This is a genomic window from Flavobacterium psychraquaticum (genome assembly GCF_034497725.1).
Classification (GTDB): domain Bacteria; phylum Bacteroidota; class Bacteroidia; order Flavobacteriales; family Flavobacteriaceae; genus Flavobacterium; species Flavobacterium psychraquaticum.
Genome location: NZ_JAXKVR010000020.1, coordinates 1 through 57,671, shown reverse-complemented (window position 1 = coordinate 57,671; position 57,671 = coordinate 1). Strand labels below are relative to the sequence as shown.

Sequence of the window (57,671 nt, the reverse complement as noted above, 5' to 3'; positions counted from 1 at the left end):
ATTGATTATTACAGAAACAAAAGTACGTCGCCGAAAAAGTCTATACGGTAACAAGAGTTACACACCTTTGCAACAACAGTTACAAAAGAAAAGAGCAACTTTTCAGCTGCTCTTTTACTAACCAATAAAACTAAAAACAATCATCATCTTCAAAATGATTATTACTTTCTTGTGCCGCCGTGCCCTCCCGCAACAATTTTCAAGATTCTAATATTTAAATAGAAAAATTTAAAAAACTGTAAAAATGGATTTTGCATTTTGGAACGCTGTGCTTTTGATATTCTTTGTGCCATCTTATCGTATTTTGTATTGTTGTAAATTGTATAATGAAAAATTAACAACTATTCTATTCTGGAATTAACCACCAGAAAGGCTTCATTTTAGCTTTATAAATAAAAGCATAATGCAAGGCTAATTTCACCCAGTGTCCTGCTAAACCAATGTCTCCAAAAGTCTTGTTGATATCTCTTCCTCCTCTATCGGCATATTTTATATAATCGGGAACAATAGGAAAAGTTGTAATACTCACACCACTTCCCTTTGTCATTCCGTAACCTGCAGAAGCGATACAAGCTGCTCCCATATTTCCTAAAGAACCTTTATGATTTAGGGATTCTCTACCTAATTTTATAGAATCTATAATATTATCCGCCACAATTCTTGCTGTCATCCCCGAAGGCATTCCTGTTCTTGGTGGCGATGGAAAAATATCGGTTCCGTTTTTACTTGTTCGAGGTTTTGAAATACTGTGCGGCGGTGCAAAAGCAATTCCAGGAGCAAAAATATTTTTATAGGTCGGGTTTTGATAGGTTTCTGGCCAATCTTGAACCGTCCACTCTTCGTAAGGTCTCGGCGTATAATCCGCATCAACAATCATAAAACCTTTGAAAAGCTTTTCGGTAATAGTATTTCCTTCTTTGTCAAATCCTTGAAAACCGTGCCCTGAAAAAGCAGGAATTAACATCGCAAAATCATAGGTTTCTGATTTGTATTCGCCTTCTAAATTCTCATAATGTGCAATTCCATCTTCGATTTTATTAACAGCGGCTCCTAAAATCCAATTGATGCCTCGGTCTTCAAAAATCATTTCAATCATATCTTTCGACTTCATATTGAAACCATTGTATTCCATCAACATACCGTCCATTCCAAAATCACCTAAATAGTATTCATTTGAAATCCAAGTAATCGCTGCTTTATCGCGAACACCGTGATTTACTAATTCCTTTTCTACATTTAAAATATACTCAAATGCGGCTCCTTGGCAAGTTGATTTTGCGTGACCTGTTCCTATTAAAATTTTTACTTTTTTATCAGAGGTTTTTAATTCATCAATCAATTTCAATAAAGCTTCGGAAGCGTGTTCTGCGTGATCGTATGTACAAACGGAATACGCTTTATTTGTACCAGGAACCAAACCTTCGGTCATATCGAAAGCTAATTTTGGACCAGTAGCATTAATTAAATAATCGTAAGTTACTTTTTCTTGTTTCCCTAAAGTATCGCCATAAACACCTTCTACTAAAATATACGGTTTTGTTTCTGTGCTATCTCCTTCGGGATGAAAAGAAACGGCTTTGGATTGTTTGTATCCAATTCCTTTTCTTTTATATAATGGTTCTAAAGGAAAAATTATTTCTTTCGATTTCATTCGCCCAATTCCTACCCAAATATTTGAAGGAACCCATTGGTAATTTCTATTTGGAGAAATTACTAATACTTCGTGCTCTTTAGATAGTTTTCTTCTTAAGTGAGCGGCGGCGGTATGACCCGAAATTCCAGCTCCTAAAACAACTATTTTTGCCATATCGATTAGTTTTATACTTCAAAAGTAAGTCTTAACTATTTCTACTACAGCAACATTTGTTACATAAAAAAAACGCCCCGAAAATTTCGAGGCGTTTTAAATTTGATGCGATAAAATTATTCAGCTTTTTTCTCAGCAGCTTTTTTAGAAGAACAACATCCACCAGCTTTAGCTTCAGTGGAGCATTCTTTTTTTTCTGCAGTAGCAGTAGATTTTTCAGTTTTAGCTTTTTCTTTTTTAGATTGTTTTGGCTCTTGAGCGTTCACATTCATAGAAAACATAAAAGCGGCAACTGCCATAATTGAAACTAATTTTTTCATTTTTTATTATTTTTAAATTGTTATTTACTATTTTTAAATCAAGGTATTATATTACAAATATATATAAAATTACAAATAATTCTATCAATTATATACTTTTTAACGAAGTATTATTTTTACAGTACGATTTACTTCTATAAACCTCATTGCTAAAGACTTCACTCCTTTTGAGGTACTTGACAACCTTGCGATCCACAACCTATATTATAGACTGCTTGAAGCAAGAAGAATAGAGCAAAGAGCAAGAAAAAATAGTGCTCAGTAGCAATAGCGTGATAGGAAATTCCGACAGCCAAAATTAATCGAATGACACGCATTATGTGCCAGTTTGTAAACAACATCTTTTTCATAAAACTCATTTATTAAAGTTACAAAAATACAAGGATGAAAACAACTTATTGTAACAAATATTACATTCTATAACTAAAACTCTTTAATTGGTTTTCTTATAACTCCAAACGGCTAAACCATTAATCACAACCGCATAAAAAGCAATGATTCCTAATTGAAATTTTATATCTTGAAATCCGGAGCCTTTTAACATTACCATTCTAATAACCTCTACAAAATAGCGTATTGGATTTAGTAATGTTACATTTTGAGCCCAAGATGGCATACTTTCAATTGGTGTAAAAAGGCCACTCATTAAGATGAAAATTACCGTGAAAAACCAAGCAATAAACATTGCTTGTTGTTGGGTTTCGGTATGATTGGAAATGAATAATCCGATGCCTAAAATAAGAATTAGATAAATTGATGTAAACAAGTATATCAAAAAAATATTTCCTAAAATCGGAACGTTGAAAATTACTTTTGCTATTACTAATCCAACTGTTAAAACGACCAATCCCAATACCCAAAACGGAAATAATTTACCGACGATAAACTGATATTTCTTAATTGGTGTTACATTGATTTGTTCTAAAGTACCAACTTCTTTTTCACGCACAATATTCATTGATGAAAGAAACAAAGACAACATCGTTACTAATAAAACTAAAATTCCAGGAACCATAAAAGTTTTATAATTCAAGGTTTTATTGTACCAAAACGATGGAATTGTCTCAATTCTTTGAACAGGAACAGGAATTACTTCATTGTGTAGTTGCAAATTAGTCTGAATATTTTGATTGAATCCTGAAATAATTTGCATAATATAAACATTCGTGACTCCGGCAGCAGCTCCATCAATAGCATTGATACTAACGGAAAGAGTGGCTTTTTTGTTTTTTACCAATTGTTGCTCGAACTGATTTGGAATTTCGAGAATTACATCTACTTTTCCGTTTTGCATCGCAATGTCGGCTTCTTTTTTAGAAGAAAATTGAGCGATGTTATTAAAATATTCTGAAGCTTCAAATTGGCCGATTAGTTGACGTGATAACGCAGATTTTTCATTATCAATGTAGGAGAATTTAATGTTTTTTACTTCAAAACTCGCGGCGTTTGATAGAATTATCAATTGCATCAAGGGCAAAATAAAGATTATCGGTAGCATACTTTTATTTCTAAAAATTTGCTTGAATTCTTTTTGTATGATGAATAGTATTGTTTTCATTTTAGAACGCGGATGACGCGGATTTATATGGATTGTGACGGATTTATTTTGGAACGCGGATGATGCCGATTTTGGCAGATGGTCGCGAATTTTAATTTTATTACTATTGACTGCTGATTGCCTAGCCCCGATTATCTCACTAAATTTTTATTCTCATAGGTGTTCGATGAACACTTCGTGTTTGTAGTGGAAATCCTTTTGTTTTTTCCTTTAAAAAATAAAAGATTGCAACGGAAAGCGGGATTAGCTCCTAAAAATTATTCCAATCTGATTTTATATTTTTTGATGCTTACGATTATAAATAAAAAGGTCATACCGAGAATTATTAGTGTTTCTTTCCAAATTACGGCGAATGTGGCTCCTTTTAGCATAATTGCTTTGATGATGACGATGAACCATTTTGCAGGAATTATATTACTTATTACTTGCAACGGTAACGGCATACTCGAAATGGGAAATATGAAACCAGACAATAAAATCACGGGCAACATAAGTCCGAAAAGGGAAAGCATCATAGCGGTTTGCTGTGAATCTGAAATGGTGGAAATTAAAATGCCAAGTGCCAAAGCACAAATAATGAACAAAATGGTTTCAAAAGCTAGTAAAAATAAACTTCCATCAATAGGCATTTTGAAAATGAAATAGCCTAAAATCAGGATAATTGTGGCGTTTATAATCGACATAAAAATGTAGGGAAATACTTTTCCGATGATGACTTGAAACGGTTTTAAGGGCGAAACTAATAAGATTTCCATTGTGCCTAATTCTTTTTCTCGTGTAATGGAAATGGACGTCATCATTGCGGAAACCAACATCAAAATCACGGTCATTACGCCTGGAACAAAGTTGAAAACACTTTTTAACTCGGGATTATAATAAAGTTGGGTTTGCGTCTGAATCTGGTAAACCGATGGTGTTTTTTTATTTTTTTCTAGCGAATAATTCTGTAAAATGGAACTGATGTAATTTGAAATGGTATTCGCAATATTGGGATCGGTTGCGTCGGTAATAACTTGGACTTTTCCAATGCTTTGCGTTTTAAGTTTCTTGCTAAAATCTTTTTCAAATACTAAAACGGCTTTTACTTTTCCTTTTTTGAAAACCGACTCGATTTCGGCTTCCGATCTAATTTCTTGTTCAATATTAAAATACGATGAAGCACTAATTTTATTAACTATTTGCTGTGTTTCAACATCTTTTGATTGGTCGAAAATAGCGATTTTAACATTGTTGACTTCATTTGTTATGGCAAAACCAAACAACATAATTTGGGCAATCGGCATTCCGAAAAGAATAAACATAGAACGTCTGTCCCGAAAAATGTGATAGAATTCTTTTTTTATAAAACCGATGAATCGTTTCATTATGTGTTTGTTTGCTTCGCCCGTTCGCTATGGCTCGGGTCAGGTTTAAAGTTTCAAGTTTGTGCTGTTTTTATTTGTCCGCAACAGTTCCCCCTTTGGGGGTTAGGGGGCTTCTACATTTCTTGCGAGTTTCAAAAAAACATCGTTCATTGAATCCACGTTGAATTGTTTTTTTAGGTTTTTTGGTGTGTCTAAAGCTTCGATTACCCCTTCTACCATTATGGAAACGCGGTCGCAATATTCGGCTTCGTCCATATAATGTGTGGTCACGAAAATCGTTGTGCCTTTGTAGGCTTGGGTATAAATCATTTCCCAGAATTGTCTTCGGGTAATTGGATCTACGCCTCCTGTTGGTTCGTCTAGAAATACAATTTTAGGATCGTGCAATAAAGCAATTGAAAAAGACAACTTTTGTTTCCAACCCAAAGGCAACGAACTAACCAAGTTATTCACCACATTTTGCATTTCTAATTCGGTGATTAATTGGGTTATTTTTTCCTTGATTTGCTTGCGTGATAGACCATAAATTCCACCAAAAAAAGTAATATTTTCTTTAACCGTTAAATCATCATACAAAGAGAATTTCTGACTCATATAGCCAATACTTTTCTTTACTAAATCGGCTTGCGTTGCTACATTTAATCTAGCGACAATTGCTTTACCAGAAGTTGGTTTTGAAATACCAATCAGCATTTTCATAGCGGTAGTTTTTCCGGCTCCATTTGCTCCTAGAAATCCGAAAATTTCACCTTTATAAACATCAAATGTGATGCCTTTTACGGCTGTGAAATCGCCAAACGTTTTGGTGAGATTCTCGACTTGAATTATAGCCTCCTCTTCCCGAAGAATCGGGACTTCCGAAGTAAGGGAACTTGTATGATTTGTTGTTGCACTCATTTTTGTCTTTTAGCTAAGAATTACAAATCCATAAACACATCTTCTATTGTGGTTACGGCTTTGCGAATTACAATATCGGTGTGGTTTTTATCTTCTAAATAATTCTGAATGTCTTGCGGATTGAAGTCTAAATTCTTATCGATATAATGGATAAATTCACCAAAAGCATACACGCTATAATGACTCGGATAATTTTTTAAATCGTGAATTAAACCGTGTGTATTTTTAGACTGAATGTCGTAAATCACTTTTTCATAATCGCTTGTAATCGCTTGTGGCGAATCGATTTTTAAGACTTTTCCGTTTTGTATTAAGGCAATTCGATCACAAAGTGACGCTTCGTCCATATAAGGTGTGGAAACTAAAATTGTGATTGCTTTTTTTTGCAATCGTTTTAGCATTTGCCAAAATTCCTTTCTAGAAACCGGATCGACTCCTGTTGTGGGTTCGTCTAAAAACAAGACCTTTGGTGCGTGAATTAAAGCACAACACAAGGCCAACTTTTGTTTCATTCCACCAGACAACGCTCCTGCTCTACGATTTTTAAAGGGTTCTATTTGAACATAAATATCTTCGATTAATTCATAATTTTCTTCGATAGTTGTTCCAAAAATAGTGGCAAAAAATGTAAGATTTTCTTCTACCGTTAAATCTTGATATAAAGAGAATTTCCCCGGCATATAACCTACCGAATTTCGGATGGTTTTATAATCGTTCACTACATCTAAATCGGCAACAGTTGCTTTGCCTTCATCAGCTACCAAAAGAGTTGTAAGAATTCTAAAAATAGTAGTTTTTCCAGCACCATCAGGTCCAATCAATCCAAACAATTCGCCAGAGTTTACTTCAAATGAAACGTTATCAACGGCTTTGATTTTTTTGTATGATTTCGATATATTTTGGACTGAAATGCTCATAATTTTATAAGTTCAAACGCAATAACAAGTTCAACTTCAATTTTTAACAATTGTCATTGAAATTGTTATTGCAATTGATTAATTATTTGATTAACAAAAAGTTACTATCTTCAAAAGCGTCTACCCAATGTTTTATATTTGGTTCAATTTTCACATAATCCCCTGTTTTTAAACTTAATTTTTTGCCGTTTTGATCGCCATAACTTCCACTTCCTGAAACACATACTAATAAAGCAGGCACTTGCGTGATGTGTTCGGCTAATTGTTTTCCTTTAGCGATTTGCAAAGACACTACTTTATTTTCTGAAGGTGTGAATAAAAGTGCCGTTTGCACATCTGATAATTCGGTGTGTAAATCTTTTAAATTCATTGTTTTTACAGGTGCTGTTGGCTGAACTGATTTACAGCTTACCAAGGCGAAGATTGCAAGTAATACAATTGATTTTTTCATATTTTTAGTTTTAAAAAGTTAACTTTAATTTATTTGATTAGTAAAAAATTACTATTTTCCGAAGCATCTACCCAATGTTTTACATTCGGTTCAATTTTCACGTAATCACCTGATTGTAAAAGGATTTTTTGGTCATTTTCATCACTAAAAGTAGCTTTCCCAGAAACGCAAACTAATAAAGCGGGGACTTTTGTGATGTGTTCTTTCAGTTGTTCGTCTTTTGCAATTTGTAATGAAATTACTTTTTCTTTTGGTTCAAATAATGCACTAGTTTGCACTGCTTTTTGTTCGGTGTGTAAGTCTTTTAAATTCATTGAAAATAAGTGTTAAAGGTTGAAAACGAGTTTTGAATTGCCGTAAAATTATCTGCTGATTTGTCTATTGAAAAGGCTTCCACTAAATCGATATACGGCAACAACCATTTATGTAATTCATCGTGTGCTTGCCCTTTCATCGTACAATTTGAAGTTAATAAACCTAAGTTTTTATTCAGGTTTTCGGATAGTTTATCGAAATCTTCTGGTTTGTCTAATGATGCAATGTCTTTTTCCATTGCAGTGATATGTGCCATCATATTATCGTCTACTTTCCATTTTTGTCCGTCATTTAATTGAAGTGGTTCATCTGTGACGTGTTCGTATACTTCAGTCGCAACTGTTGGAACTTCCTCTTTAACTTCTTGCGCAGTTTTGTTGTTACACGAAAAAAGAAACAAAGCCGATAGCACAATTGTGCCGATTTTTAATTTGTTCATTCTATTTAATTTAAATTGGTTTTATAATTTAACTTCCGCTGGCATTCCGATTTTTAACGCACCGTCGTTTTTAACTAGCACTTTCACCGCATAAACCAAATTTACGCGTTCTTCTTTGGTTTGTATCACTTTTGGTGTGAATTCTGCCGAAGACGAAATCCACGAAATTTTTCCTTTATAGGTTTTCGTTCTGTCGTTTTCATCAATTGAAACAGCAACTTCTTGGCCTACTTTTATTGATGACAATTGCGTTTCACTAAAATAAACACGTAAGGTCATTTCAGATAAATCAGCGATTTTATACAAAGGTTTTCCATACGAAGTGATTTCGTTTGGTTCGGAAAATTTAGTCAAAACCGTTCCTTCTACTGGATTTTCAATTTTAGATTTTTTAATTTGATCTTCAATTTTCTTAATCTGAACTTCCAACGATTTTACTTCATTTACAATCGGAGCATTTTGGGTTTCAACGCTTTTCATTTGCTCTTGAATTACACTGACTTTCCCATCAATTTCATCTACTTGTCTTTTGGTTGAAGCACTTTCTTTGTACATCGAAAGGATTCTATTTTGCTCCATTTTTGCGGTTTTCAATTGTTCGCCCAACACTTTTCTTTGGGATAAAACATTCGTTGATTTCGAATTAATCGTTTCAATTGAAGCTAATAACTGTAACTTATTTAAATGCAATTGCGTGGTATCAATCACACCAACGATTTGATTTTTAGCAATTTTGTTTCCTTCTTCAACTTCTAGAAACTCGATTTTTCCGTTAGCTTCTGCCGAAACAGTAATTTCTGTTGCTTCGAAATTTCCGTAGGCATCAGCTTCGCTGTTTTTATCTTTACAAGAAAAAACGGCTACAAATAAACTAGTAAATATTATTTTTTTCATTGGTTAGTTACCTTTAATAATTTGATAATTAAGTTGGGCCAAATGCAATTGAATTTCGTGCACTTTCTGGGCAGATTTTGCATCAAATAATTGCGTTAATTCTGTCAGATAATCAGAAGAAGTGATCGCTCCGTTTTTTAATTGGGAATCTGAAGCTCTTAAAACTTTTTCTCTTAATTCAATAATTTCAGTGTCGGATTGAATCGCTAAAGTTAGTTTTTCAATTTCAGTTTGTACTTCGTTTAATTGGATTGCACTATTGGTTTCGAAAGTTTCTTTTTCGGTTTGAACTAATTCTTTTGCAATATCTAAAGACGATTTTTCTATTTTTGATTTGTTCCAATCGAATACATTCCAATTCAATTTTAAGCCGACCATATAAAAATCTTGAAATGAATTATCGAGCATATTTAAACCTGGATTTCCATAGCCTAATTGACCGAAAGCATTTATTTTTGGTAATTTAGATTTGGAAAGTAATTCTTTTGACTTTTCAAGATTTTCCCTTTGTATCTCGAACAATTCCAACTCTGGCCGAATTTCATATGTTGAAAAATGGGTTGGCTTTTCAAAAATAGTTGTTTCGGAAATTGTAGTAAAAGTTAGTTGCTCTAAATTTTTAATTTCTTTTTGTTTACTCAAAGTATTTTCGGCAAGCATTTGATTTACTTTAATTAATTCCGCTTGCAATACATATTCTGAGGAAGGCAAAAGCATTCCGTTTTTCACACCCGAATGTACTTCTTTAATTTTATTGTCCAACAAATCTTTCTTAGCAATTAATAATTCGTTCTGTTCTTGAAGCAATAAAACCGTCATAAACGAGAAATTTACTTTGGTTTTTAATTGGTATAATGAAACGTTTACTTGCTGTTTTGCGTTTTGAATTTGAATGTCTTTTAATTCTGAATTCGCTTTAATTAATCCGCCATTATAAATCAATTGTTGCACATCTAAAGTTGCACGATATTGGTCTTTATTTAATGGTTTAATAGAAGTATTTGGCATTGAAAACGGAAATTCAATTACATCCGATTGATAAGTTGCTTGAGCGTTGACATCAACTCTAGGTAAATTTCCTTTTTCGATAACTTTCTTTTCAAAATTTCCTTTTTGCGTGTACAAATCAAGCTGTTTTGCCAACGGATAATTCTTAGTCACCGCAATTTGACATTCTTCCAACGTTAGTTTTTGTTGTCCGAAAAAAGGAAGCACAACAAATAGGAAAAGTAGTGAACTATAATGTCTCATTTGAATTGCGTTTTATGGAATTGATAATAAAATTGGCTACTTCCGTTTTACGTTTTTCAATAAATTCTTGGAAAGCGATTTCATCTTTTTTCGCGAAAGCTTTAATTAAGGGTTTACCAATAAATGGAAAAATATTCAAGGCTATAATATTTACGAATAATTGATCGGCTTCAATAGGATTTAAAATTCCGTCTTTAATTTCTTGATCTAATTTTACTTGAAATTTCTCAAGATTTGGAAATCCTGTATTTTCTTTTAATTTCAGTATAAAATCTTCCTTTCTATTCAACTCCTGAAAAATGAAGTTTGGTAAATAAGGATGCTTCATCATAAAAGTGATGTAATTGTTGGTGAAACTTCTAATCTTATCTTCAATTGGAGCGTCATCATTTAGAATGGCATTTAATTGCGGAGCCAAAAGTAAAAAGGCCGCTTTAAAAACAGCTTCAAACAACATTTCTTTGCTTCGGTAATAGTAATGAAGCATTGCTTTGTTTATTCCGGCGGCGTCTGCAATTTCTTGCATTCTTGCACCATCCATACCTTTAGCTTGAAAAACAGATTTAGCCGCGTCTAATATTTGTTGCTCTGTCGTTTCTTTTGTATCGTTTTTTTTCATTTAACTATCAGGTTTAACCATTTGGTTAACAAATGTACGTAAAAAAAGTATTCCACAAACGAAATACTTCTTAATTTTTATATAACTAACTAATTTTGAGCTAAATTTAATTCATTAAATAATTTTAACTGCTTTTTTATCATCACCAATTGCTACAAAAGTGAATTCACCTGTTATGGCTTTTTCCCTGCTGTTGTCATACATTTGTTCAATAAAAATATCCACTCTCACTTTTAAACTAGTGGTTCCTAAATAGGTTACTTTTCCAATTAACTCAATAATTGTTCCGTGTGGAATTGGTTTTTTAAAATCGATTTTATCACTGCTTACCGTTACCATTTTCTGACGGCTAAATCGGGTTGCGGTAATGAAGGCCACTTCGTCCATATATTGCATAGCTGTTCCTCCAAATAAAGTATCGTAGTGATTTGTTGTGTTCGGAAAAACGGCTTTGAAAACACGCGTTATAGAGTGTTGAATTTTATCTTCTGTAGTTAACATTTAATTTTGATTTATCTTCTTAAAAAAAAGTTATGAAGCAATTCGTTCAAAAGCAATATAGTTGACTAGATTTCCTTTGGAATCAAATTTTGGAATTGCGCTAATTTCGCATTCATAAAGCGAACCATCTTTTCTATAATTGGTAATAACTTCCTGAAAAGGCAACTGATTTAGTAGCGCTAATTTAATGGAATCTAAGGACTTTCTAGAAGTAAGCGGCCCTTGGAACATTTTTGGCGAGTTCCCAATAACTTCGCTTGGATAATAACCATTCATCTCATAAATGTTCTTAGAAGCAAAAACTATTTCGAACTTTGGATTCGTAACAAGTAGGACTTTAGTTTCTTTAAAGTAATCTTCTTTTTCTTTCCACTGCTTCTGAATCGTACTAAAACGATTGAATTCCATTTGTTGCAATGTGAAGAAATCCCAACAAATTAATGGTGTGTGAACAATTTTTGATTTCTGATGAAATTTGAAAAGTGCATTATCGTGTGCTTCTGTCATAATAATTAATTTAATCAGGTACAGAAACATAAGTAGTCTAAAAAAAGAAGACTTAATGCTGAAGTACTTGCGTGATACTCTAACAAAAATCAATTTATGTATCTGACTTATTTCGAATAAAAACGAAAATTACAGTTGCACGACAGTTCAAGAATTTAACTTGATTCCACATTGAAATACTAAATATATTCCAAAATTGATTTTACAAAAAACAAAGATACAAATAAAATTAATTATTTATTGCAACTTTAACTTTACGAAAAAATACTGAAACAAATTTTAGAAATAAATAATTTTTTTAAGAAAATCAGTAAAGTTAATTTCTATTCTTGCTCTTTCTTTTTTGGCGATGTAACGAACAGATTAAATAATAATCCGCCCATTAAACCTCCATACAAAGTGCTATTTAATGGTTTTGATGTGATCGCACAAGTGCCACTTTCGCAACCTATTTGTTGGTAATAAAGATAACCAGCAATTAGCCCTACAACTATTCCAATTCCTGTGATGATATATGCTTTTTTTGTCATTTTATTTCTTATTTGCAAATATAATTTTACACGTTTCATTCCCTAAAACTTTGCAAACCAATACTTAAAATTTTAGAAACTTCGAAATTAAGAATTACATTTTAAATGAAAGTATCAAAGGTTACATCCAAAAAATTAAAACTGGAAATATATAAATGGCTGTGCACCTGCCGAAGCCGTAGCATAAACCACCCAATAAACTAATCCCAAAAGAATAGCTTTAATCAGTAACGGCACTTTATTAAAAGTATTTTGTAAAAAAGCGATCCCTTTAACAGGTACAAAATGCCAAATTACGCCAATAGCAATTAACAAGAATACATTTTTATAGCCGATAATGATCGTTTGCCATTGGTTGAAATCGAATGTCAGTTTACTAACATTCTCAATAACTTCGAATGCCGTTGCAAAATCTTTCGCTCTGAAAAACAACCAACAAAAAACCACAAAATGAAAAGTTAAGAAAACTTGGATAATTCGAACAAAAGCATTTTTTGGTAACTTGATAAATTGTCCGAAAAATTTCTCAACAACTAATGCGCATCCGTGTAAAACGCCCCAAACTACAAATTTCCACGAAGCGCCGTGCCATAATCCACCTAGCAACATGGTCATAAATAAGTTGAAATAGGTTCTAATTTTTCCTTTGCGGTTTCCACCTAAGGAAATATATAAATAATCGCGCAACCAAGTCGATAAGGAAATATGCCATCTTCTCCAAAATTCGGTAATAGAACCCGATTGATATGGTGTTCTGAAGTTATCGGGTAACCAGAATCCCATTAACAATGCCAATCCAATTGCAATATCTGAATATCCTGAAAAATCACAATAGATCTGAATTGCATAACCGTAAGAAGCCATTAGGTTTTCAAAAGCCGAATAACTATTTGGCGCATCAAAAACACGATCTACGAAGTTCGAAGAAATGTAATCTGAAATCACGGCTTTCTTAAATAATCCACCAATAATTAGGAATAAAGCCCGATTAAAATCTTCTTTAGTTAGTTTTAAACGCTCATAGATTTGCGGAATAAAATCACTTGCTCTTACGATTGGACCAGCTACTAATTGCGGAAAAAAGGAAACGAAAAATAAAAAATCGATAAAGCTTTTGGTAGGTTCTAATTCTTTTCGGTACACATCAATTGTATAACTCAAAGTTTGGAACGTATAAAATGAAATTCCGACCGGAAGAATGATGTCTTCAAACTTCATATTTCCGTCGAACAACGAGTTGAAATTATCGATAAAGAAGTTGGTATATTTGAAATAAGCCAACATCCCTAAATTTATTACTAAACTCAGTATTAAATAGAATTTTCGATAAAACTTCACCTTTTCTACAAATATCAATCGTGAAAGCGCATAATCTACAACCGATGAAAAAATCAGTAATAAAAAGTAAATACCACTGCATTTATAATAGAAAAACAAGGAGAACAAGACCACATACGTAATGCGGAAATAATGCGTTTTTCTCGATAAAATATAGATAAAATAAAATACTAAAAATAATCCTAAAAACAATGCGCTGTTAAATAATAACGGTTGTTTTGGATTATAAATAAACCAATTTTTTGCGGTTTCTAAATCGACAGTTCCTATTGTCTCTAAAAACCAAGTTTGAAAATTGAAAAGTGCCTTCACTATTCTAATGTAGATTTATAAAATTCATATGATTGCATAAAAGCGTCAAAAAACAAATTGGCTTGTTTTTCATAACCGGCTTTTGAATAATGTACTTTGTCTTTTGCCATATAACCTTTTGAAGCGTTTCGGCTGATGGCTTTATTTCCACCGAAAACACTCAGTAAATCCCAGAAAGCATAATTTAAAATTGGTGCGTTTTCTTGAATTGCAACAGCATAATCTTCAATATAAGTATTTTGATATTTGCGATGCAAAACCGACGGCGGTGAAGTCATGACCAAAACACAAGCTTCAGGCGATTTTTCTTTGATACCAGCAATCATCTTTTCAATCTGAGCGAAATAAAATTCCTTAGATTGTCTATCGAAACTTTCGTTGGTTCCTAAAGAAATAAGCACTAAATCAGGATGTAAAGCGGGCAATTGGTCGTTGAAAAGCGTGAATTTATTAAAATCAATACCTTTTGCACCATTCACCCCAATGCTGTGATAAATTACACCCGCATTTTCATTTTCTAAAACCAAACCATTCAAGGCGAAATCTATCGCTCCGTCATTTGGAACAATTGCAATTTTACTTAAAGGAATATCTGAATTGAATTCGTAATAATTTTCTGAAACTTCTAAACCAATTGGAATATATTCTGTTTTTGTAGTGGTGCTTGATTGCGTACCTTTTGTTGGAATTTTCAATACCTTTCCGGCACGAATTAGATTGCTTTTCAATCCATTTGCTTTTTTCAGCGCTATTATTGAAACATTATATTTATCAGCGATGCTTCCTAAAACTTCGCCTGATTTAATTTTATGCGTTATTTTTTTGGGCACTTTACGTTCAATTACGATGCTTTTATTCGCTACGGAAACGGCAAACAAGTTATTGTTTTGTGGTGTAATTACTTTTAATTTTGTGAAATTATATTGTGCATCTTTCACATTTAATTGGATGGCAAAATCATCGTTATTGGTTTCCAAAGCAATACCGCTTAATCCAACAGGTTTTGATAAATCAGGATAAATGTTGCGATAACTTTGAAAATTTCCTGCTGCTGTATAGCGAATTGGCGCGCTGTTATTGGTTTTTGCAACACTGTAAGGAAAAGTAAACCCAAAACCTCCGTTTCCAAAAATACCTTGTAAATCGCTTCTAATTTTTGCCGTAAATAAATCCGCTTGAATGTGTGAATCGCCGATATGAACGATATTTATTTTCCCTTTCTTAATTTTTTCTAATTGATACAACTTTTGATAAAAGCCAAACAATGCCGTTGAATTCCCAATTGCATTCCCGGAAAAGGTTACTTCAATTGAATCAATAACGGGTTCATCAAAATAAAGTGAATCTACGGCAACCGCCAAGGAATCCGTTTCTTGCGCAAAACCAAAAAATGAGAATCCAAACAAAAATAAGCATACTTTAATTTTCATAAACGGAATCTGTTTTGGTAAAAATACTATCTTCTTTAATCGGTTTTACTGCTTTTTTTCTTTTTTGACGCAACAATTTATACGCTTCATAACCGTCACTCAGTTGTTTATAAACCAAGTTTGCTGCTTCTTTTGCGCCTCTGTGATTAAAGTGTGTGTAATCTTTATTGGCTCGGGAAGGTTCTTGTTCCACCCATTGCACCATTGAGCCATCTCCACCCATCAAAGTGTATAAATTTACGAAACTAGCTTGTGATTTTATAGCATAACGCTTTTGTGCTGTATTCAATGGAATTACGGCCGAATCGGTTTTCATTTCCATATCATATTTCGTCGATTTGTCTGCTGTAGATATCACCAAAACAGTAACTCCTGGAAAACATTCTTGCAAATGAGCTACTACTTTTGCCATTCGTTTTTCATACCAAGAATAATTCAATGTACCGTAATTCAAAACATTTGCACCATATTGCAACACAATTAAATCATAATCTAATTTAGCGTGAAAAGCGCGCATTGTGGCAACATCAAAACTGCCAATTGGCAATCCTGAATTTCCTCGGTTTGAAAAATTATCCACGTGAACGCCTTTTCCATCATCAAAATTGAAGCCATAAAAAGGAATAGAATCTGCTTTTTTGAAATTTACTTTTATTGATTTAAGATTGCCTTCAGATAAAACCATACTATTTACTAGCCCATTTGGCGTTAACTTTTTCGAAATGGTATCGGTTCCTATTGTATAACTGATGCGACCTTCTTTGTTGGAAGAACTTCCGTAGAATAATGTTGGTTTATTTAATTCGGATGAAAAACGCGTATTGTTTGCCTTATATTTTACCCAAGCTACATTTGATGTATCGTTGGCGAAAAACACGTGACCGTTAACCCCAAATGGTTTTGACGGACGTTTTACTTTCAAATACGATTGGGTTTTCCAGTTTTTAGAAAATTCGTGTGTAATTGAACTTCGAGAAGAAGCTGATTCTGAAGTAATATTCACTAAACCAACGCCTTGACCACCGAATTTTTCTTGAAAATAGCTTCTAAAATCTTTCACAATTAAATCTCCATCTGTCATAGAATCTCCAAAATAAGCAATTCGGACGTTGCCTTCTTTCTTGGTTTCCAATTGGAATAATTTTTCGAAAAATGTAACTAAATATTGATTTCCGGTGTATTCTTCAAAAGTTTCCGTTGGGAATTTAATACCATTATCTACTTTATAAATAATTTTCTTTTGTGCTAAAGAATCTTGCAAGGAATCGTTGTATTCTTCATCATTATGTGCTGCTAATGCTTCTAAAAGCAAGCTATCGACCGTTACATTTTTTGTAAGTTTACTTTCAGAAAAGATTTTCTTAGGCAAAAAAGTTTTAAACGCTAAAAATGACGCCGCTGAAACTACAACGACTAAAAAGGTCTGAAAAAAATATTTTGATGTGTTCACCTATTTTTTATTAAATATCAATATGAAAATTTCAAGAGCAACTTCAAGAGCAATGACAATTTCAAGAGCAATTACAATAGCAAGTTTAAATTTCAGAACTTATTATTTAAACATTTAAGTCATATAAGAACAAGAAAAGTTTAAAACTGCTGTTTCATTCTTCGTACTTCAAACCTCGTACTTCGTACTTCGACTTACATTCTTTCAGGTACGTTTATTCCTAATAAAGAGAATGCGTTTTTAATTGTATTCCCAACAGTTTTTGCTAATTGCACTCTGAATATTTTTTTGTCCTGATTTTCTTCGCCTAAAATGGAAACTTGTTGGTAGAATGAATTGAATTCTTTCACCAATTCGTAGGTATAATTTGCGATTAATGCCGGACTATGATTTTCTGCTCCGCTTTGAATTACTTCAGGAAACAACTGAATCAGTTTGATTAATTCTTTCTCTTTTTCGTGCATTTCGATGTCACTCGAAATAACAACAGTTGCATAATCAAAATCGGCTTTTCTTAAAATCGATTGGATTCTCGCATAGGTATATTGAATGAAAGGTCCCGTATTTCCGGCAAAATCCACCGATTCTTCCGGATTAAACATCATTTGTTTTTTCGGATCCACTTTCAACATATAATATTTCAAAGCCCCTAAACCAATGGTGTTATACATCTCGGCTTTATCCGCTTCGCTATAGCCTTCTAATTTCCCTAATTCTTCCGAAAGCGTTTTAGCCGTCGTAGTCATTTCTTCCATTAAATCATCGGCATCAACCACTGTTCCTTCACGCGATTTCATTTTTCCGGAAGGTAATTCAACCATTCCGTATGACAAATGATATAAACTATCTGCCCAATCAAATCCTAATTTCTTTAAGATTAAAAACAACACTTTGAAGTGATAATCTTGTTCATTTCCAACAGTATAAACCATACCACCAACATCTGGAAAATCTTTCACACGCTGAATTGCCGTACCAATATCTTGCGTCATGTAGACCGCAGTTCCATCCGAACGCAATACAATTTTTCGATCCAAACCATCTTTGGTTAAATCAATCCAAACTGAACCGTCTGCCTCTTTCTCGAAAATTCCTTTTTCTAGACCAAATTGCACTACTTCTTTTCCTAACAAATAGGTATTGCTTTCGTAATAATTCGGAATATTGAAATCGACACCCAAATTTTTATACGTTTGTTCAAATCCATCATAAACCCATTGGTTCATCGTTTTCCAAAGTGCAATTACTTCCGGCTTACCGTTTTCCCAGTCTAAAAGCATTTGTTGTGCTTCCAAAATCGAAGGTGCTAATTTCTTTGCTTCTTCTTCCGACTTTCCTTCCGCCATTAGTGCAGCAATTTCTTCTTTGTAGTGTTTGTCGAAAGCCACGTAGAAATTTCCGACTAATTTATCCCCTTTTAAACCTGTAGATTCTGGCGTTTGTCCGTTTCCAAATTTTTGCCAAGCCCACATCGATTTACAGATATGAATTCCTCTATCGTTGATGATTTGCGTTTTATATACTTTTTTACCCGAAGCTTTAATAATTTCAGCAACAGAATATCCCAATAAATTATTTCTAATATGTCCTAAATGCAAAGGTTTGTTGGTGTTTGGCGAAGAATACTCCACCATAACCGCTTTTTCGTTTTCAGAAGGGGCTACAAAACCAAACATCTCTTTATCTTTAATCGAATTGAAAAAATTCACATAAAAAGCATCCGAAATAATAATGTTTAAAAAACCGCCTACCACATTGAATTTTGAAACCTCTTTTGCATTCGTTACCAGGTACTCGCCTATCTGATTTCCGATGGCTGCCGGATTGCCTTTTAAAGCTTTGACCAACGGAAAAACAACCATCGTTATATCACCTTCAAAATCTTTCCTAGTCGCCTGAAATTCAACTTTTTCGATCGTTAAATCGAAAATTTCAACTACCGCTTTTTGGATGTGTGTCGTAAGTGTTTGATGTAATGTCATTTTTCTCTATTTTTTTGGACGTGCAAAGGTACAAATAAGACTTTAGTAAATGGATTTTTACAGTTATTTTTTTAAGAGTTGAAAAAATGAGTTTTTCTTGTTTGAAGTTTCAGGTTTCAGGTTAAAGTAGATTAAGAAAACAGACAGGTTGCAATCTTTTGGCAAAAAATTAGTTTGAACCCAAAAAGTTTAATTAATTTCTCTTTATAATTTTTTAAGAATTTAAATTTTTGAAATAATTTTCATTATATTTGAGTTTATAAACGCCACATAAACTATGAACGATCAATCATTTAGCTATAAGCCTGGAACACACAACGGACAAAAAGTAATTTTTATTCAGTTTGAGAAGGATTATATACTTCTACAGGAGGTAAAAAGTTTAGTTGGGAGAAAATTTAGCAACACGCACAAATGCTGGTATGTGCTTGATGTTGCTTTTTACAGAGAAAAATTTGGATTACCACAAGAAATTTCGATTAGCGACCGAACACTTTTTAAAATTTCGGAACTTCATCATTTAGAGCTAAAAAAAGCAATTGAGACTTTACAGCTTAAAGGATATAGCCCAAATACAATTAGAAATTACAGTAGTGAGTTGATTCAATTTTTTCGACATATTCAACCAAATATAGCTCCTCAAAGAAGTGTTGAAGATATAAAAAACTACTTACTTTACTGCATAAACACTTTAAAGCTCTCTGAAAACAGCATTCATAGTCGGATTAATGCGATTAAGTTTTATTATGAAAAAGTCTTGCATTTTGATAAAATTGCAGTTGAAATACCTCGTCCAAAAAAGCATTTGAAATTGCCTAAAGGTTTTAACGTTGAAGAAATAAAAAAAATTTTAGAGGTTACCCCTAATTTAAAACACAATACTATTTTAAAATTAATTTACGGTATGGGTCTTCGAGTTTCTGAGGTGGTTAATTTAAAAATAAGGGATATTGACAGTGTTTCAATGCGTGTTTTTATAGAGCGTGCGAAAGGGAAAAAGGATCGCTACGTGAATTTGCCCGAAAGTATTTTAGAGCAACTTCGCTCCTATTACAAGGAAAACAAACCAAAAGAATACCTATTTGAAGGGCAATATGGTGGGCAATATACCACACGAAGTGTACAGCAATTTTTTAGAAAAGCTTTAAAAAACGCAAAAATACATAAGAAGCTTGGGGTTCACGGACTTCGTCATAGCTACGCAACGCATTTACTAGAAAACGGGACAGACATACGCTTTATACAAGAGTTATTGGGCCACAATGACATAAAAACCACCATACTATACACCCAAGTAACTGATATGAGTTTACGAAAAATAATTAGTCCGCTTGACAATTTGTAAGAAAAAAACAATTATGTTTGTAATGAATTTATATTTTAAAAAAAATATCACGAATTTCGCTTTTTTGAATATATTTTTACAAACAATTAAAAAACAAGTATTTACGAATTTTAAATTATTTTAGGTTCGTGTATATATGAGTTAGCCGCAATTATAAAAAAAAAATCCGCAGAAAATGACAACTTTTCCAGTAATAGCTTCAACATTATCAGAAATAGAATTAGCGAATTTTATAAAGGAAAAGTACAAACTAAACGAAGATTTTAATTGCAAATTATTTAGAACTGGAGTAAATCACACTTACTTTATTTCAAATAATGAAACTAAATTTGTTTTTAGAATATACTGTTATAAATGGCGAACAAAAATAGAAATTGAACAAGAATTAGAGCTATTAAATCTACTAAAAGAAAAATCCCTTGCAGTTTCGCATCCAATTTCAGATGTAAATGGAAGCTTAATTCAAGAAATAAATGCTCCTGAAGGAATTCGTTATGCAGTACTTTTTTCGTTTGCTAAAGGCGAAAAAATGCGTTTTATGTCTAATGAAACTTGTTATTCTATTGGTGCGTTAATGGCTAAAATTCATAATATAACCGAAAATAAAAAAATAGACAGGATAAACTATGATTCTGAAATTCTTTTAAATGAATCTTATAATCATCTTACATCATTTTTTTCAGAAGATTTAAACGAAATGAAATTTTTAAAAGAAATTGGTGATAAAATACCAAAAAGAATTAAAGAAAGTAATTTATTAGACAATAAAAACGGAGTAGTTCATTTAGATATTTGGTACGATAATTTGAGCGTAAATAATGAAAATGAAATCACAATTTTTGATTTTGATAATTGTGGAAATGGTTTGTTAATTTTAGATGTTGGTTATTTTTGCAAACAATTATTTTTCATAGAATCTGACAAAAATGAATATGAACGAAAGACTGAAAGTTTTTTAAACGGCTACCAAAAAATAAGAAATTTATCAGAAAAGGAAATTAAATTAATTCCAGAAGTTGGAGCATCAATTTTTGTATTTTATCTTGGTGTACAAGCACAAAGATTTGATTGGTCGAACATCTTTTTTACTGAAAACTATCTCAAAATGTATGTTGGAAGAATTAGAAATTGGATGGAATATTATGAAACAAAAAGAAATAACTGCGGCTAACAGCGGTTACAAGAAATGGCGAGAAAAGTGCTAAATTCACGTTTATTTTCCGCAAGAAATTTTATCTTAGCAGAAAATACGCAGTTCCGAAGTTCGCCACTTCTTGTAGCCGCAAAACGTTACCAGACATTTTACACCAAAATTGCGAAAACCAAAATATAACATAGAACATTATAAATCAATCGCCAAAAAAAATGGTGGAAGGTGTTTAAATAATGAATTGCCAAAATTAAACTCCAAATTGGATTTAGTTTGTGCAGAAAATCACGAATGGTCAACTTTGCCAGGTAATTTAATTAGAGGTTTTTGGTGTAAAAAATGTTCTCAAAAAAAAGTTGCAAGTAAACTCAAAAAATCCATCCAAGATTGTATTGAAGTCGCAAAATGTAACAACGGAATTTGCCTATCCAAAGAATATATAAATGCTAATACCAAAATGGAATGGCAATGCGAAAAAGGACACATTTGGAAAGCTACTTATCACGGAGTAAGAAGTGGAACTTGGTGCAACATATGTTCATCTCAGAGAACAGCAGAAAAACTGCGTTTGTCAATTGAAGATTGCCATAATAGTGCATCTCAAAAAGGAGGTGTTTGTCTATCTAAAACTTATAAAAACACACAAACAAATATGCTTTGGGAATGCAAATCGGGACACCAATGGCAAGCAAATTACGGTAGAATTAGACAAGGTAGTTGGTGCAAAATTTGTTCACAACAAATTGCAGGGAAAAATAGAAGAATATCTATTAACTACTTTCATAATTACGCAAAATTAAAAGGCGGTTTATGTTTAAGCAAAACTTATGAAACTCAAAATTCAAAGCTAGATTTTAAATGTCAAAAAGGTCATATATGGAAAACTACAGCTGGCTCAATGAAATCGGCAGATACTTGGTGTCCTATTTGTGCCGGAACTTTTAAAGTAACAACAAAAGAACAGATAGAAGATAAATTAAACGAAATAAGGTTAATCGCAGAATCTAAAGGTGGTAAATGTTTGTCTGAAACATATATCAACAGTAAAACAAAACTTGAATTTCAATGTGCTAAAGGTCATAATTGGAAAACAGTACCATTATTAATAAAAAATGGAGCTTGGTGTAACACTTGTGCTGTTATAAGAGTTAGCGACCAACAAAGAGATACAATAGAAGATTTTATTAAAATAATTGAAAACAAAGGTGGCAAATGCCTTTCGACTGATTACGTTAATGCACAACAAAGCAGAATCCAAGTTGAATGTGAGTTTGGTCACAAATGGTTTGCAAGACCACAAGGCTTAAAAAAAGGAAGTTGGTGTAGAAAATGTTATGGAACCGCAAAATCTACTTTAGAAGAAATTAAAAATTTGGCAGAACAAAGAGGTGGTAAATGCATTTCTGAAAATTATGACAATGATATGTCAAAAATGTTATGGATTTGTTCAGAAAATCATACTTGGGAAGCAACACCAAATAATATTAAAAGAGGTAAATGGTGTCCAACTTGCTCAAAAGGAATTGGCGAAAGAACTTGCAGACTAGCTTTTGAAAAAATATTTAGAAAAGAATTTAATAGCATAAGACCTGACTGGCTTATCAATAATTTTGGAAACAAAATGGAATTAGACGGTTATAATGATGAACTTAAAATTGGTTTTGAACATCAAGGTCGACAACACTATTCTGAAATAAATATAAATAAAAGATTTTTAAAAAAATCAACATTAGAAAATGACAAACAAAAAGCAAAACTATGTAGAAAATTAGGCATCAAAATTATTTATATTCCTGAAGTTTTTACAGACATAAAATTAAACGATTTAGTATCTTATATTATAAAACAACTTGACAAGAATAAAATAAAATATCCTGAACAATCAAGTAAGATAGTATTAACTCCTACAGAAGTTTATACTTACACAAGAAACAAGGAATTAATAGAAAGAGAGAAAAGAGCAAAAAAAATAATTGAAAGTTATGGAGCTAAAACAATAGATATTTACAGAACAAATAGCGGAGTAAAAATGCGGGTTGAGTGCAAAAACAAACATATTCTTTCTACAACAACAAGTCAAATATTGAAAGGAATAGTTTGTAGAAAATGCAACTGAAAAATAAAAACGTCTGGTAACAGCGGTTTTAAGAAATTGGGGTTTTTGGGCTTAATTTAAAGTTTGTTTTGTACTTTTGATTTTCAGTGCTTAATCGAAAGTTTCGGGCTTACAAATCCCCAACTTCTTAAAGCCGCAAAACGTTGTGCGTCATGCGAACCAACCTACACGTGAATTTAAAAACTAACGAATAAAATTAATGCAAAATAAGAAAAACCTTTGGTTTATAGTTGGAATTACAATACTCAATGCAATTGGGATGACCATTGTACTTCCGCTCTTTCCATTTCTATTAGAGAAATATGTTGCCAATACGAAAATTGCAGCAACTATGAGTTTGTTAGTTTCAATATTTGCTATTTGTCAGTTTTTTGCAGCACCCATTTTTGGTACTTTAAGCGATAGGTTTGGGCGAAAACCGATATTGCTTATAAGCCTTTTGGGTTCAGTTATTGGCTATTTATTGCTTGGTATAGGTGGTGCTCTTTGGATACTTTTTTTAGGTAGAATTATTGATGGTATTACGGCAGGCAACCAGAGTGCTTTATTTGCATATATTTCAGACACCACAGAACCACATGAAAGAGGAAAATGGTTTGGATATTTGGGCGGAGCTAATGGACTTGGGTTTATGGTGGGACCTGCAATTGGTGGACTTCTTGGAGCGAAATCCATCACATTGCCTTTTTATGTGACTGCTATTATTACTTTTATTTCAATAGCTTGTATTTTTATTTTCGTTCCAGAATCACTAACAACGGAGAAACGCACTAAACAGATTACATGGAAAAGTTTTAACACATTCACCCACTTAAAAGAAATATTCTCTATCAAGACTGCCAAAAGCTTAATCATTATGGGAGCGTTTTTTTATATCGGTTTAGGAATATGGCAATTTAATGCCAGTATTTTTCTTAAAGATGTTTTTAAGTGGGGGCCAGAATTCATTGGTGGTGTTTTTGTTCTAGTAGGTATTTGCGATATTCTTTCTCGAGTAATCATCCTACCTCAAATGCTAAAAAAGTATAGCGAACAAACCGTTGGCATTATTGGTTTGCTTGGACTTGTTGTAGGACTTGGGTTGCTATTTATAAGTGCATTTATCACTTCTGTATTTTTTATTGTAGGAGCTGTTGCCTGTATTGTGTTAGGAGAAGGCTTATTTGACCCCTCATATAATGCAAGGCTTTCCAACACTGTTACAGAAGATAAGCAAGGACTGCTACAAGGAACAAGCCAAAGTTTGCAGGCTTTATATCATGTATTAGTTCCGCTTGGAGCAGCCGCAATTTATAGTTACAACAAAGCAACTGTGTTTGGAATTGCTACAATACTAATGATTTGTGGACTTCTGCTATTTATCAATATGAATAATAATAACTCATAGTTGAATGAACAAAAGCACGAACGCACAACATAGTATTGGCAATAGTGGGGCTGACAGTTGTAAACTCAACATTTGTTATTCTATTGAACATTTGTGCAAATGTTGAGTTGACGTTTTTCAAATGCCCCACCATCGCCAATACTCGGCCGTTGTAGGCAATACTCGAGCTACACGAAACGTAGAAAAAAAATTATAGAAAATGTGTTTTGAAATTTCAAAACACATTTTTATTTAAATAAACTTCATAAAAAAAACTACATTTGTAAAAATAGATTTTATATTAAGTATGACAGATTTAAAAGAGGGTTACATTATAGATTATATTTCAAGTGAGCAAGTAAAAGCAACACCTGAAGAATTAGAAGCAGTTCAAGTTTTTAGCAGAATATTAGTCGAAGATTATGGCTATCCTAAAGAGGTTATTCAAACTAGACCTCAATTTAGAGTTAAATCTAGACCTAGTGATACAACAAAACCATATCCTTTAGATATTGCCGTTTTTAACAACATAAATAAAAATGATGACAATATTTGGATTATAATTGAATGTAAAAAAAAGAATAGAAAAGACGGTAGAGGGCAATTAGAAAATTATTTAACTTTCTCAAAGGCTCAACTTGGTGTTTGGTTTAATGGTGAAGAGAAACTTTTTTTAAAAAAATTAGAAAAAGACGGTAAAGTTTTATTTGAGGAAATACCAAATATTCCAATTTATGGTCAACGAATAGAAGATATTGGAAAATTTAAAAGAAAAGATTTAAAACCAGCATATAATTTAAAGTCAATTTTTCGTACGATGAGAAATTATCTAGCTGGTAATGTTGTTGGTGCAACAAGAGACGAGGTTCTTGCTCAACAATTAATCAACGTTATTTTTTGTAAAATATATGATGAAAAATATACACGCCCAGACGACATTATAAACTTTAGAGCTGGAGTTGATGAAAAACCAGAAGAAATTAAAACTAGAATTTTAGATATTTTTGATTTAGTAAAGAAAAAATATCAAGATGTAATGGATAGTTCTGATAAAATAATGTTAGATGCAAAATCATTATCATATGTAGTTGGTGAGCTTCAACTTTTTTCTTTAACTGACGCTGAAAGAGATGCAGTTGGAGATGCTTTTGAGGTTTTTATTGACCATGCACTTAAAGGTGGTCAAGGTCAATTTTTTACACCTAGAAATGTTGTTAAAATGACAATCGATATTCTTGACCCTTCAACAGAAGATTTAATAATTGACCCAGCTTGTGGTTCTGGTGGTTTCATTATAGAATGTTTACGACATCTTTGGAGTAAAGTTGAGGAAGAAGGAATAAAATATAAATGGCCACAAAATGAAATCGAAATAGAAAAGCAAAAAGTTGCCATTGATAAAATTAGAGGTATTGACAAAGATTATTTTTTAGGTAAAGTTTGCAAAGCATATATGGCTATTCTTGGAGATGGTAGAGGCGGTATTTTTTGTGAAAATTCTTTAGATGTACCAGCCAATTGGTCTACTAAAACAAGAGAAAAAATACAATTGGGCACATTCTCAATAGTTGTTACAAATCCTCCTTTTGGTAAAAAAATTAATGTTGAAGGTGAGAAACTCCTTTCTCAATATGATATAGGTTATAAATGGAAAAACAATAAAAAAGATGGTGTTTGGGAAAAAGGTAAAATTAAAGACAAAGAAGCACCACAATATTTATTTATTGAGAGATGTATACATTTATTAAAACCAGGTGGTAAAATGGGTATAGTTTTACCTGATGGTATTTTTGGTAATGACCAATTGGGCTATATAAGAAATATTATATCAGACAATTGTCAAATTGTTGCGGTTGTAGATGTACCAAAAGAGACTTTTATGCCTCACACTAGTACCAAAACTAGTATTTTGTTTGTAAAAAAATTAGAAAAGAAATCTGCAAAAGATTATCCTGTCTTTATGGCTGTTGCAGAAAAATGTGGTCATGATAGAAGAGGAAATACTTTAGAGGAAGAAGATTTATCAGGTATTGCTCCTATTTTTAGAAACTGGTTAAAAGAAAACAATGTTACATTTTAAAACAACTTATAAATCTAAAATAGACAAAGCTGGTCGTTTTGATGCAAGATATTTTTATTTAGAAGATGTTTTGCAAAAATTTAATGATAGAGCTGATTTTGAACTTGTAAAACTAGGTAATCCAAAAGTATTAAGAACAATAACTGACGGTGAACATGCTGGTCAAAACTTTGTAGAGAACGGTGTTTTATTTATAAAGAATTCATCAATTAAAGATTTTGATATTTCTTTAAATGATGGTTTTTATATTGAAGAATGGAAACATGAAGAACAAAAAAGGTCTAATTTAAAACCAAAAGACATTCTTTTTACGACCATTGGTCATATTGGTTCGGCAACAATCGTTCCTGAAAATTTTTGTGAAGCAAATATTAATCAAAACTTGGTTAAAATTGAAATAAAAGAAGAATATATAAATCCATATTATGTTGCCGCATATTTAAACAGTTATTTAATTAAAGAACAAATTAATTGTTTATTTACGGGGAACATTCACGGTATTCTAACGTATCCTAAAATAAAAAATTTAGAGATAATTGTACCTCCAAAAGCATTTCAAGAAAACATAGCAAATCTTTATAAAAAAGCAATAGAGCATACTGAAAAATCGAATGAAATTATTTCTAATAGTATTAAACTATTTGAAAAATATTTAGAAATACCTGAATCTTTGATTAACTATTCTAAAACTTATTCAACAAATAAAAATTCATTACTTGAAAACAACAACTGGATTCCAAAACTTTATTTGCCCGAATATGTTACTACTTTAAATGAAATTGAAAAAAAATGGGAAACAAAACCGTTAACTGGTTCAAAAGGTGTTGCACAAGTTTTTAAAGGCGATGAAGTTGGTAGTGATAATTATAGTAAGTATCTAGATAAAAATGAAGATGATGTTCCATTTATTAGAACATCAGATATTTATAATTGGCAAGTTGACCAAAATCCTGACTTTTTTATTCCTATTGAAATTTTTAATGAACTAGAGCAAAAAATTATTGCCAATGATATATTGTTTACTAAAGACGGTAGAATTGGAAAAACAGGGTTTGTTACTGAACAAGATAGATTAATTGCTTCAAGTGGTGTTTCAATTATAAGAGCCACTAAAATTGACCCATTTTATTTATTTATTGTATTGAGTAGTAATTTAGTAGGTCAATTTCAAGCTATACAACATACAGTTTATGCTTCAACAATACCTCATTTAAGAGAAAGTAAAATAAAAAACTTTAAAATACCAATACTTCCAAAAGAAAAAATTGAAGAATTATCTTCAATGGTTAAAGTTGCAATGGATTTAAAAAATAAACGCAAAAAACTTATTAAAGAAATTAGACAAACTATTAATAGTTATTTAATTAATTAAATTAAGATACCATTAATTCTCAAAGTATTATTCTTAGAATAATACTTTGAGAATCTATTATTAAAAAAAATCAAAAGTTTACAAATATTTAAAGAAAACTTATTTATTTTTGACTATTGTTTAATCTTTTAACTAAATAGCTATGGCATCAACATCAGAAGTCGGTCACGCAAAAAATGTAGCAAACTTTCAAGATTTAATTGAGTTTGTTACTGGGTATGGAGCAACTTATAATCCATCAAAAAACAGTCTTAAACTGCCACAACTTGTTGCACTTAAAGCAACAGCAGAAACAAAACTATCAGACGTAATTTCAAAAAACACAAATTACAACAACAAAGTAAATGAACGTATGGTTGCTTTCAGCAACTTAAAGTCATTATCAACTCGTTTAGTCAACGCATTACAAACAACCGATGCAACAACCGCAACGATTAACGATGCTAAAACATTCAACCGCAAAATGCAAGGTAAAAAAGCGTCTGCTACGCAAACACCAACAGACCCAAACGCACCAGCTCCAGCAACAATTTCTACAAGTCAACAATCTTACGACCAACTAATACAACATTTAGCAGGTTTAAAGTCAGTTTTAGAAGAAGAGCCAAGTTATACACCAAACGAAGCAGAGTTACAAGTAGCTACAATTGATGCAAAAATTGCAGACTTAACAGCTAAAAATACAGCAGTTTCAACAGCATACACAAACATAAGCAATTCAAGAATTTCAAGAAACGAAACTCTTTACACAAGCGACAACGGCATTTTTGAAACCGCAAGCGAAGTAAAAAAATACATAAAATCAGTTTTTGGAGCAAGCAGTCCACAATATAACCAAGTAAGCGGAATCAAATTCAGCAAACCAAGATTATAGCAAAACCCTAAACAAAAAGAAAGAAAAAACAAAAAGACTTATTGCTTACGCAATAAGTCTTTTGTCATACTTTTTTAGGTTATCGCCTACCCTATTTAGAAATTTAGCAACCATATTTAGATTTATAACAACCAATTTTAAACATTTTCAATACACCAAAAGAATTATAACAAACGTAATTAGAAAACTGCTAAACGTAAATAGATATATGACATACAATTTTAGATTTATGGCATACCTAAAAAGAATTATGGCATACATTTTTAGATTTAGAGCATACATAAATAGAAATCTACCGAACTGCGAGAAGATACTGAATAAATCGTTGGAATAGACATACAGTGCTTTAAAAGAAGTACTGCCTACAACAGCGGTTTCAAGAAATGGCGAGGTATGGGATTTATCAGAAAAGGGAAAGGTTTTTAATTAAAAGTTTTAGTATATTTGTGAAGGCTTAGTCTTGGTTCATCGCCACTTCATGAAGCCGCGAAACGTTGGCAGAAAATTTTGACCAGCGTTGTCGGAAAATCGCTTGCAGACAGAAAACTGAACTAAGCAAGGAAAAGAAGAAACGGTTAGCATTCTAACAGGAAAAAATTGAAACGACTATCTCAAGATGGTTCTACACTTTTTGAGATTATTTTGTAGGATTTTGGAAAGACCTTGGATTTTCAAAATTATTTTTACAAGGAAAAATAATTTACATTAATCAGTTACTTAAAAAAACAACAAAGTAACATAATACATTTTATAAATATGAAGAAAGTAATCTTCGGCTTAATTGCCACAATTGTTTTAACAAATTTTTCTTTTGGTCAAAACATAAAAGAAATTGGTAATGATAAAGAATTTCAAACTTACATTATGCAATCAATTAATCTAAATAAAAATTTGAATAAAGAGTTTTTAACAAAAACATTTAACGACAAGCAAATTAATGAAAATGAAGTTGAATATATTTACAAGGTTTTTAATTTAAAAAGTCAAGAAGAATACAAAGCAATTCTTTTAAATCAAGACAAACTATTAACGTCATTAAAAAATAAATATTCTTTTGAAAAATATACAAATGAAGAACTTACAGATTATTTAAGCAATGGTATTTCGGTTATATTATCAAAAGTAGATGGTTCTACAGGAATAACTCCTGGGGGCAACAACTGTCGAAGAAAATACAGAAATGATGTGGCTACAATTGGTGCTTCAGCCGTTATTGGTCATATTGGATGTGCTACATTAGATATAACAGTTTTTGCAGGTATAGCTTGTCATAGTGCAGTCGTAGTTATTCAAGCTGCTGCAATGGATAACGCAAATATTGAATTGGAAGAGTGCTTGAAAGGGTAATATGAAAAATAAAATTAGATTTATTCCATTTATTTTGTTTGCTATTTACTTTTTTTTTATTAGAAGTTATGTAAATAGTTTTTCATATCAAATATCAATTCTTTTTTTATTTATTATAATTTCACTTTTTACATATTTTTCAATTAGAAAACAAAATAGCGAAAACAATAAAAAGAACTTAATTATTTTTTTGATGGGGATTTTAGTTTCTACTTTAGTTTTCTTTTATTACATTTTAAAATAAAATTTATGAAGGTAAATTTATTAATATCTGTTATATTTTTCTTTAATATATCATTTTCACAATCAGATGTTGACAAAATATTAAAAGGTGGAGAAATTATTGTAAATGGATTATCATTTCTTAAAAAAGACAAATCTGAAGCCAAAGAAACTAATTCTAAAGTAATTGAAAGTGTTTGTATTAAAAACAAACTTTCTGACAAAATAACTTATTCAATGATTGGTAAAGACGAAGAAGGAAATGTTATCAAAAAAGAACTTGTAATACAAAAAGACGGAAAAGAATGCGTTTTTGAAATACCAAAAGGCATTTATACATATGAAATTGTTTTAGCCAACAAAGAAGTTTACAAAAAAGGCGAATACAAATTCAATGAAGAAATTACAATTACTGTAAAACTAGATTAAACAAATAGCAGTTTTGGCTTCGCCAAAACTGCTATTATTTTTATTGTTACAAAAATGAAACAACCTTTGTCTAAATCGAACAAAGCATTGGCTCAATCGAACAAGGCTTCGAACAAAATAAATAAGGCATAGGTAAAAGTAAACAAGCCTTTGGACAAAATGAACAAGCCTTGTGCAAAAGTAGATAAGACAACCGCCAAACTGAAATAGACAACCGCCAAAATAGAATAAGCAACTGCCAAAATAAATAAGACAACCGCACAAATAAAATAGACACTTGTCAAAAATTGAAAAACGAAATGAAACGTGAAAATTGCGACGAACAACTTAAATCTTCTGCCAACCACGGTTTGTTTCAAGTGGCAGTTTAGTGATAATCCGAAAACGCCGTTGTAAAATTTAATAATTAGTGTATATATGTGTTGGCTTGGTGCTGAATCTGCCACCTGAAAACAAGCCACATAACGTTGTGCACTATTGATGAAAACCGTTGCATTTAATTAAGAATAGTGATGAAATTAACAAATGATCAATTTACCGAAGTTGGAATTATTTTCGAAAAAGAGAATGGTAATGTTCACTCGGATTTTGAAAAAAATATAATAGCAGAATCAGTTTTGACGAAATACAAACCGACAGAATTGGAAAAAATAATAATATTCGGTCTGAACTCTGGAATTTATGAAAATGAAGACGAAAGAGTTAGCGCATATTGGAGTTTATCAAAAATTGGAAATCGAAATTTAATCGCAAATTTTAAAAAATGGTTATTAACTGAATTGGAGAATGAAAAAGGACTTGCGATATTTCAGATTTTAATCGCACTTGATCGCCTCGATGAACCTGCATTTAACAAAAATAGAACTGGACGAGCATTTGACGAAACGGAACTTAATATTAGAGATGCTAAAAACTATATGAAAAAATAAAAACAGTGCACAACAACGGTTATCAAAAACCACAAAGGCTTGGTTTTTCCTTCGGAAAAACCTCTATCAGTCGAAAAGTTGTTTTATATTTGTTGTGGCTAGTCTTAAATCCTTGTGGCTTTCGATAGCCGCAAAACGTTAGCAGATATTGTTTGAAAAATCGTGCAAAATTCACGTAATTTGAAAATTAAAATTAAAAATATTTATAACGGTGGGAAATTAGCTGAAAAACCAAACACCATAAATGACTTTTACGCCAAAAAGCATAAAATAAAGTAAGCAGAAAACAAAATAATAATTTAATGAAAACAAATTTTTTCAAAGCAACAATTTTAGCATTAGTTACAATTTTTACTATTTCTTGCTCAAAAGATGACGATTCAAGTTCAACAGATACAGGCGGAGGTTCATCTACAACAACAAACACTTGGGTAAAATTAACTGCAATAACATCAGCAGGTGTTAACAAACCAAATTATATAATAATGATGTTTGACCAACCAGTAAATTCTGCCTCTGCTTTGCCACCAATCAAAAAACAAATTACAACTGACGCAAATGGATTGGCATATTTTGATTTAAACACAATAATTACAAGCACAACACCAACTACTTATTATTTTGAAGCATTTGTTCAAAATGGAACAGGTTATACTTGGAAAAGTGTTTCACATCCAACATATAATATTGCAAAAGGACAAATGATAACAAGTTCAATTATTGTAAATTAATTAGAAAACAGAATGAAAAACAGAATTATACTTTTAGGATTGACTTTAACTTTAGCAAGTTGCGGAAGTTGGAATAGAATTGGTGATTTAACAACAGTTGGAAACAGAAATGTAGACGATAGCAAAAAATATGCGTTATTAACAAGAGAAGTTGAAGCAATTGCATCAGCAGACAAAGATGCTTTAGAACAAGCAGTTGATAATTTAACGAAAAAATACGAAGGCGAATTTTTACGTAATGTGAAAGTTTATGTTAAAAGCAACGGGAAAAAAGTAAAAATTATCGGTGATGTTTGGGGAACACAAAATACGTTAATAAATGTATCAACTGAAGCAAACGCAAAAATTACTTTAAATATTGGAGATAGTGTAGTTTTCAAAAGAAAAGGAAAACTAACTGACGGAAAAATTATTGGAGTTAATGCAAACTTGGTAATTGTAGAATTTGATGGCGACAGAAAAGTGGAATTAAAATATGATGAAGTAACGAAAACTAACAAATAACAATTACAACATCTGCTAACAGCAGTTTGCAAAAATGGCGGGTTTTGGGCTTAATTTAAAGTTGGTTTTGTACTTGCAAAATCTGTGTTTAACCGAAAGTTTTAAGCTTCCTTAATCCGCCACTTCTGCAAGCTGCAAAACGTTAGCCGTCAGTTTACTGCGAACCGTAAAAAAACAATAAAATTTAAAAATGAAAAAAATAATAAGTTTTATATTTCTACTATTTTGCTTTTCGGCAATATCTCAAGATTTAAATCCAAAATCAATTTCACTTTCTGAAAATCCTACAATTGAAGATTTTAGTTTTTTAAAAGAAGAATTTAAAGACGTTCAGATAGTAATGCTTGGCGAAAGCACTCATTTTGATGGAAATGTATTTGAAATGAAAACTAAAATGATTAAGTTTTTAAGTCAAGAAATGGGTTTTAAAACAATTGCTTTTGAATCAGGAATTTATGATTTATGGAAGGCTCAAAAAGATATTGATAATGGTTTAAATACTAATGATGTATTTTCTAATTCTTTGTTTTCAATTTGGGCAAAAAGAAATGAGTTTATATCTTTTATGAATTTCTATGATGAAAACAAAACTGATTTAAAATTATTTGGCTTTGATTATCAAATTACTAGCACAAATGGAAATGTAAATCTTGCCAAAGATTTTTTTGAATATGCAAAAAAAATCAAACATAAAATAAAATTTAAACAAGAAGATTTTGAATTGCTTTTAGAGTCAATCACTAACTCTGGAATGTTTGATGAAGAAGATATTACTTTTAATCAATTTAAACTTGAATTATCTGATTTTAAAAACAATATTAGTAAACAAAAAGATTCAGAAGAAAATTTTTATTGGAATCAAATTGTAAAAAGTCTTTTAGAGTTAGGAAACGATGCTTTTACAAAAGAAGAAGTTTTAAGTACATTTTACACAACTTCTTTCGATAATAATCGTGATAAACAAATGGCTGACAACTTATTAGCTTACATAAAACAAAATCCTGATGAAAAAATAATTTGTTGGGGAGCAAATGCACATTTTGTAAACAATACTAATTCAATTAAAGAACCTCTTGTAAAAGAATTTGTGCCAATGGGTTCTTATTTAAAAAAAGAATTAAAAAACAAAGTATATAGTTTAGCAAATATTACATCAACAGATTCTATTTTCATCCAAAATAAATGGAATATAACTCCTATAAAAAAGAATTCATTTGAAGATTTTTTAAAGACAAAAAACACTTCACCTCATATTTTTATTTCTTCAAATCAGATCGAAATGAATACTATTATTTGGAATAGATTTTTTAGTCCAATAACTTTTATTGAAAGTAAATTAAATGAATTACACGATGGATATTTCTATTATAGAAAAGTTACACCTTCTACTATAATTGATTCTGATATAGAAAATCAGATTTCTTATAAAACAAATAACAAAACAACTAATCCTGAAATTGATGAAATTGATGAAACAGCAACCGTTTTAAACGAAGTGATAGTTTATGGAAAACGAACTGCTTATCAATTAATCAATAAAGTAATTGGATCTTTTGAAAAAAATTATCCTGACAATCCATTTAGCTCTTTAATGAAAACTAATATTCAGTCAAAAGTTTCGGATTCAACATATCTAGATTTTGATTTTATTGCAGAACAATATGATTTAGGTTATGTAAATCACATAAACAGAAGTACAAAAAACATCAAAGAAATTAGATGGAATATAAAAAACGATTTTTTAACTGAAACATTAAGAGAATATCACGGATTAGTTTATAATTCCCCAATAAAATATGCGCCTTTTTTAAAGAAAGGAAAATTCAAAAAATTTATTTTTCAAATCGAAGAAACTAAACTTTACAACAATGAAGAAGTTTATGTTATTAGTTTTTCATCGCCAAGAAATCATTCAACGTTTACAAGAAGAACTTATCTAAGTGATTATTCAGGTTATTTATATGTAAATTTAAAAGACAATGCAATTGTGAAAATTTTTGAAAATTGGTCAGTAACTGAATTTCCAGAATCTTTTAGAGAAGGTTATAATTTAAAAAATTCATTGTCTAAATATACTTCAAAAGAATATGTAAATGAATCAATGGAAACCGATTTTACAAAAATAAATGGGTTATATTATATTTCACATTCAACAAGTAAATTATTAGGATTCATTTACAATAATACAACTAAAAGAAAATTTGAAACTACAGTTGATTCATATTGGAATGATTTTAACATCAATAATCCTTTTCCAATCAAAGGAAAAGAAGAAGAACATCTGTTTGATAAAGTAAAATTTAATACACAATTTTGGAAAAATTAATATAAAACCGAACGGCTAACAGCAGTTTGCAAAAATGGCGGGTTTTAGGCTTAATTTAAAGTTGATTTTGTACTTGCAAGACAGTGTTTAACCGAAAGTTTAGGCTTCCTTAATCCGCCACTTCCGCAAGCTGCAAAACGTTAGCAGTTATATTCAAACCGAACAAGAGAAAATGAAACTAATCGAAAGAAGTCAAATATTTAAACAACAGAAAAACATTTCCAGTTTAATCAAAGGATTTCAAGAAAGCATTTTTGACGAAGAATTTGACAAAGTTGATGACGAAATGTTTGACGCTATGTCGTTAAAAATAGAAAAAGCGAAAAATACAGGATTTAGCATAATGTTAAATCACAGTGATATTAATTCATATCCGAAAGAATTAGCTAAAAAGCTAAAAGAATTATTGACACATTTAAAAACTGAAAAACTTACTTTAATTTCTCATCTTAAACTAGATTTTTACGGAAATTTAGAACACGATTATGAAAAAGTAATTAATGCATATTCCAAACTTTCGAAAATTACCAACTCAAAAACCTATAAAGAAGCATTAGAAAGCGAAATTGCAGAAATCGACAATCTTGCAGAAATATTCTTTTGGCTTGAAAGATGTGACGCAAGTATTCCTGAATATGTTTTTTGGACTGACATAAAAGATAGGTTTTGCTTCTATTTTTGTAAATATGGAAATATTCATTTCGTAGATTTCACTAACGGAAATTTAATAACTGAAACTGAATTAAAAAACTTTGGTTTTATTGTTAACGAAGATTATGACCAGTTTTCTGAAAATGGAATAATTGAAAATAGGCAGATAAATATAAATGGTTTTGAATAGAAACATATCACTAACAAGGAAATACAACTGCTAACACACGCTACAAGCAATTTGGGGATTTGGCTTAATTTGAAAATGGTCTTGTATTTGGGATGATTTGGCAAATCCGAAAATAGGGCTTAATTTAGTCCCAAACTGCTTGTAGCGCGGGAACGTTAGCAGATAGTTTAGAAAAACAGAACGTAAAAACAAGAAAATCAATAAAATGAAAAAAAATATTCTCATAATTCTAATATCTATTTTTTTAGTGAATTGTAAAGCTAAAAATGATGAAGTTAAAATAATAAAAGGCGAAAATTATGAGTTAAAAATTGCAAGTGAACAAAAAGCTATTTTAATACTATTTCCTTGTTTTCCTTGCGACATAGAAAACACTAAAACAGAGGCGAAATTTTTAAAAGATATTGAAAAAGAGGGCATAACAACTTTACTTTTAAATATAAATCAAAAATTGTTTCTAAAGGAATCTGAAAAAATAGAATATGCGGAATTGTTAAATATAATTCTTGATAAAAACAAAGTAGAAAAAGAAAATGTTTTTATTGGAGGTTTCTCAAGTGGCGGAAATTTATCACTTGTTCTTTCTAACTTTTTGATAAAATCAAAAAATAGAATTCAACCAAAAGGTACTTTTATAGTTGATTCTCCTTTGGATTTGGAAGAACTTTATAAAGGAGCAAAAAGCGACTTAAAGAAAAATGTGGATGCAGAAGCAGTTGAAGAAGGAAAATTTTTAATAGAATTGTTTGAAAATGAAATTGGAATACCTAATGAGAATATTGAAAAATACAAAACTATTTCTCCATTTCTAATATCTTGCAATTCCACAAACAATATTGAACATTTAAAAAATATCAAAACAAGATTTTATTGTGAGCCTGACTTGGAATTGCAAAAGAAAAATAAAAACCGAACATACGAAGAACTAAATTCTTATAAACTTGAAAAAACTTATAATGCTTTAATCAAGTTAGGAAGCAAAAAAACCGAGTTTATCAAAACTGAAAATCGTGGAATTAGAGCAAATGGCCAAAAACATCCACATTCTTGGAATATTGTAGAAAGAGAAAATCTAATAAAATGGATATTAGAATAAAACCATCTGCTAACAGCGGTTTCACAAAATGGCGAAATTTGTGGTAAATTCACGTTTATTTTCCGCAAGAAATTTTATCTTTAACGGAAAATAATCGGTTACGAAGTTCGCCACTTCGTGAAGCCGCAAAACGTTGTATGCAAATTTTGAAAACTAAAACTATAAATTAATTAAAAATGAAAAAAACCTTAACATTAATTGCTCTTTTATTTATTTCCTTAAGTTATTGTCAAAAAGATAATACTAAAACCGAATATTCAACTATATATGAATATGAAAAATTAATTCAAATAGGAAGAAAAATAGACAAACCAATTGAGAAATTTGATTTTTACAAACATCTTTTTTATGTAAAACAATTAAACTCTAATAAGGAAACCAACAAAACTTTTTGGATCTATTCAGATAGTTTTTTGTTTAAAATTATTAAAGAATATATGTTTAAAAATGAAGAATTATTAAACATAAAACAAATAACTCAAAAAGATTTAGTTAAGAAAGATGAATTTGAAGACTTCACTTTAGGCGACAAAATAAAAGAGTTAGACTTATTATTGAATAACAATAGTGAAACATTTGAAAGTAAATTAAGAGAATTATTTATTGCACCAATGTGCGGTGAATTAATTGAAAATATAAACAATAATTTTATCTATTTATATGCTGATTGTGGAAGTGGTGGTAGTGTTAGAACAGCAACATTATTTATAAATGATAAGAACATCATTGATTTAGGTAGCGGATATGATAAACTATCTAAAAAAGAATATGAAAGATTAGAAAGTATTATTAAATCAAAAATAAAGGATTTCGTATATATTTCAGGTCGTTCTGGAACAAAGACTGAAATTTCTGAAAATGGTAATTTTATTTTCACCTTTAGTGGACAGAGAGAAGATGAAGCTGATGCATCAGGTGGTAGTTTAAAGATAAGCTATGAAACTTCAGACTTAAAATCTTTTATACCAACTAGCGTAAAAGTTGAAAACTGGAATAATTAAATCTGCATACAACAGCCGTTTGGCAAGATTGCGAATTTTGTGGTAAATTCACGTTTACGTTTCGCAAGAAATTTTATCTTTAACCGAAAAAAAACGGTTACGAAGTTCGCAACCTCGCCAAGCGGCAAAACGTTAGGCGTTATATCAACGCAGAATCAAGAATCTAACGCAATTTTAATATAAAAAAAATTGTATAAATTTAAAATAAAATATAAATTTGATTTTAAATTTATCTAAACATGAAAAAAATATTATTATTTCTGTCTTTTTTATCAATCCCCGCATTTGCACAAGTAGGTATTGGTACAACTTCACCAAATGCGGCATTAGATGTGTCATCTACAGATAACGGATTGTTGATACCAAGAGTGGCTTTAACGGCTAGCAATGTAGCAAGCCCATTAACTTTACCAACTATTTCCGAATTAGTTTATAATACTGCTACAGCGGGTACATCCCCTAATAATGTAACTCCCGGTTATTATTACTGGGATGGTGCTAAATGGGTAACATTTGGAGGAGCTAGTGGTGCTAGTGGATGGCTATTAACTGGGAATCTAGGTACCACTGCTGGCACTAATTTCATTGGTACTACAGACAATCAGGATTTGATTTTTAAAAGGAATAATGTAAGAGCCGGTTACTTAGGATTAAATAATGCTTCTTTTGGAAACAACTCTTTATCAAATATTAGCTCAGGTCTCTATAATAATGCATTTGGTTCGTTAGCATTGTCTAAAAATAATACAGGATTTTATAATACAGCTATGGGACATGAAGCATTATATAATAATACTAGTGGACAAAGTAATGTAGCGATTGGCTATCAGCCATTATTTAATAATACATTAGGTTTTTATAATATTGCAATGGGACATCAGTCATTGTTTAGAACTACATCTGGTCAAAGTAATATTGGAATTGGGTATCAGTCCCTTTATAATAGTACAACAGCATTTTATAATATAGCTATTGGAGATTATTCTTTATGGTCAAATACAACAGGTCAGTCTAATTTAGGAATGGGTTATAGAGCATTATACACTAACACTACTGGAATATATAATACGGCATTAGGTAATAACGCTTTAGCATTAAACACAACAGGGAGTGATAATATAGCAATAGGTCCTTGGGCATTAACAGCTAATAATGCTGGTAATACTAATATTGCTTTTGGTAGTTTTGCACTAACCAGTAATACATCTGGCGCTAATAATATAGGAATTGGTTATCAAGCCTTAAGAGCAAATACTACAGGAAACTATAATATTGCTAATGGAAGAGATGCGCTATATACAAATACAGTTGGACAATATAACGTTGCAATTGGATGGCAATCATTATATGGTAACACTACAGGTAATAATAATACCTCTATTGGAAATAACGCATTGTTTTTTAATAATATAGGTCAAGAAAATATTGCTTTAGGTAATCAAGCATTATATAATAATACTACTGGTAATCAAAATATAGCTAATGGAAGGGATGCACTTTTTTCAAACACAAGTGGTCAATTTAATATAGGTTTAGGAAATCAGTCATTATATAGAAATACCAGTGGAAATCAAAATACTGCTTTAGGACCAAATGCTTTATATACTAATCAAACAGGAAATGATAATATAGCTATTGGGAATAATGCTTTATATAACGCTACTAGATCACAAAATGTTGCTGTTGGTAGAGAAGCCCTTAATGGCGTCACAACAGGTCAAACAAATGTAGGTATTGGACAACAAGCCTTAAATTTAGTTACAACTGGTAGTAATAATATAGGTATAGGATTTGGTGCAAATGTACCAGTTGCTACTAACTCAAATCAAGTACGTATTGGAGATGCGAATATAGTTTATGCAGGGACTCAAGTCGCTTGGTCAGTAACTTCAGATAAACGTTGGAAAGAAAATATTCAACCTTCTAATTTAGGTTTAAATTTTATTAACGATTTAAAACCAGTTTTTTACACTCGTAAAAATGACGACACTAAAAAAGTAGAATATGGTATCATCGCACAAGAATTGGAAGCATCACTTGAAAAGTTTGGAGCAAACACCAACGGAATTATTACCAAAGATGATGAAGGTATGTATAGTGTTCGTTACAACGATTTGTTAGCCCCAATGATTTTAGCAACACAAGAACAACAAAAACAAATTATAGAACTTCAAAAAATAATTCAAGAATTACAAGAGCAGGTAAATTCTTTAAAAAAGAAATAATTAATCATCAAAAATGCTATGAGATAATCATAGCATTTTTCTATTAAAAATCTTAAAAAAAGGTAGCTGTTTTTTATAACAGTAGTTAGATATTAGTACGAAAATTTGAATAAATATAAATACAACGCCTAACAGCCGTTTCACGAAATTGCGGGGTTTGGGATTTATCAGAATTGGCAATTTTTGAAACTAAATTTTGTTTATATTTGTAATCAAAAGTGTTGAAAATCCGCAACTTCGTGAAGCGGCGACACGTTGGGCGTAATGCTCCGAGCGACCGTACAAATATGAACAGACATCTTAAAAACTCAACTTTTTTTTATAAATTTGCGACAATAGATAACCAAAATAGAAAGTGAGTAAAATTGACGAAATACCAGTAATAATCGATATTCCTAAACAGGAATTAGACAAGTTTGACACATTAATCAAACAGTATAGGACTAAATACATTCGTACTTCACAAGAAATTGTGGAATTTGCTCTTGCTCAAAACCAACAATATTTAAAACAAATAAAATCCAAACACGTAAGTAAATGTATATCAGAACTTCGTGAAATAGTTTGGCAAGAGTATCTTTTGGACGAGGTAAATTTTAACGCAATCTTAATGCGTGATTTACATAAACTTTTAGAAACACCTAAAGATATTTTAGAGGTTTTACTCAACAAAAATATAACCGACAAAAAAGGTGAAGAACTTATAGAAACTGTAAAAGAAATTTGTGGCGAATATGCTGGGCGAGTTTTTCCTTATATCTATAGACTTTCATTAAGCAATACACAATCAAGACGTTCACGAGCAGGGAAAAGTTTTGAAGCAATTATTTATAAAATCTATGAAAATTTAGGTTATGAATATGACAGCCAAAGCAAAGTTGGTCGTAAAACATTTGACTCACTTGGTTTAGGTAAAAAAGTAGATAGCATTTTACCAAATATAAAATGTTACGCTGAAAGACGAAACAAAACCATTATTGGTACAATGAAAACTTCATTGCGTGAACGTTGGCAAGAAGTTGCAGAAGAAATTGAGCGAACTAAAATACCCGAAATACATCTTTTAACGGCAGATGAAAGTATTCCAAAAAGCAAAGCCCAAGAAATGGCAAACCATAATATTATTGTGGTAACTTACGAGTGGGTTGCTAATTCAGATACTTTAAAATCAATGAAAAATATCATTAGTTTTGAGGAATATTTATTTGAAGAAATTCCTAACATTTTAAAATTTTGGAATGAAAACAAATAATAAAATAAAAATAATAGACCTTTTTGCAGGTATTGGAGGCATCAGACTTGGATTTGAATTGGCTTCAAAAAATAACATCGAATGTGTTTTTACAAGTGAATGGAATAAATATTCAGTCGCCACATATACTGCAAATTTCAACGATTTAGTTGTTCACGGAGATATTACTCAAATTAATGAAGAATTAGTTCCTGAACACGATATTTTGTTGGCAGGTTTTCCTTGTCAGCCATTTTCACAAGCAGGGCTAAAAAAAGGTTTTTCAGACACAAGAGGAACTCTGTTTTTTGACATTGAACGCATATTAATCGCAAAAAAACCACAAGCATTTTTACTTGAAAATGTAAAACAATTAAGAGGTCACGACAAAGGCAAAACTTTAGAGACAATTATTGAACATTTAAAAGCAATTGGCTACGAAAATGTGCAATACGAAGTTTTAAAAGCCAAAGAATTTGGTTTGCCACAAAACAGAGAAAGAATTTATATTGTAGGTTTTTTAGACAATTCTATAAAATTTGAATTTCCAAAACCAACAAAACAACCAACAAAAGTTGGTGATATTTTAGAACCAAAAGTTGATGAAAAATACACGATTTCTGATAGACTTTGGGAAGGTCACCAACGTAGAAAAATTGCAAACAAAGAAAAAGGCAAAGGTTTTGGCTTTGGAATTGTAAATGAAAATTCAGAATACACCAATACAATTTCTGCTCGTTATTACAAAGACGGAAGTGAAATTTTAGTGGAACAAAAAGATAAAAATCCAAGAAAACTAACACCAAGAGAAGCAGGTCGTTTACAAGGTTTTCCAGACAGTTTTAAAATTCCAGTTTCGGACAATCAAGCCTATCAACAATTTGGAAATAGTGTTGCGGTAAACGTAGTTGAAAAAGTGGCTGAACAAATTTTGAAACATATAAAAATCCAACCCGAGAAAAAGCACTACGCCCAACAGCAGTTTGGCAAAATGGCGGATTCAGTGCTAAATTCAACGGTAATCTTCGATTGAACATTTGTACAAAACTGAACATTTGTGCTTCGATTTCCGCCACTTCGCCAAGCTGCAAAACGTTAGCTGATATATTACCTCGAAAAAACGAAAAATGATAGAAACATATCCAAATCCTTGGGACTTCCAAAATTCTGACAAGAAACTTGTTTCAACTGATAATATTCATAAAGTTGTTTATGAAAACTTAAACGAAATTGCAATGGGAGCTCCAATTGGTGGAAAGTGTTTAATTGAAAAAAATAATGGACAAAAAATAAAAATTAATGATTGGTGTGCTGGCCCTCCAGCTTGGGAAACAGAAGGACAATTATTAGCAATTCCTATTTGGACAAGAAAATTTTTTAAGGGAACTGTTCAACAAATTGGAATAGTTGACATAACAACAAACGAGTTAAAAATATTTTCTAAAACTTTTAATGTTCTTGACTTACGCTCTTTTGACAAAGGAATAGTTTATGGTTATGACAGTCCAATACATAAGAAAAAAGTCGTGAATTTTGATACTGAAAAGGGGAAAATTGATAAAATAATAAAACTAACAGAATAAAAATACATCAGCTAACAGCCGTTACAAGAGATTTGGGCATTTGGCTGAATTTAAAAATGGTTTTGTACTTGGAAAATTTGTGTTTAATGGAAAAATCTCGCATCTTTATTCCCAAACCTCTTGTAGCGCCAGGACGTTATGTGCCATTTTTGAATGACAATGCGAATAGATACAGACAAACAAATGAATTTACTTAGTGATAAGAACGTTGCAATAATTGGTGGTGGACCCGTTGGACTGACTATGGCAAAATTATTACAGCAAAACGGCATAGACGTTTCAGTTTACGAAAGAGACAACGACCGAGAGGCAAGAATTTTTGGTGGAACCCTTGACCTACACAAAGGTTCAGGTCAGGAAGCAATGAAAAAAGCGGGATTGTTACAAACTTATTATGACTTAGCCTTACCAATGGGTGTAAATATTGCTGATGAAAAAGGCAATATTTTATCCACAAAAAATGTAAAGCCCGAAAATCGATTTGACAATCCTGAAATAAACAGAAATGACTTAAGGGCTATCTTGTTGAATAGTTTAGAAAACGACACGGTTATTTGGGATAGAAAACTTGTTATGCTTGAACCTGGTAAGAAGAAGTGGACACTAACTTTTGAGAATAAACCGAGTGAAACAGCAGATTTGGTTATTCTTGCCAATGGCGGGATGTCCAAGGTAAGAAAATTTGTTACCGACACGGAAGTTGAAGAAACAGGTACTTTCAATATACAAGCCGATATTCATCAACCAGAGATAAACTGTCCTGGATTTTTTCAGCTATGCAATGGAAACCGGCTAATGGCATCTCACCAAGGTAATTTATTATTTGCTAACCCCAATAATAATGGTGCATTGCATTTTGGAATAAGTTTTAAAACACCTGATGAATGGAAAAACCAAACGCAGGTAGATTTTCAAAACAGAAATAGTGTCGTTGATTTTCTTCTGAAAGAATTTTCCGATTGGGACGAACGCTACAAAGAATTGATTCATACGACGTTGTCATTTGTAGGATTGGCTACACGGATATTTCCTTTAGAAAAGCCTTGGAAAAGCAAGCGCCCATTACCCATAACAATGATTGGGGATGCCGCACATTTGATGCCGCCTTTTGCAGGGCAGGGAGTAAATAGTGGGTTGGTGGATGCCTTGATATTGTCTGATAATCTAGCCGATGGAAAATTTAATAGCATTGAAGAGGCTGTTAAAAATTATGAACAGCAAATGTTTATCTATGGCAAAGAAGCACAAGAAGAATCAACTCAAAACGAAATTGAAATGTTTAAACCCGACTTTACGTTTCAGCAATTGTTAAATGTATAAAATGGAATAAAACGGCACATAACAAACAAATTGGCAATAGAGCCGGTGAAGTACTTCTATTGAACTTTTGTGCAATGTTGAAGATTAGTAATTCTATTCAACATTTGTGCTAAAAGTCGGCTCCATCGCCAATTTGCCAAACGTTATGTGAAAGAATAAAACGGCACCTCCAAAAAAGAAAGTACCGTTTCGAAATCAAATTTACATTATTCTCAATCCACTATTTCTGAAACAGTTGATTTTTCTATTAGGAAAATCCCATCAAAAGAATCTACTATTTCAGTTTTTAGATGTATAGAATCAAAACGAATCTTACTACAATTTTTTAATTCCTTACTTTTATTGATTATTAAACAGCATTCTTTTCCTGATAATTCCTGCATAAAAAATTCAACAGAATCCGACTCTGGAGAATCAAGTGGAAATTTATCAACCCTAAAACCAAATTGATAATCATTATCAGGATACAATGCGGCAGTTTCTCCACGTAGATTAGTTATTGCAAATGCTTTGTATTTTTCTCCAAAAGTCATCGAAAGTCTTTGCCCCATTGGATAACAACTAATAAATCCGTCAAAATCGACCGAAGTTTTTTGAATGTGAGCATTGTGGGCAACTAAAATAATCTTTTTACCAAGTGAATTTTTCAAAAACCAATCAATACTTTCTGCCATATACTGGTCTTTTGCTCCCATATCTCCCTCAATTCCCTTTTCAGTAATGAAGCTTTCCATAGCATCAGCATTATAATTCATATAAATCAAGCCTTTAACTAGATGAAGTATCGATTGAAACTCTAAACTTTCCAGTTTTGGTTGAAGAGTGACCAAACGAATGTAAACTTTTAATAGCAATGCTTTTAATTCATTATGTTCTGCTTCGTCAAAAAGCGATAAATTTAACGCAAGCTGAGAAGTCGAATAGAAATCAAATTTTTCAGCAAGATTTAAAATCTTCTGTAAGACATCAGAAGAAACGATTGAAAGTCTTTGTAAATAATCAGACACAATGTGAAAGTTTGGAAAATAAGAACCTCCATTTTTAGGAATATCAACACCCAGAAAGGTAATTTGATTATTATTGTCTTGATTATACCGACGAAGCCATAGCAAAGTATCTTTAAACTCATTTGGATAATAAAAGTGTGACAGTAACTTATCCAAATCGTCGAATGGAATTTGTGATTTTATCCACTTATCAACTTCTAATCCTTCAGAAAAACCAAACTCAAATGCCAAGGTGTCAAAATCACATTCAGTTACTAAAAACTCAATAACTTGATGTCTGAATTTAAAAAACTCTTTTATAAAATGTGAGTTTTCGCCTAAACCAACAATTGTAGAAGAATCAAAATATTCTCGAAATTGAAAAAGACTTTGCTTTATAGATGTATTATTTTCCGAATTAAACGGAAAAGTTAAAGGTTTTATATTTTTCATTATTACCTTATTTTAAATTAAAAATTAACGTACTAAAAAGTAATCATCTCAAAAAAGACGATTTAATCATTTACTTTAATTTTTAATTACCAAGGCTTGCTGAAATACATAAAATGTGAATTATTTGAATACAAAGATACTAAAAATTCCTTCACATAACAGGCGTTTGGCAAGATTTGGGTTTTAGGCTTAATTTGAAGTTGGTTTTGTACTTGCAAAGTTCCGTTTTTAACCGAAAATTTAGGCATCCTTAATCCCAAACCTCGCCAAGCGCCGGGACGTTGGTGGCAAGTGTAGGACGACCGTGCATCAAGAAAAATTCGTGCAAAATAAACTTATCTAAAGACATAAAGATGAAACTAAAAGGAGTAAAAATACACAAATATAAATCGTTTGAGACCGCTCAAGAATTTGAACTTGAAAAGGACATTACTGTCCTTGTAGGTATGAATGAATCAGGAAAGACTTCTGCATTGGAATCTTTAGCTAAAACTCATTACTTCCAAGAAGATGAAGATTTTAAATTCAATTCTACTCACGATTATCCAAGAAAGGATAAGAAAAGAATGGAAAAAGCAAATGAAAATCCCGAAGCAATAACTTGCACTTACGAAATTGACGACAATTTGCTTAAATCTATTGAAAAAGAATTAGGGGAAGGTATTTTAAGATCAAAATCATTTACTATAACAACCAAATATGATAATTCTAAATCAATTGGTTTATCTATTGATGCAAAGAAATTTATTGAGTTCAAAACAAAAGAATTAGGTATTGCAAGCAATACTCTAACAGATAAACTATTAAAAGTAAAAACTAAAATAGAGTTAGAAACTCTTGAAAAAGAATATACAGAAGAAAATAAGACGAATGGCATAAAATCTTTATTACCATATTTTGAAAACAAAAACAAATGGTCGAATGACCCAATTGGCGAATATCTTTATCGAGTTCTTCTCAAACCAAAAATGCCGAAATTTTTATACTATGATGAATATTATTCTTTGCCTTCAAGAATAAGCATTGAAAAGCTAAATTCAAAAAAGACGGAGGGTAACGAAAATGAATATAAAACTGCAAAAGCACTTTTTGAGTTAGCAGACATCAATACAAATGAGATTCTTAAGTCTGAAAGTTTTGAGGATTTTATAGCTGAATTAGAAGCAACCGAAGCAATAATTTCAGAAGAATTATTTAAATATTGGAAAACAAATAAAAACTTAAATATTACTTTTCAAATTGATAAAAAGGAAGCAACCGATGCATATAATAATACTCGAATAGTTGAACATATTTTAGATATTCGTGTAAAACATAAAGGTGTTTCTTTACCACTCAAAAATAGAAGTAAAGGATTTAATTGGTTTTTCTCTTTTTTAGTTTGGTTCAAAAAAATACAAGAAGACCAAGATTCAAATTACATTTTATTACTTGACGAACCTGGCTTAAATCTTCACGCTTCTGCTCAGGCTGATTTATTGCACTTTCTAGAAGACCTATCTGAAAACTACCAAATTGTCTATTCAACACATTCACCATTTATGATTGTTTCTGACAAATTGCAGCGGGTTAGAACTGTTTTGGAAACAGATAAAGGATCAATGATTTCTGACAGCGTTCAGGAAAAAGACCAAAATACTTTATTTCCACTTCAAGCAGCTTTAGGTTACAATATTGCACAAAACTTATTCATTTCACAAAAGAACTTATTAGTTGAAGGCGTCTCTGACTTAATTTATTTGCAAACAATGTCTGTTGTTTTAGAAAGTACTGGCAAAGAAGGTCTAAAGTCCGATATAACTATAGTTCCAACAGGTGGACTTGAGAAAGTAGCAACTTTCATTTCACTTTTAAGAGGCAATGAATTAAAAAACGTGAGTTTATTAGACAGCTACACAGACCCGAAAGGAAAAGCAAAGTTGGACAATTTAATTGCTCAAAAAATTATAAATGAAAAGAATATTTTATTTTTCCACGAATTTATAGAAAATCGAAAAAGGGCAGATATTGAAGACTTATTTACAACAAAAGAATATTTGACATTATTTAATGAAGCATTTAAAGAATACGCTGACATAAATGAATCTGACTTGAATGCTCAAATTGAGTCAATTTTATTACAAATCAACAAACATTTAAATATTGACCGTTTTAATCATTATCGACCTGCTAACTTGCTAGCTCAAAAAGGGCTGACAACAAAAGATTTTGACAAACAGACATTAGAAAATTTTGAAAAAGTATTTAAAAAAATAAACAAGCTATTTGATAACTAAGAAAAACACCAGCCACCAACAGCAGTTTGGCAAAATGGCGGGTTCAGTGCTAAACTGAACATTCGGATTTCTAATAAACATTAGTACTAAATTGAAAATAAGTACTTCTAAATCCGCCACTTCGCCAAGCTGCAAAACGTTATAAAAAATAGCTACGATTCGTTTTCAAAATAACTTTTTGCGAATGGTTCTGATTTAAAAGATTGCACAAATAAATATTGAAAATCTTTTGGTATTTGGTCAAGTGCAGTTCTTGTCATAGGTGTATCTTGAATTAAATAACCACCTGTAATAAATTGTTCACCATCTTTTTCAATAACAGCTAAATGATTTTTTTGGCTATGTCTGTTAGCTAATAAAGTAACTTCTTCATAACCATTTGAACTTGGTGTAATGTGCAATATTTTCATAATAACATTTTTTTTTAAATTACCCGCTACTTCTTACAACAGGTGTTTGTATCTACCAGCCGAAAATACAATGCGTGTAGGCTGGCATCTACAAGCACCGAAACGTTGTGCAACAGCTTATGACGAACATACCGCAGAAAGAAAACTAATCTAAAATAACACTCTTAATTTTACAAATTAAATTTGTAATTTCAATATTTTGAAACCTTAAAATATTTGTAATATATTTTTGAGTAACAGAATGTTCTAGATTCTTTACTGTAATACTATTTTCATTAATATTTTTAACAACATCTTTTAGAAGAGTTATCTGACTTTCAGTTGTGAAATTTTTCAGTTCTTGATTATCTGTTAACATAAAATATTCTGAAAAATTACTTACAGCTTCTAAAGAAAAATAGATATACCATTCATAATTTTGTTTTATATAATTTTCTTTTGCCTTTATCATATTTTCATAAGCTTTGTCTGATGCAATGTTTTTCAACAAATCATCTAAATGGAATTTCAAAATGGAATACTTACTATCTTGGTCAGCTATTTTATCGGAATAATAGTTTTTGTGTTCATTAATACGAGACTCGAAAAGAGTATAAGAGAAGACTCCGAAGACTATAGCCGTCACACCAAAAACAGTAAGAATTAAAGAAGTATCTGAAGATTGTTGCTCAATATAATAGTCTTCTTTAAATTGTTGTTTTTCTATATCTTGGTTTGTAATTTCAGTCTTTTGAATATACTTAAACAAAGTATGATATTTATTGTTGTCAAAATTTAGTTTACTAAGTAGTATTCCAATAATAATAATTGAACAAAACAGTAAGATTGTTAAGCTGACAGAGATATAAAATAAAAGAGTTGGTTTATTTTTCATAAGTTGCGGAAATTAAGAAACAAAAGTAGTTAAAAAATAGTAACTGACAAGAAAGCCGATTGCACAACAGCGGTTACACAAAATGCAAGGATATAGTGGAATCTCCGTTTCGCAAGAAACATAAAATTAAATATTAATAATCGTGCTCCGAAGCCTTACACTTCGTGTAGCCACAAAACGTTAGCCGCAATTATAAAAAAAAAAATCCGCAGAAAATGACAACTTTTCCAGTAATAGCTTCAACATTATCAGAAATAGAATTAGCGAATTTTATAAAGGAAAAGTACAAACTAAACGAAGATTTTAATTGCAAATTATTTAGAACTGGAGTAAATCACACTTACTTTATTTCAAATAATGAAACTAAATTTGTTTTTAGAATATACTGTTATAAATGGCGAACAAAAATAGAAATTGAACAAGAATTAGAGCTATTAAATCTACTAAAAGAAAAATCCCTTGCAGTTTCGCATCCAATTTCAGATGTAAATGGAAGCTTAATTCAAGAAATAAATGCTCCTGAAGGAATTCGTTATGCAGTACTTTTTTCGTTTGCTAAAGGCGAAAAAATGCGTTTTATGTCTAATGAAACTTGTTATTCTATTGGTGCGTTAATGGCTAAAATTCATAATATAACCGAAAATAAAAAAATAGACAGGATAAACTATGATTCTGAAATTCTTTTAAATGAATCTTATAATCATCTTACATCATTTTTTTCAGAAGATTTAAACGAAATGAAATTTTTAAAAGAAATTGGTGATAAAATACCAAAAAGAATTAAAGAAAGTAATTTATTAGACAATAAAAACGGAGTAGTTCATTTAGATATTTGGTACGATAATTTGAGCGTAAATAATGAAAATGAAATCACAATTTTTGATTTTGATAATTGTGGAAATGGTTTGTTAATTTTAGATGTTGGTTATTTTTGCAAACAATTATTTTTCATAGAATCTGACAAAAATGAATATGAACGAAAGACTGAAAGTTTTTTAAACGGCTACCAAAAAATAAGAAATTTATCAGAAAAGGAAATTAAATTAATTCCAGAAGTTGGAGCATCAATTTTTGTATTTTATCTTGGTGTACAAGCACAAAGATTTGATTGGTCGAACATCTTTTTTACTGAAAACTATCTCAAAATGTATGTTGGAAGAATTAGAAATTGGATGGAATATTATGAAACAAAAAGAAATAACTGCGGCTAACAGCGGTTACAAGAAATGGCGAGAAAAGTGCTAAATTCACGTTTATTTTCCGCAAGAAATTTTATCTTAGCAGAAAATACGCAGTTCCGAAGTTCGCCACTTCTTGTAGCCGCAAAACGTTGGCAGTAATTTAACCGAAAAAACGGAAATATGTACGAAAAAAGATTTGTTTTATTTCTTGATATTTTAGGTTTTCAAAAAATAATTGAAGAAACAGAAAAGAATGAAGAACCTCAAAATGAAAAAATTGAGGAACTTATTCTTGCTTTAAAAGAAATGGTAAAAACTGTTTCACCGATGCCAAAAGAAACGTCAAAAATTGTAACACAATTTTCTGATTCAATTGTAGTCTCTTTTAAGGACAATGACCTAAAAGAAAGCGAACTATTTTTTCGATATGTTCATCGATTAATTATAAAACTTGCGGCTAAAAAAATATTATGTCGTGGAGCTGTTTCTTATGGAAATTTATATCACGATAAAAACTTTATTTTTGGACCAGCGTTAGTTGATGCGTATTTAACCGAAAGTCAAGCCGCAATGTATCCAAGAGTAATTTTTGATAAATCTGTTATTGACATTATGAAAAAAAGACTAGTTTCAAATCCTTCTAGTTATTCTGGAATTAGATTCGATAGCAGAATTGAAACGTACTTGAAAACTGATTTAGATGATAAACTATATTTTGATTATTTCTCTAAAGCAGCCTATTATTTTAGAGGAAAAGAACTAAACGAATATTATGATACTCTTCGGAAAATTATAATTGACGGAAATAAATATAAAAATCCAGGCGTTAAAGTAAAATATGGATGGATGAAAAATAAATATAATAAATTAAAAACAGATTTTGATAAAGCTGATGAAGATGAAGAAATTTATTTGAGTCGCGATGACGTTAACAAATTTGCAAATAAATTTAAAGAGATATAAACTACTGCCAACAGCGGTTTTGCAAGATTGCGAAATATGTGGTAAAATCACGTTTATCTTTCGCAAGAAATTTTATCTTAGCAGAAAAATTTCGGTTACGAAGTTCGCAACCTCGCAAAGCCGCAAAACGTTGCCATTCATTGCAGAACGTACTCTAACTTAAAACAAAAACTATGGAGAAAAACAATTTTTACTATTTTAAAAAAGCAATTATTTTGAGTATTCCAATTGCAGTATTTGTAATTATGCGTGATTTATTTGATGTCGGGCTTTATGATATTTCTGCTATTATGAAATCAATTGCTAAAGGACTTTTTGTTGGAATAATAACTAGTGCCATTTTAGGAATTATAAATATTTTCGCAAAAGTTGAGACTTTTATGAAAAAAAAATGAACTAAAAATAGGGTTTTTAGCTTGTTTGCAAAATTGGAATCTTAATTGTAAAACTAAAACCGAATTGAATTTGGAATTTAACAAATTGTGGAATTACTTACTCAATCGGAATTGAAAAATATTAGGATTATTGCTCTGACCGAATTCACTCAAACGCTAAAAATCGGAAAACGGAATAAATTGAACGCTGAAAAAACAACGAAATGGCAACAACGGTTTTGAACAATGGCGAGGTTCGGGATTTTTTTGGGATGGCACGGTTGTTTAATTTAAAGTTTTTTCTATATTTGTGATGGCTTGGTGTTGATTCGTCGCCACTGATTCAAAGCCGCCGAACGTTGCCACACATTTGAAAAAAATGACCAGAGAAAAAAAACTTGACGATATTTTATTGTTTTTACTGGCAATAGATTTAAAGGAATTGAAAAATGAGACAATTTCTAAACCGATAACTATCGATTTTATTGGCGAAACTTTGGATGATTTGGAGATGTTGGACTGGGAATTGAAATCGCTGAAAGATGAACTTTTAAATGAAGGTTTAGTTAACAAACAAAATAAGGAATTAAGAATAACTCAAAAAGGGAAAAAATTTATAACAAGAGAAAGAGGTTTTAAACATATCGAAAAAGTGAACTCATTGGATTTAGCAATAAAGGAAAAAACCTTTGAACAATTCAAATATCATAAGATTGCTTTTTGGATATCTATAATCGCTCTTATCATTTCAATAATTAGTTTATTTAGATAGAAAATGACTGAACAAAAAGACAAAACACCGAAAACATTTGAAGATTTTGGATTAACATTTATTCCAAATAAAGATTGCATAACTTGTAATACAGGCTCTTGCCATAATAACGTAGTATCAAGAATTGACGGAAAAGAATATAATGTTCATATTACGGTTGATTATGACAACAAAGATTATTTTGTAATGGCATCAGAAAGTGCATCATCGGAATCCAATTTCGATATATTTGAGATATTTAAAAAAGAAGAAGATGCTGTAAAATTCGTCTGTGATAGATTTAATTGGTTCAATTGCTTCTGATAAAAAACGTGTGGCAACACCGTATATAGCTCATAGCTTGGCAGTTGCTCAATCAAAGTTTCGGCTTATTTGCGAAGTCCGCCAAATTTTTTAATTTGGCTTATTGAAAAGAAAAGGTAATAAGAAAATTAAAAAATTCGGCTCGTGCTTAACCGAATAGTTATCGCTAATTTACACGCTACGAGCCATATACAAAACCGTTGTGCGTAATCCTCTTCGAATGGACTTTTCCCTCACCAATGCATAAGGCTTTTTTGATACGGAAACGGATTATAATAGCGCTTTAAGTCTTTTCGATTGACATCGTTGAAAGTTTCACTTTCAAAACGCTTGGCAGCGTAAAAGACTTAAAGCGCTATTATAATCCGAGCGATAATCAACAAGCCTTACCCCTATTTTAACAATATAAAGCCGAAACCTTTAAACAATTAAAATAACTTGCATTGGAGCTGTATTGTGAAAAGAATTGCCTAAGGATCATTCTAGAGGACTACGTGGTACATACCAATAGAATTAGAATATTGAGATAGGAATTATCAAACTTCATTAATAGACCACTACGCACAACATCGGTTAAGCAAAATGCCCTAAAATAGTGCCTATCAGAAAATATAGGTGAATATTGAAAATTATTCTTAAATTGCAATCTAATAGTGACGAGGCGGGCACTTGTGCTTAGCCGAGGAACGTTAGCGGTCAGTTTAAGAAACGACACCAAAAAGAAAATGACATTAGAATTGATACCAGTAATTGAAATCGGATACAATAATCAGGACATAACAGCACCTGACAAATATCCTTATTGGGACTATCCTGAATTATGGGACAAATTCAACTCTGACAGTTACAAAAAAGCAGGTTTTAAAGACGAGTTCAAACCATATTTAGCTGGCTCTTCATTTTATAGACTGACTGACATAACGGACAACAACTTAGCGAAAATTGTAATTGACCATACACAAGAACTGAGAGAAGGAAAATACGAAAGAGAACAAGCAAGTGCGTTTTTTGGTGGCTATGTGCTTCGCATAGATGGACAAGACAAATATTTCCCACAATGTTGTGGCGACCTTGCAGACCTTAAATATTGGGAGAACATTGCAAACGGTAAAGAACAGGGCTTCTATGCAGGACACCCAGAACCACAAGTGAAAATTCACGAAGACAAAGTAACTTTTGACTTTACTGTAGGCGAATTTGACGAACACTTTTCACCGACACCGAAAGAAAACATAGTTCAGTTTGACATTCCTTCTTTAAGTAAGGCAATTGAATTAGTAAAAACCGAACTTGACATTTTTGAACAACGACTTAAAAAAATAAATCAAGACGAAAAACTGAATATTGACAACATTGACGGACTTTTAATTTGGGACAATGCAAACTATGAATAAAGAAAACCGAACCGCTAACAGCCGTTTTGCAAAAGCGGGGGTTTCGTGCTTCTATGACAGTGAAGTGGTAAATTCAAGCTTTGTGCATCTAATGAAGTTTAGTGCTAAAAATCCCCGACTTCGCAAAGCGGAAAAACGTTAGGCGCAAGCTTTCCGAAACTCACTAGAAATCAGGAATATAAAGCAATTTTAATATGATTAAATATTTTTTTTAAGGTCTTTTCAAAAATATGGACTGACAGGAATTCTATTACTAATAATATCAATTTTTAGCATTTTTATTGGTCTATATATTGTTTTTCAATTTTGCTCAACACTATCAACTTCCTTTTCTATTGCTAAAGAAGCTAACCAAATTGATAAAGAAACAACTCAATTAGCTGCTGAATATATGTCAGGTGTCGTTGGCACGATTTAGTCATTTGCAGGTGTTATTATATTTTTTTTAGCTCTTAGACTACAAAGTAAAGAACTCAGTCTTCAACTTCAAGAATTGAAAGACACAAGAAATGTATTTACAACTCAACAATTTGAAAGCACTTTTTTTAATCTTTTAAAAACTCAAAATGATATACGACAAGGAATAGTTTATCAAGTGGATAATTATAATGAACAAGGAATGAAAGACAATCCAACTATTTATAATTCTCAAAGTGTATTTACCGAAATCAAAAAATTTATGTTTGAAGTTAGAGAAAATCTAAATAAAAATGTAAAGAAAGTTGAAGATTTTTTAGCTGGAGAGCATTCAGAATTAGAAATAAAAGAGTACATAGAAAAATTTAAGGAAGTTCACTTGGTAGAATACTTTAACTTTAAAAAAAATCCTAAACTTTCCTCTAAAATTGTTTATAAGGAAACATTTGATAGATTTGATAACCAGTTAGGTCATTATTTTAGAAATTTATATCATATACTTCTTTACTTAAAAGAAAGTGAAGAAACCGAAATTGGATTAGCATTACACGATCAAATGTTAGGAAAAAAAATAAGTATTATAATTAATGATAAGGACATTGAAGTCCAAAAAATTAAAAAGAAATACTCCAAATATTCTGATTTTGTCCAAGCTCAAATGAGTGCAACTGAATTATATCTTTTATTTTACAATTGTCTCTTTTTTTCTAAAATGAAAAGATTGGTACAATACTATAATATTGTTGGAAATCTTTCTGCTGATGATTTACTATTTCCTAATCACGGTAATTTACTTTACCCAGAAATTGAATATATAGGAGAAATAATACCAAAATTAGAATTATCTACAAGAAATCAAACATTAAAGATATAAGCCAGCGCCTAACCGCGGTTTGTAAATATTGTTTTATTTGGTGGAATCACCGTAATCAATTACATTTACGATAAACAAATTAAAAGTAGTTTTCATAAGAAAACAACATTCACAAGCCACCAAACGTTAGCTGTTATGTTCTCAAAACGTTCGTAATAAGAAAATAATTAAATAGATTTAAAATGGGTTATGGTGTATTTGTTATGATGATTTTTGCTGTAATATTATTAATAATATCATTCCTTATATTCATCTCTTTAAAAGATTCAAAGAAAAAAAAACTTGGAATAATATTAGCTTCATTACTAGCATCAATTGTTATTTTACCAATTCTATTTTTGACATTTGAATCTTATTTTTATTTCAAATCTGACGCAATTGAAGATTTAAAAATTGCAGAAATTACTCTAAATGAAAATTTTAAAATTCTTGATAATAAAATCACTGGTTTACCTGAATATTATCAAATCACAAAACTAGAAATTTCTACAAATGACAAAAATAGAATTATTAATAAAATAAAAAATAGTCAAGATTTTTTTGTTAATGATAACTATAACTTTTTATTGAATTCTAATAACAATATTGATAGTGATAAAATAATTGCAAATTATCGTTTTGAAGAAGAAATAATTAGGGAAACTTACGAAAAAAAAAGTGGCTTTGTGCCAATTTCTTTAATGTTGATTTTAAATGAAAAGTCAAATATTATAGAACTACGAAGAGTTGAAGATTAATAAACACAACAGCTAACAACGGTTTGTAGCAATTGCTTGGCTTGGGCTTTGTTTGAATTTTCTCCGAAAATTCATTAGTAGTTTTGTACTTGTGAAATTAAGTGCTAAATTTACGCAACTGCCACAAGCCGTCAAACGTTGTGGTTCATAGTTGAAAATTTGTTTTCAAATGAATATTTATTGCAAATTTCAACCTGGATTTAATAAAGCTTTGTGCTAGAATTCTTGAAAGTTTTGCGTCTTTACTTTGGAGAAAATCTTATTTGAAAATTTTGCGATTCTTCAACTTTGTCGAAAATTATTTTGCTAATATTTTGTCTTTAATGTGAAAACTTAAAACTGAATTTTGTCGAAAAGTTTACTTGAATAGTTTTGCGAAAATTCAATAAAATCATCAACATATTAAATCATTAAAACATTTAGTTTTTAACGTAAAGATTCTGAAAATCATTTATTCATCAAAATCATTTTAAAAACAGAAATCAGAACTTTGTCGAAAAGTTTGCGTGAATTGTTTTGCGGAAATTCTTTGTAGAAATTCTTTGTGTTGATTCTTTAAATTCAACATACATAAATTCATTCTGAATTGACGCAAGTTGAATTAAAGTTACTACGAAACCACAACAACGGTTTTGTTCAATTTTGCAGGTCAGTGTTTTTTTATTTTGGTTGTTTTTTATTTAAAAA

The 57,671-nt window shown here is 31.0% G+C and carries 53 protein-coding genes; 30 read left to right on the top strand and 23 right to left on the bottom strand.

The window, feature by feature from the left end; translation table 11 throughout:
• Positions 1 to 161 precede the first annotated feature (161 nt).
• From T1L09_RS01535 to argS, 20 genes are all read right to left on the bottom strand, one after another.
• On the bottom strand, positions 162 to 293 hold the full coding sequence (locus T1L09_RS01535; protein WP_322549179.1) for a hypothetical protein: 132 nt from the start codon (positions 291 to 293) through the stop codon (positions 162 to 164).
• Positions 294 to 346: 53 nt separating this feature from the next.
• Positions 347 to 1,807: an NAD(P)/FAD-dependent oxidoreductase gene (locus T1L09_RS01530; RefSeq protein WP_322549178.1), complete on the bottom strand. Its 1,461-nt coding sequence runs from the start codon at positions 1,805 to 1,807 to the stop codon at positions 347 to 349.
• A gap of 116 nt (positions 1,808 to 1,923) precedes the next feature.
• On the bottom strand, positions 1,924 to 2,127 hold the full coding sequence (locus T1L09_RS01525) for a hypothetical protein (RefSeq protein WP_322549177.1): 204 nt from the start codon (positions 2,125 to 2,127) through the stop codon (positions 1,924 to 1,926).
• A 433-nt stretch (positions 2,128 to 2,560) separates the two neighbouring features.
• Complete coding sequence (locus T1L09_RS01520) at positions 2,561 to 3,685, bottom strand: ABC transporter permease (protein ID WP_322549176.1); 1,125 nt, start codon at positions 3,683 to 3,685, stop codon at positions 2,561 to 2,563.
• A 257-nt stretch (positions 3,686 to 3,942) separates the two neighbouring features.
• Positions 3,943 to 5,049 carry an ABC transporter permease gene (locus T1L09_RS01515; RefSeq protein WP_322549175.1) on the bottom strand — a complete coding sequence of 369 codons (1,107 nt, stop codon included), beginning with the start codon at positions 5,047 to 5,049 and terminating at the stop codon, positions 3,943 to 3,945.
• 102 nt (positions 5,050 to 5,151) lie between these two features.
• Positions 5,152 to 5,946, bottom strand: a complete 795-nt coding sequence (locus tag T1L09_RS01510; RefSeq protein WP_322549174.1) for an ABC transporter ATP-binding protein — start codon at positions 5,944 to 5,946, stop codon at positions 5,152 to 5,154.
• Between the two features lie 20 nt (positions 5,947 to 5,966).
• A complete protein-coding gene (locus T1L09_RS01505; protein ID WP_322549173.1) occupies positions 5,967 to 6,863 on the bottom strand; it encodes an ABC transporter ATP-binding protein in 897 nt (298 codons plus the stop codon).
• An 82-nt stretch (positions 6,864 to 6,945) separates the two neighbouring features.
• Entirely contained in the window at positions 6,946 to 7,314 is a 369-nt protein-coding gene (locus tag T1L09_RS01500) for a cupin domain-containing protein (protein ID WP_322549172.1), read from the bottom strand.
• Between the two features lie 29 nt (positions 7,315 to 7,343).
• Positions 7,344 to 7,628 (bottom strand): cupin domain-containing protein, encoded by a 285-nt coding sequence (locus T1L09_RS01495; protein ID WP_322549171.1) that lies wholly within the window; start codon positions 7,626 to 7,628, stop codon positions 7,344 to 7,346.
• On the bottom strand, positions 7,625 to 8,068 hold the full coding sequence (locus tag T1L09_RS01490; RefSeq protein ID WP_322549170.1) for a hypothetical protein: 444 nt from the start codon (positions 8,066 to 8,068) through the stop codon (positions 7,625 to 7,627). Before T1L09_RS01490 ends, T1L09_RS01495 begins: the two co-directional genes overlap by 4 nt.
• Before the next feature lie 21 nt (positions 8,069 to 8,089).
• Positions 8,090 to 8,962, bottom strand: coding sequence for an HlyD family secretion protein (locus tag T1L09_RS01485; protein ID WP_322549169.1), 873 nt, complete (start codon positions 8,960 to 8,962; stop codon positions 8,090 to 8,092).
• 3 nt (positions 8,963 to 8,965) lie between these two features.
• Positions 8,966 to 10,213, bottom strand: coding sequence for a TolC family protein (locus T1L09_RS01480; RefSeq protein ID WP_322549168.1), 1,248 nt, complete (start codon positions 10,211 to 10,213; stop codon positions 8,966 to 8,968).
• Complete coding sequence (locus T1L09_RS01475) at positions 10,200 to 10,832, bottom strand: TetR/AcrR family transcriptional regulator (protein WP_322549167.1); 633 nt, start codon at positions 10,830 to 10,832, stop codon at positions 10,200 to 10,202. The genes T1L09_RS01480 and T1L09_RS01475 overlap by 14 nt, the downstream gene beginning before the upstream one ends.
• Before the next feature lie 114 nt (positions 10,833 to 10,946).
• Positions 10,947 to 11,333 (bottom strand): acyl-CoA thioesterase, encoded by a 387-nt coding sequence (locus T1L09_RS01470; protein WP_322549166.1) that lies wholly within the window; start codon positions 11,331 to 11,333, stop codon positions 10,947 to 10,949.
• 30 nt (positions 11,334 to 11,363) lie between these two features.
• The gene (locus T1L09_RS01465; protein WP_322549165.1) at positions 11,364 to 11,840 is read right to left on the bottom strand and encodes a PAS domain-containing protein; all 477 of its coding nucleotides are present in this window, start codon (positions 11,838 to 11,840) and stop codon (positions 11,364 to 11,366) included.
• Between the two features lie 323 nt (positions 11,841 to 12,163).
• The gene (locus tag T1L09_RS01460) at positions 12,164 to 12,370 is read right to left on the bottom strand and encodes a DUF6132 family protein (RefSeq protein ID WP_322549164.1); all 207 of its coding nucleotides are present in this window, start codon (positions 12,368 to 12,370) and stop codon (positions 12,164 to 12,166) included.
• Between the two features lie 135 nt (positions 12,371 to 12,505).
• Complete coding sequence (locus T1L09_RS01455; RefSeq protein WP_322549163.1) at positions 12,506 to 14,020, bottom strand: MBOAT family O-acyltransferase; 1,515 nt, start codon at positions 14,018 to 14,020, stop codon at positions 12,506 to 12,508.
• On the bottom strand, positions 14,020 to 15,450 hold the full coding sequence (locus T1L09_RS01450; RefSeq protein ID WP_322549162.1) for a GDSL-type esterase/lipase family protein: 1,431 nt from the start codon (positions 15,448 to 15,450) through the stop codon (positions 14,020 to 14,022). Before T1L09_RS01450 ends, T1L09_RS01455 begins: the two co-directional genes overlap by 1 nt.
• Positions 15,440 to 16,819: a GDSL-type esterase/lipase family protein gene (locus tag T1L09_RS01445; protein WP_322549161.1), complete on the bottom strand. Its 1,380-nt coding sequence runs from the start codon at positions 16,817 to 16,819 to the stop codon at positions 15,440 to 15,442. Before T1L09_RS01445 ends, T1L09_RS01450 begins: the two co-directional genes overlap by 11 nt.
• 275 nt (positions 16,820 to 17,094) lie before the next feature.
• Entirely contained in the window at positions 17,095 to 18,882 is a 1,788-nt protein-coding gene (gene argS / locus T1L09_RS01440) for an arginine--tRNA ligase (RefSeq protein WP_322549160.1), read from the bottom strand.
• Positions 18,883 to 19,159: 277 nt separating this feature from the next.
• Between argS and T1L09_RS01435 the strand changes: the two genes are divergently transcribed.
• The 21 genes from T1L09_RS01435 (at position 19,160) to T1L09_RS01335 (ending at position 44,970) form a co-directional block, all read left to right on the top strand.
• The gene (locus tag T1L09_RS01435) at positions 19,160 to 20,227 is read left to right on the top strand and encodes a tyrosine-type recombinase/integrase (protein ID WP_322549159.1); all 1,068 of its coding nucleotides are present in this window, start codon (positions 19,160 to 19,162) and stop codon (positions 20,225 to 20,227) included.
• A 175-nt stretch (positions 20,228 to 20,402) separates the two neighbouring features.
• Complete coding sequence (locus T1L09_RS01430) at positions 20,403 to 21,398, top strand: phosphotransferase (RefSeq protein ID WP_322548904.1); 996 nt, start codon at positions 20,403 to 20,405, stop codon at positions 21,396 to 21,398.
• A 142-nt stretch (positions 21,399 to 21,540) separates the two neighbouring features.
• Positions 21,541 to 23,493 (top strand): zinc-ribbon domain-containing protein, encoded by a 1,953-nt coding sequence (locus tag T1L09_RS01425; RefSeq protein ID WP_322549158.1) that lies wholly within the window; start codon positions 21,541 to 21,543, stop codon positions 23,491 to 23,493.
• Positions 23,494 to 23,692: 199 nt separating this feature from the next.
• The gene (locus tag T1L09_RS01420) at positions 23,693 to 24,880 is read left to right on the top strand and encodes an MFS transporter (RefSeq protein ID WP_322549157.1); all 1,188 of its coding nucleotides are present in this window, start codon (positions 23,693 to 23,695) and stop codon (positions 24,878 to 24,880) included.
• A gap of 286 nt (positions 24,881 to 25,166) precedes the next feature.
• Positions 25,167 to 26,939: a type I restriction-modification system subunit M gene (locus T1L09_RS01415; RefSeq protein ID WP_322549156.1), complete on the top strand. Its 1,773-nt coding sequence runs from the start codon at positions 25,167 to 25,169 to the stop codon at positions 26,937 to 26,939.
• Entirely contained in the window at positions 26,926 to 28,311 is a 1,386-nt protein-coding gene (locus T1L09_RS01410) for a restriction endonuclease subunit S (RefSeq protein ID WP_322549155.1), read from the top strand. The genes T1L09_RS01415 and T1L09_RS01410 overlap by 14 nt, the downstream gene beginning before the upstream one ends.
• 142 nt (positions 28,312 to 28,453) lie before the next feature.
• Positions 28,454 to 29,185 carry a hypothetical protein gene (locus T1L09_RS01405; RefSeq protein ID WP_322549154.1) on the top strand — a complete coding sequence of 244 codons (732 nt, stop codon included), beginning with the start codon at positions 28,454 to 28,456 and terminating at the stop codon, positions 29,183 to 29,185.
• A gap of 756 nt (positions 29,186 to 29,941) precedes the next feature.
• Positions 29,942 to 30,532 (top strand): hypothetical protein, encoded by a 591-nt coding sequence (locus tag T1L09_RS01400; protein ID WP_322549153.1) that lies wholly within the window; start codon positions 29,942 to 29,944, stop codon positions 30,530 to 30,532.
• A 249-nt stretch (positions 30,533 to 30,781) separates the two neighbouring features.
• Positions 30,782 to 31,183, top strand: coding sequence for a hypothetical protein (locus T1L09_RS01395; protein WP_322549152.1), 402 nt, complete (start codon positions 30,782 to 30,784; stop codon positions 31,181 to 31,183).
• Between the two features lie 512 nt (positions 31,184 to 31,695).
• Positions 31,696 to 32,112: a hypothetical protein gene (locus T1L09_RS01390; RefSeq protein WP_322549151.1), complete on the top strand. Its 417-nt coding sequence runs from the start codon at positions 31,696 to 31,698 to the stop codon at positions 32,110 to 32,112.
• A 302-nt stretch (positions 32,113 to 32,414) separates the two neighbouring features.
• Positions 32,415 to 32,843, top strand: coding sequence for a hypothetical protein (locus T1L09_RS01385; protein ID WP_322549150.1), 429 nt, complete (start codon positions 32,415 to 32,417; stop codon positions 32,841 to 32,843).
• 12 nt (positions 32,844 to 32,855) lie between these two features.
• Positions 32,856 to 33,347 (top strand): hypothetical protein, encoded by a 492-nt coding sequence (locus T1L09_RS01380; RefSeq protein ID WP_322549149.1) that lies wholly within the window; start codon positions 32,856 to 32,858, stop codon positions 33,345 to 33,347.
• 190 nt (positions 33,348 to 33,537) lie between these two features.
• Complete coding sequence (locus tag T1L09_RS01375) at positions 33,538 to 35,673, top strand: erythromycin esterase family protein (protein WP_322549148.1); 2,136 nt, start codon at positions 33,538 to 33,540, stop codon at positions 35,671 to 35,673.
• Positions 35,674 to 35,845: 172 nt separating this feature from the next.
• Positions 35,846 to 36,514 (top strand): hypothetical protein, encoded by a 669-nt coding sequence (locus T1L09_RS01370; RefSeq protein WP_322549147.1) that lies wholly within the window; start codon positions 35,846 to 35,848, stop codon positions 36,512 to 36,514.
• Positions 36,515 to 36,719: 205 nt separating this feature from the next.
• Positions 36,720 to 37,610 (top strand): hypothetical protein, encoded by an 891-nt coding sequence (locus tag T1L09_RS01365; protein ID WP_322549146.1) that lies wholly within the window; start codon positions 36,720 to 36,722, stop codon positions 37,608 to 37,610.
• 176 nt (positions 37,611 to 37,786) lie between these two features.
• A complete protein-coding gene (locus T1L09_RS01360; RefSeq protein ID WP_322549145.1) occupies positions 37,787 to 38,611 on the top strand; it encodes a hypothetical protein in 825 nt (274 codons plus the stop codon).
• Positions 38,612 to 38,850: 239 nt separating this feature from the next.
• A complete protein-coding gene (locus tag T1L09_RS01355) occupies positions 38,851 to 40,836 on the top strand; it encodes a tail fiber domain-containing protein (protein WP_322549144.1) in 1,986 nt (661 codons plus the stop codon).
• A 355-nt stretch (positions 40,837 to 41,191) separates the two neighbouring features.
• The gene (locus T1L09_RS01350; RefSeq protein WP_322549143.1) at positions 41,192 to 42,088 is read left to right on the top strand and encodes a type II restriction endonuclease; all 897 of its coding nucleotides are present in this window, start codon (positions 41,192 to 41,194) and stop codon (positions 42,086 to 42,088) included.
• Positions 42,075 to 43,100, top strand: a complete 1,026-nt coding sequence (locus T1L09_RS01345; protein ID WP_322549142.1) for a DNA cytosine methyltransferase — start codon at positions 42,075 to 42,077, stop codon at positions 43,098 to 43,100. The genes T1L09_RS01350 and T1L09_RS01345 overlap by 14 nt, the downstream gene beginning before the upstream one ends.
• Before the next feature lie 94 nt (positions 43,101 to 43,194).
• Entirely contained in the window at positions 43,195 to 43,650 is a 456-nt protein-coding gene (locus T1L09_RS01340) for a hypothetical protein (RefSeq protein ID WP_322549141.1), read from the top strand.
• A gap of 153 nt (positions 43,651 to 43,803) precedes the next feature.
• Positions 43,804 to 44,970, top strand: a complete 1,167-nt coding sequence (locus T1L09_RS01335) for a tetracycline-inactivating monooxygenase Tet(X2) (RefSeq protein WP_008651082.1) — start codon at positions 43,804 to 43,806, stop codon at positions 44,968 to 44,970.
• Between the two features lie 212 nt (positions 44,971 to 45,182).
• Here the strand turns inward: T1L09_RS01335 and ere(D) are convergent, their stop codons facing one another.
• Positions 45,183 to 46,409, bottom strand: a complete 1,227-nt coding sequence (ere(D), locus tag T1L09_RS01330) for an EreD family erythromycin esterase (RefSeq protein WP_322549140.1) — start codon at positions 46,407 to 46,409, stop codon at positions 45,183 to 45,185.
• A 353-nt stretch (positions 46,410 to 46,762) separates the two neighbouring features.
• Between ere(D) and T1L09_RS01325 the strand changes: the two genes are divergently transcribed.
• A complete protein-coding gene (locus T1L09_RS01325; RefSeq protein WP_322549139.1) occupies positions 46,763 to 48,685 on the top strand; it encodes an AAA family ATPase in 1,923 nt (640 codons plus the stop codon).
• Between the two features lie 152 nt (positions 48,686 to 48,837).
• On the opposite strand, the gene T1L09_RS01320 is transcribed toward T1L09_RS01325, so the two are convergent.
• Positions 48,838 to 49,095, bottom strand: coding sequence for a hypothetical protein (locus T1L09_RS01320; RefSeq protein ID WP_322549138.1), 258 nt, complete (start codon positions 49,093 to 49,095; stop codon positions 48,838 to 48,840).
• A 145-nt stretch (positions 49,096 to 49,240) separates the two neighbouring features.
• Entirely contained in the window at positions 49,241 to 49,969 is a 729-nt protein-coding gene (locus tag T1L09_RS01315) for a hypothetical protein (RefSeq protein ID WP_322549137.1), read from the bottom strand.
• 215 nt (positions 49,970 to 50,184) lie between these two features.
• Between T1L09_RS01315 and T1L09_RS01310 the strand changes: the two genes are divergently transcribed.
• From T1L09_RS01310 to T1L09_RS01275, 8 genes are all read left to right on the top strand, one after another.
• Positions 50,185 to 51,180, top strand: coding sequence for a phosphotransferase (locus T1L09_RS01310; protein WP_322548904.1), 996 nt, complete (start codon positions 50,185 to 50,187; stop codon positions 51,178 to 51,180).
• Between the two features lie 150 nt (positions 51,181 to 51,330).
• Entirely contained in the window at positions 51,331 to 52,113 is a 783-nt protein-coding gene (locus tag T1L09_RS01305) for a hypothetical protein (RefSeq protein ID WP_322549136.1), read from the top strand.
• A gap of 173 nt (positions 52,114 to 52,286) precedes the next feature.
• Positions 52,287 to 52,508: a hypothetical protein gene (locus T1L09_RS01300; protein ID WP_322549135.1), complete on the top strand. Its 222-nt coding sequence runs from the start codon at positions 52,287 to 52,289 to the stop codon at positions 52,506 to 52,508.
• A gap of 358 nt (positions 52,509 to 52,866) precedes the next feature.
• Entirely contained in the window at positions 52,867 to 53,259 is a 393-nt protein-coding gene (locus tag T1L09_RS01295; RefSeq protein ID WP_322549134.1) for a hypothetical protein, read from the top strand.
• Positions 53,260 to 53,262: 3 nt separating this feature from the next.
• A complete protein-coding gene (locus tag T1L09_RS01290; protein WP_322549133.1) occupies positions 53,263 to 53,562 on the top strand; it encodes a hypothetical protein in 300 nt (99 codons plus the stop codon).
• A gap of 725 nt (positions 53,563 to 54,287) precedes the next feature.
• A complete protein-coding gene (locus T1L09_RS01285; RefSeq protein ID WP_322549132.1) occupies positions 54,288 to 54,956 on the top strand; it encodes a hypothetical protein in 669 nt (222 codons plus the stop codon).
• A gap of 493 nt (positions 54,957 to 55,449) precedes the next feature.
• A complete protein-coding gene (locus T1L09_RS01280; RefSeq protein ID WP_322549131.1) occupies positions 55,450 to 56,247 on the top strand; it encodes a putative phage abortive infection protein in 798 nt (265 codons plus the stop codon).
• Positions 56,248 to 56,429: 182 nt separating this feature from the next.
• Entirely contained in the window at positions 56,430 to 56,984 is a 555-nt protein-coding gene (locus T1L09_RS01275) for a hypothetical protein (protein WP_322549130.1), read from the top strand.
• Positions 56,985 to 57,671: the final 687 nt, after the last annotated feature.

Coding starts and splice junctions, on each gene's coding strand:
- T1L09_RS01535 (WP_322549179.1), bottom strand. CDS start 293: ATGGCACAAAGAATATCAAAAGCACAGCGTTCCAAAATGCAAAATCCA.
- T1L09_RS01530 (WP_322549178.1), bottom strand. CDS start 1,807: ATGGCAAAAATAGTTGTTTTAGGAGCTGGAATTTCGGGTCATACCGCC.
- T1L09_RS01525 (WP_322549177.1), bottom strand. CDS start 2,127: ATGAAAAAATTAGTTTCAATTATGGCAGTTGCCGCTTTTATGTTTTCT.
- T1L09_RS01520 (WP_322549176.1), bottom strand. CDS start 3,685: ATGAAAACAATACTATTCATCATACAAAAAGAATTCAAGCAAATTTTT.
- T1L09_RS01515 (WP_322549175.1), bottom strand. CDS start 5,049: ATGAAACGATTCATCGGTTTTATAAAAAAAGAATTCTATCACATTTTT.
- T1L09_RS01510 (WP_322549174.1), bottom strand. CDS start 5,946: ATGAGTGCAACAACAAATCATACAAGTTCCCTTACTTCGGAAGTCCCG.
- T1L09_RS01505 (WP_322549173.1), bottom strand. CDS start 6,863: ATGAGCATTTCAGTCCAAAATATATCGAAATCATACAAAAAAATCAAA.
- T1L09_RS01500 (WP_322549172.1), bottom strand. CDS start 7,314: ATGAAAAAATCAATTGTATTACTTGCAATCTTCGCCTTGGTAAGCTGT.
- T1L09_RS01495 (WP_322549171.1), bottom strand. CDS start 7,628: ATGAATTTAAAAGACTTACACACCGAACAAAAAGCAGTGCAAACTAGT.
- T1L09_RS01490 (WP_322549170.1), bottom strand. CDS start 8,068: ATGAACAAATTAAAAATCGGCACAATTGTGCTATCGGCTTTGTTTCTT.
- T1L09_RS01485 (WP_322549169.1), bottom strand. CDS start 8,962: ATGAAAAAAATAATATTTACTAGTTTATTTGTAGCCGTTTTTTCTTGT.
- T1L09_RS01480 (WP_322549168.1), bottom strand. CDS start 10,213: ATGAGACATTATAGTTCACTACTTTTCCTATTTGTTGTGCTTCCTTTT.
- T1L09_RS01475 (WP_322549167.1), bottom strand. CDS start 10,832: ATGAAAAAAAACGATACAAAAGAAACGACAGAGCAACAAATATTAGAC.
- T1L09_RS01470 (WP_322549166.1), bottom strand. CDS start 11,333: ATGTTAACTACAGAAGATAAAATTCAACACTCTATAACGCGTGTTTTC.
- T1L09_RS01465 (WP_322549165.1), bottom strand. CDS start 11,840: ATGACAGAAGCACACGATAATGCACTTTTCAAATTTCATCAGAAATCA.
- T1L09_RS01460 (WP_322549164.1), bottom strand. CDS start 12,370: ATGACAAAAAAAGCATATATCATCACAGGAATTGGAATAGTTGTAGGG.
- T1L09_RS01450 (WP_322549162.1), bottom strand. CDS start 15,450: ATGAAAATTAAAGTATGCTTATTTTTGTTTGGATTCTCATTTTTTGGT.
- argS (WP_322549160.1), bottom strand. CDS start 18,882: ATGACATTACATCAAACACTTACGACACACATCCAAAAAGCGGTAGTT.
- T1L09_RS01435 (WP_322549159.1), top strand. CDS start 19,160: ATGAACGATCAATCATTTAGCTATAAGCCTGGAACACACAACGGACAA.
- T1L09_RS01430 (WP_322548904.1), top strand. CDS start 20,403: ATGACAACTTTTCCAGTAATAGCTTCAACATTATCAGAAATAGAATTA.
- T1L09_RS01420 (WP_322549157.1), top strand. CDS start 23,693: ATGCAAAATAAGAAAAACCTTTGGTTTATAGTTGGAATTACAATACTC.
- T1L09_RS01415 (WP_322549156.1), top strand. CDS start 25,167: ATGACAGATTTAAAAGAGGGTTACATTATAGATTATATTTCAAGTGAG.
- T1L09_RS01410 (WP_322549155.1), top strand. CDS start 26,926: ATGTTACATTTTAAAACAACTTATAAATCTAAAATAGACAAAGCTGGT.
- T1L09_RS01405 (WP_322549154.1), top strand. CDS start 28,454: ATGGCATCAACATCAGAAGTCGGTCACGCAAAAAATGTAGCAAACTTT.
- T1L09_RS01400 (WP_322549153.1), top strand. CDS start 29,942: ATGAAGAAAGTAATCTTCGGCTTAATTGCCACAATTGTTTTAACAAAT.
- T1L09_RS01395 (WP_322549152.1), top strand. CDS start 30,782: ATGAAGGTAAATTTATTAATATCTGTTATATTTTTCTTTAATATATCA.
- T1L09_RS01390 (WP_322549151.1), top strand. CDS start 31,696: ATGAAATTAACAAATGATCAATTTACCGAAGTTGGAATTATTTTCGAA.
- T1L09_RS01385 (WP_322549150.1), top strand. CDS start 32,415: ATGAAAACAAATTTTTTCAAAGCAACAATTTTAGCATTAGTTACAATT.
- T1L09_RS01380 (WP_322549149.1), top strand. CDS start 32,856: ATGAAAAACAGAATTATACTTTTAGGATTGACTTTAACTTTAGCAAGT.
- T1L09_RS01375 (WP_322549148.1), top strand. CDS start 33,538: ATGAAAAAAATAATAAGTTTTATATTTCTACTATTTTGCTTTTCGGCA.
- T1L09_RS01370 (WP_322549147.1), top strand. CDS start 35,846: ATGAAACTAATCGAAAGAAGTCAAATATTTAAACAACAGAAAAACATT.
- T1L09_RS01365 (WP_322549146.1), top strand. CDS start 36,720: ATGAAAAAAAATATTCTCATAATTCTAATATCTATTTTTTTAGTGAAT.
- T1L09_RS01360 (WP_322549145.1), top strand. CDS start 37,787: ATGAAAAAAACCTTAACATTAATTGCTCTTTTATTTATTTCCTTAAGT.
- T1L09_RS01355 (WP_322549144.1), top strand. CDS start 38,851: ATGAAAAAAATATTATTATTTCTGTCTTTTTTATCAATCCCCGCATTT.
- T1L09_RS01345 (WP_322549142.1), top strand. CDS start 42,075: ATGAAAACAAATAATAAAATAAAAATAATAGACCTTTTTGCAGGTATT.
- T1L09_RS01340 (WP_322549141.1), top strand. CDS start 43,195: ATGATAGAAACATATCCAAATCCTTGGGACTTCCAAAATTCTGACAAG.
- T1L09_RS01335 (WP_008651082.1), top strand. CDS start 43,804: ATGACAATGCGAATAGATACAGACAAACAAATGAATTTACTTAGTGAT.
- T1L09_RS01325 (WP_322549139.1), top strand. CDS start 46,763: ATGAAACTAAAAGGAGTAAAAATACACAAATATAAATCGTTTGAGACC.
- T1L09_RS01320 (WP_322549138.1), bottom strand. CDS start 49,095: ATGAAAATATTGCACATTACACCAAGTTCAAATGGTTATGAAGAAGTT.
- T1L09_RS01315 (WP_322549137.1), bottom strand. CDS start 49,969: ATGAAAAATAAACCAACTCTTTTATTTTATATCTCTGTCAGCTTAACA.
- T1L09_RS01310 (WP_322548904.1), top strand. CDS start 50,185: ATGACAACTTTTCCAGTAATAGCTTCAACATTATCAGAAATAGAATTA.
- T1L09_RS01305 (WP_322549136.1), top strand. CDS start 51,331: ATGTACGAAAAAAGATTTGTTTTATTTCTTGATATTTTAGGTTTTCAA.
- T1L09_RS01300 (WP_322549135.1), top strand. CDS start 52,287: ATGGAGAAAAACAATTTTTACTATTTTAAAAAAGCAATTATTTTGAGT.
- T1L09_RS01295 (WP_322549134.1), top strand. CDS start 52,867: ATGACCAGAGAAAAAAAACTTGACGATATTTTATTGTTTTTACTGGCA.
- T1L09_RS01290 (WP_322549133.1), top strand. CDS start 53,263: ATGACTGAACAAAAAGACAAAACACCGAAAACATTTGAAGATTTTGGA.
- T1L09_RS01285 (WP_322549132.1), top strand. CDS start 54,288: ATGACATTAGAATTGATACCAGTAATTGAAATCGGATACAATAATCAG.
- T1L09_RS01275 (WP_322549130.1), top strand. CDS start 56,430: ATGGGTTATGGTGTATTTGTTATGATGATTTTTGCTGTAATATTATTA.